At 62.0% G+C, this 56,869-nt stretch carries 54 protein-coding genes, 1 tRNA gene and 1 riboswitch (1 of these 56 cut by a window edge); of the genes, 33 read left to right on the top strand and 22 right to left on the bottom strand.

The features are described 5' to 3' along the window. From HU735_RS22580 to HU735_RS22560, 5 genes are all read right to left on the bottom strand, one after another. Positions 1 to 5,101: the 5' portion of an Ig-like domain-containing protein gene (locus tag HU735_RS22580; protein WP_186715440.1), read on the bottom strand. Its footprint begins 515 nt before the window's first position; 5,101 of the gene's 5,616 nt are visible here — the first part of the coding sequence; its start codon is at positions 5,099 to 5,101; its stop codon lies off the left edge, out of view. Positions 5,102 to 5,325: 224 nt separating this feature from the next. Beyond that, a complete protein-coding gene (locus HU735_RS22575) occupies positions 5,326 to 8,949 on the bottom strand; it encodes a transporter substrate-binding domain-containing protein (protein WP_186715439.1) in 3,624 nt (1,207 codons plus the stop codon). Between the two features lie 25 nt (positions 8,950 to 8,974). Next, complete coding sequence (locus tag HU735_RS22570) at positions 8,975 to 10,543, bottom strand: TolC family protein (RefSeq protein ID WP_238349882.1); 1,569 nt, start codon at positions 10,541 to 10,543, stop codon at positions 8,975 to 8,977. Between the two features lie 2 nt (positions 10,544 to 10,545). Continuing rightward, entirely contained in the window at positions 10,546 to 11,787 is a 1,242-nt protein-coding gene (locus tag HU735_RS22565) for an HlyD family type I secretion periplasmic adaptor subunit (RefSeq protein WP_186715438.1), read from the bottom strand. After that, a complete protein-coding gene (locus tag HU735_RS22560; protein WP_238349881.1) occupies positions 11,784 to 14,279 on the bottom strand; it encodes a type I secretion system permease/ATPase in 2,496 nt (831 codons plus the stop codon). Before HU735_RS22560 ends, HU735_RS22565 begins: the two co-directional genes overlap by 4 nt. A gap of 153 nt (positions 14,280 to 14,432) precedes the next feature. Between HU735_RS22560 and HU735_RS22555 the strand changes: the two genes are divergently transcribed. After that, positions 14,433 to 15,107: a response regulator transcription factor gene (locus HU735_RS22555; protein WP_238349883.1), complete on the top strand. Its 675-nt coding sequence runs from the start codon at positions 14,433 to 14,435 to the stop codon at positions 15,105 to 15,107. Between the two features lie 16 nt (positions 15,108 to 15,123). Here HU735_RS22555 and HU735_RS22550 read toward each other — a convergent pair whose 3' ends face one another. After that, complete coding sequence (locus HU735_RS22550; RefSeq protein ID WP_238349880.1) at positions 15,124 to 15,747, bottom strand: response regulator transcription factor; 624 nt, start codon at positions 15,745 to 15,747, stop codon at positions 15,124 to 15,126. A gap of 412 nt (positions 15,748 to 16,159) precedes the next feature. On the opposite strand from HU735_RS22550, the gene HU735_RS22545 reads away from it, so the two are divergent. Then, a complete protein-coding gene (locus tag HU735_RS22545) occupies positions 16,160 to 16,732 on the top strand; it encodes a hypothetical protein (protein ID WP_186715434.1) in 573 nt (190 codons plus the stop codon). Positions 16,733 to 17,051: 319 nt separating this feature from the next. Here HU735_RS22545 and HU735_RS27330 read toward each other — a convergent pair whose 3' ends face one another. Continuing rightward, on the bottom strand, positions 17,052 to 17,195 hold the full coding sequence (locus tag HU735_RS27330) for a leucine zipper domain-containing protein (protein ID WP_273018727.1): 144 nt from the start codon (positions 17,193 to 17,195) through the stop codon (positions 17,052 to 17,054). Positions 17,196 to 17,224: 29 nt separating this feature from the next. Further along, on the bottom strand, positions 17,225 to 17,821 hold the full coding sequence (locus HU735_RS22535) for a TetR/AcrR family transcriptional regulator (protein WP_186715432.1): 597 nt from the start codon (positions 17,819 to 17,821) through the stop codon (positions 17,225 to 17,227). Positions 17,822 to 17,914: 93 nt separating this feature from the next. Between HU735_RS22535 and HU735_RS22530 the strand changes: the two genes are divergently transcribed. Further along, on the top strand, positions 17,915 to 18,523 hold the full coding sequence (locus tag HU735_RS22530) for an NAD(P)H-dependent oxidoreductase (protein ID WP_186715431.1): 609 nt from the start codon (positions 17,915 to 17,917) through the stop codon (positions 18,521 to 18,523). A gap of 31 nt (positions 18,524 to 18,554) precedes the next feature. On the opposite strand, the gene thpR is transcribed toward HU735_RS22530, so the two are convergent. Further along, complete coding sequence (gene thpR / locus HU735_RS22525; protein WP_186715430.1) at positions 18,555 to 19,100, bottom strand: RNA 2',3'-cyclic phosphodiesterase; 546 nt, start codon at positions 19,098 to 19,100, stop codon at positions 18,555 to 18,557. 215 nt (positions 19,101 to 19,315) lie between these two features. Between thpR and lpxO the strand changes: the two genes are divergently transcribed. From lpxO to HU735_RS22455, 14 genes are all read left to right on the top strand, one after another. Next, positions 19,316 to 20,215, top strand: a complete 900-nt coding sequence (lpxO, locus tag HU735_RS22520; protein WP_050706168.1) for a lipid A hydroxylase LpxO — start codon at positions 19,316 to 19,318, stop codon at positions 20,213 to 20,215. 191 nt (positions 20,216 to 20,406) lie between these two features. Next, positions 20,407 to 20,751, top strand: a complete 345-nt coding sequence (locus HU735_RS22515) for a carboxymuconolactone decarboxylase family protein (RefSeq protein WP_046856072.1) — start codon at positions 20,407 to 20,409, stop codon at positions 20,749 to 20,751. Between the two features lie 78 nt (positions 20,752 to 20,829). Continuing rightward, positions 20,830 to 21,399: an N-acetyltransferase gene (locus tag HU735_RS22510; RefSeq protein ID WP_186715429.1), complete on the top strand. Its 570-nt coding sequence runs from the start codon at positions 20,830 to 20,832 to the stop codon at positions 21,397 to 21,399. A 177-nt stretch (positions 21,400 to 21,576) separates the two neighbouring features. Beyond that, positions 21,577 to 21,782, top strand: a riboswitch (cobalamin riboswitch). A 108-nt stretch (positions 21,783 to 21,890) separates the two neighbouring features. Continuing rightward, a complete protein-coding gene (locus HU735_RS22505; protein ID WP_186715428.1) occupies positions 21,891 to 24,017 on the top strand; it encodes a TonB-dependent receptor in 2,127 nt (708 codons plus the stop codon). A 90-nt stretch (positions 24,018 to 24,107) separates the two neighbouring features. Next, positions 24,108 to 25,013: an AraC family transcriptional regulator gene (locus HU735_RS22500; protein ID WP_186715426.1), complete on the top strand. Its 906-nt coding sequence runs from the start codon at positions 24,108 to 24,110 to the stop codon at positions 25,011 to 25,013. Between the two features lie 280 nt (positions 25,014 to 25,293). Next, on the top strand, positions 25,294 to 26,604 hold the full coding sequence (locus tag HU735_RS22495; RefSeq protein ID WP_186715424.1) for a sugar ABC transporter substrate-binding protein: 1,311 nt from the start codon (positions 25,294 to 25,296) through the stop codon (positions 26,602 to 26,604). 70 nt (positions 26,605 to 26,674) lie between these two features. Further along, entirely contained in the window at positions 26,675 to 27,598 is a 924-nt protein-coding gene (locus tag HU735_RS22490; RefSeq protein WP_011533228.1) for a sugar ABC transporter permease, read from the top strand. Positions 27,599 to 27,608: 10 nt separating this feature from the next. Continuing rightward, positions 27,609 to 28,442: a carbohydrate ABC transporter permease gene (locus tag HU735_RS22485; RefSeq protein WP_011533227.1), complete on the top strand. Its 834-nt coding sequence runs from the start codon at positions 27,609 to 27,611 to the stop codon at positions 28,440 to 28,442. A 162-nt stretch (positions 28,443 to 28,604) separates the two neighbouring features. Further along, positions 28,605 to 29,717, top strand: coding sequence for a sn-glycerol-3-phosphate ABC transporter ATP-binding protein UgpC (gene ugpC / locus HU735_RS22480; protein ID WP_186715422.1), 1,113 nt, complete (start codon positions 28,605 to 28,607; stop codon positions 29,715 to 29,717). Positions 29,718 to 29,727: 10 nt separating this feature from the next. Continuing rightward, positions 29,728 to 31,203, top strand: coding sequence for a mannitol dehydrogenase family protein (locus tag HU735_RS22475; RefSeq protein ID WP_186715419.1), 1,476 nt, complete (start codon positions 29,728 to 29,730; stop codon positions 31,201 to 31,203). Positions 31,204 to 31,219: 16 nt separating this feature from the next. Next, entirely contained in the window at positions 31,220 to 32,710 is a 1,491-nt protein-coding gene (xylB, locus tag HU735_RS22470; protein ID WP_186715417.1) for a xylulokinase, read from the top strand. Positions 32,711 to 32,751: 41 nt separating this feature from the next. Then, a complete protein-coding gene (locus HU735_RS22465) occupies positions 32,752 to 33,696 on the top strand; it encodes a carbohydrate kinase (protein ID WP_186715415.1) in 945 nt (314 codons plus the stop codon). A 228-nt stretch (positions 33,697 to 33,924) separates the two neighbouring features. After that, positions 33,925 to 34,488: a hypothetical protein gene (locus HU735_RS22460; RefSeq protein ID WP_186715413.1), complete on the top strand. Its 564-nt coding sequence runs from the start codon at positions 33,925 to 33,927 to the stop codon at positions 34,486 to 34,488. Continuing rightward, the gene (locus tag HU735_RS22455) at positions 34,485 to 34,874 is read left to right on the top strand and encodes a hypothetical protein (RefSeq protein WP_186715410.1); all 390 of its coding nucleotides are present in this window, start codon (positions 34,485 to 34,487) and stop codon (positions 34,872 to 34,874) included. The genes HU735_RS22460 and HU735_RS22455 overlap by 4 nt, the downstream gene beginning before the upstream one ends. Before the next feature lie 108 nt (positions 34,875 to 34,982). Here HU735_RS22455 and HU735_RS22450 read toward each other — a convergent pair whose 3' ends face one another. Together HU735_RS22450 and HU735_RS22445 are read right to left on the bottom strand one after the other, a co-directional pair. Continuing rightward, entirely contained in the window at positions 34,983 to 35,291 is a 309-nt protein-coding gene (locus HU735_RS22450) for a DUF3077 domain-containing protein (RefSeq protein ID WP_186715408.1), read from the bottom strand. A 76-nt stretch (positions 35,292 to 35,367) separates the two neighbouring features. Next, positions 35,368 to 35,604: a hypothetical protein gene (locus HU735_RS22445; RefSeq protein ID WP_028688843.1), complete on the bottom strand. Its 237-nt coding sequence runs from the start codon at positions 35,602 to 35,604 to the stop codon at positions 35,368 to 35,370. A 388-nt stretch (positions 35,605 to 35,992) separates the two neighbouring features. Here HU735_RS22445 and HU735_RS22440 point away from each other — a divergent pair, with 388 nt between their 5' ends. From HU735_RS22440 to HU735_RS22405, 9 genes are all read left to right on the top strand, one after another. Then, complete coding sequence (locus HU735_RS22440) at positions 35,993 to 37,168, top strand: HNH endonuclease (protein ID WP_238349879.1); 1,176 nt, start codon at positions 35,993 to 35,995, stop codon at positions 37,166 to 37,168. Between the two features lie 460 nt (positions 37,169 to 37,628). Continuing rightward, positions 37,629 to 38,210, top strand: coding sequence for a hypothetical protein (locus HU735_RS22435; RefSeq protein WP_186715406.1), 582 nt, complete (start codon positions 37,629 to 37,631; stop codon positions 38,208 to 38,210). A gap of 242 nt (positions 38,211 to 38,452) precedes the next feature. Continuing rightward, positions 38,453 to 39,706 carry a nucleoside triphosphate pyrophosphohydrolase family protein gene (locus HU735_RS22430; protein ID WP_186715404.1) on the top strand — a complete coding sequence of 418 codons (1,254 nt, stop codon included), beginning with the start codon at positions 38,453 to 38,455 and terminating at the stop codon, positions 39,704 to 39,706. Positions 39,707 to 39,798: 92 nt separating this feature from the next. Continuing rightward, positions 39,799 to 40,245: a hypothetical protein gene (locus tag HU735_RS22425; protein ID WP_186715402.1), complete on the top strand. Its 447-nt coding sequence runs from the start codon at positions 39,799 to 39,801 to the stop codon at positions 40,243 to 40,245. Next, positions 40,242 to 40,853: a hypothetical protein gene (locus HU735_RS22420; protein WP_186715400.1), complete on the top strand. Its 612-nt coding sequence runs from the start codon at positions 40,242 to 40,244 to the stop codon at positions 40,851 to 40,853. The genes HU735_RS22425 and HU735_RS22420 overlap by 4 nt, the downstream gene beginning before the upstream one ends. Positions 40,854 to 41,590: 737 nt before the next feature. Next, positions 41,591 to 41,995 carry a hypothetical protein gene (locus HU735_RS27180; RefSeq protein ID WP_238349878.1) on the top strand — a complete coding sequence of 135 codons (405 nt, stop codon included), beginning with the start codon at positions 41,591 to 41,593 and terminating at the stop codon, positions 41,993 to 41,995. Positions 41,996 to 42,049: 54 nt separating this feature from the next. Next, positions 42,050 to 42,223, top strand: coding sequence for a hypothetical protein (locus HU735_RS27325; protein WP_346655378.1), 174 nt, complete (start codon positions 42,050 to 42,052; stop codon positions 42,221 to 42,223). Between the two features lie 14 nt (positions 42,224 to 42,237). Then, positions 42,238 to 42,321 carry a hypothetical protein gene (locus HU735_RS27320; protein ID WP_273018725.1) on the top strand — a complete coding sequence of 28 codons (84 nt, stop codon included), beginning with the start codon at positions 42,238 to 42,240 and terminating at the stop codon, positions 42,319 to 42,321. Between the two features lie 86 nt (positions 42,322 to 42,407). After that, positions 42,408 to 43,088: a uracil-DNA glycosylase gene (locus HU735_RS22405; protein WP_186715398.1), complete on the top strand. Its 681-nt coding sequence runs from the start codon at positions 42,408 to 42,410 to the stop codon at positions 43,086 to 43,088. A gap of 401 nt (positions 43,089 to 43,489) precedes the next feature. Here HU735_RS22405 and HU735_RS22400 read toward each other — a convergent pair. The 9 genes from HU735_RS22400 to thrS all read right to left on the bottom strand — a co-directional run bounded on the left by HU735_RS22400 (position 43,490) and on the right by thrS (position 50,966). Further along, positions 43,490 to 43,566, bottom strand: a tRNA-Pro gene (locus HU735_RS22400). A gap of 99 nt (positions 43,567 to 43,665) precedes the next feature. Continuing rightward, on the bottom strand, positions 43,666 to 44,022 hold the full coding sequence (locus HU735_RS22395) for a MerR family transcriptional regulator (protein ID WP_011533210.1): 357 nt from the start codon (positions 44,020 to 44,022) through the stop codon (positions 43,666 to 43,668). Then, entirely contained in the window at positions 44,003 to 44,305 is a 303-nt protein-coding gene (gene ihfA, locus HU735_RS22390; protein WP_009394049.1) for an integration host factor subunit alpha, read from the bottom strand. The genes HU735_RS22395 and ihfA overlap by 20 nt, the downstream gene beginning before the upstream one ends. 4 nt (positions 44,306 to 44,309) lie before the next feature. Next, entirely contained in the window at positions 44,310 to 46,691 is a 2,382-nt protein-coding gene (gene pheT, locus HU735_RS22385; protein WP_186715396.1) for a phenylalanine--tRNA ligase subunit beta, read from the bottom strand. 31 nt (positions 46,692 to 46,722) lie between these two features. Continuing rightward, complete coding sequence (pheS, locus tag HU735_RS22380; protein ID WP_186661675.1) at positions 46,723 to 47,739, bottom strand: phenylalanine--tRNA ligase subunit alpha; 1,017 nt, start codon at positions 47,737 to 47,739, stop codon at positions 46,723 to 46,725. 111 nt (positions 47,740 to 47,850) lie between these two features. After that, complete coding sequence (rplT, locus tag HU735_RS22375) at positions 47,851 to 48,207, bottom strand: 50S ribosomal protein L20 (protein WP_003250671.1); 357 nt, start codon at positions 48,205 to 48,207, stop codon at positions 47,851 to 47,853. Positions 48,208 to 48,234: 27 nt separating this feature from the next. After that, on the bottom strand, positions 48,235 to 48,429 hold the full coding sequence (gene rpmI, locus HU735_RS22370) for a 50S ribosomal protein L35 (protein ID WP_003250667.1): 195 nt from the start codon (positions 48,427 to 48,429) through the stop codon (positions 48,235 to 48,237). Between the two features lie 63 nt (positions 48,430 to 48,492). After that, positions 48,493 to 49,044: a translation initiation factor IF-3 gene (gene infC, locus HU735_RS22365; protein WP_172402370.1), complete on the bottom strand. Its 552-nt coding sequence runs from the start codon at positions 49,042 to 49,044 to the stop codon at positions 48,493 to 48,495. Next, positions 49,044 to 50,966 carry a threonine--tRNA ligase gene (thrS, locus tag HU735_RS22360; protein WP_110738972.1) on the bottom strand — a complete coding sequence of 641 codons (1,923 nt, stop codon included), beginning with the start codon at positions 50,964 to 50,966 and terminating at the stop codon, positions 49,044 to 49,046. The genes infC and thrS overlap by 1 nt, the downstream gene beginning before the upstream one ends. Positions 50,967 to 51,299: 333 nt before the next feature. Between thrS and HU735_RS22355 the strand changes: the two genes are divergently transcribed. Both HU735_RS22355 and HU735_RS22350 read left to right on the top strand, forming a co-directional pair. Then, positions 51,300 to 51,602 (top strand): hypothetical protein, encoded by a 303-nt coding sequence (locus tag HU735_RS22355; protein ID WP_050706418.1) that lies wholly within the window; start codon positions 51,300 to 51,302, stop codon positions 51,600 to 51,602. 163 nt (positions 51,603 to 51,765) lie between these two features. Beyond that, positions 51,766 to 51,978: a cold-shock protein gene (locus HU735_RS22350; protein WP_007956027.1), complete on the top strand. Its 213-nt coding sequence runs from the start codon at positions 51,766 to 51,768 to the stop codon at positions 51,976 to 51,978. A 210-nt stretch (positions 51,979 to 52,188) separates the two neighbouring features. On the opposite strand, the gene HU735_RS22345 is transcribed toward HU735_RS22350, so the two are convergent. Next, a complete protein-coding gene (locus tag HU735_RS22345; protein ID WP_110738970.1) occupies positions 52,189 to 52,509 on the bottom strand; it encodes an I78 family peptidase inhibitor in 321 nt (106 codons plus the stop codon). 288 nt (positions 52,510 to 52,797) lie between these two features. On the opposite strand from HU735_RS22345, the gene HU735_RS22340 reads away from it, so the two are divergent. Continuing rightward, positions 52,798 to 53,010: a hypothetical protein gene (locus tag HU735_RS22340; protein WP_028691462.1), complete on the top strand. Its 213-nt coding sequence runs from the start codon at positions 52,798 to 52,800 to the stop codon at positions 53,008 to 53,010. On the opposite strand, the gene HU735_RS22335 is transcribed toward HU735_RS22340, so the two are convergent. Beyond that, positions 52,982 to 53,992 (bottom strand): nucleoside hydrolase, encoded by a 1,011-nt coding sequence (locus tag HU735_RS22335; RefSeq protein WP_186715394.1) that lies wholly within the window; start codon positions 53,990 to 53,992, stop codon positions 52,982 to 52,984. The genes HU735_RS22340 and HU735_RS22335 overlap by 29 nt on opposite strands. Before the next feature lie 160 nt (positions 53,993 to 54,152). Here HU735_RS22335 and HU735_RS22330 point away from each other — a divergent pair, with 160 nt between their 5' ends. The 4 genes from HU735_RS22330 to HU735_RS22315 form a co-directional block, all read left to right on the top strand. Beyond that, positions 54,153 to 55,274, top strand: a complete 1,122-nt coding sequence (locus tag HU735_RS22330; protein ID WP_186715392.1) for a ring-hydroxylating oxygenase subunit alpha — start codon at positions 54,153 to 54,155, stop codon at positions 55,272 to 55,274. A gap of 57 nt (positions 55,275 to 55,331) precedes the next feature. Further along, complete coding sequence (locus HU735_RS22325) at positions 55,332 to 56,303, top strand: PDR/VanB family oxidoreductase (RefSeq protein ID WP_186715389.1); 972 nt, start codon at positions 55,332 to 55,334, stop codon at positions 56,301 to 56,303. 196 nt (positions 56,304 to 56,499) lie between these two features. Beyond that, positions 56,500 to 56,682 carry a hypothetical protein gene (locus HU735_RS22320; RefSeq protein WP_186715387.1) on the top strand — a complete coding sequence of 61 codons (183 nt, stop codon included), beginning with the start codon at positions 56,500 to 56,502 and terminating at the stop codon, positions 56,680 to 56,682. Then, the coding region (locus HU735_RS22315) for a hypothetical protein (RefSeq protein WP_186715385.1) at positions 56,679 to 56,869 on the top strand (191 nt) is incomplete at its 3' end. The genes HU735_RS22320 and HU735_RS22315, both read left to right, overlap by 4 nt.

The following is a 56,869-nucleotide window of genomic DNA, read 5'->3' as shown; positions in this document are numbered from 1 at the left end:
CATAGCCTTCGGACCCGATGACCATATTGTCCACCCAGACATAATCATCCGTGATGACGGTGAACGTTACCGCCTGGAAGTAAACGCCCTCGGGCATCTCGACAGAAATATTTCCCCTGAGCCCGTCTGATGCTTTGGAATAGGCCGCCATGATGTGATTGCCGGCGCTGTCCCAGAAATCAAGATGCAAGTAACCACCATTGGTCCTATCCCCAACGGTCGCGGAAAACGTGCTGGCAGGAGCGACCAGATCCATTTTTACAGTGCCTGCAATTTGCAGCGCGTTCGTAGGGGCACGATCAGCTACTTGCCCATCCGCCCCGGCGGGATAGTTGCTTCCGACGTCTTGAGAGTATTTGTGATTGTGGGCCAGACCTGTAAAGGTGAAGTTTTCATATTTTGCGCTTTGATTCGTGCTGAGCGACGCATAGCGAATGTTGTCAAAGTTCTCGGTGATCGTAGAGCTGCCATAGCTGATGCTCCGGTAGTCCGAGACATTTCCCGCCGCATCCACCAAGGCCGCCTCTATAACTTGAGGGTTGCCACTTACCCCAACCGGCCCTGCAAAAGTTGCAGACCCTGCGTCGATTTCGGCCTGTGTCAGTGGGTGCTGCACAACCTTTCCATCCACAACCACGTGGATGCTGTCACCAAGTGACAGCGCGCTTGCATCGAAGCCAACGGTGAGCTGCCCGTCGCTCCAGCCAATGGACTCCGGGGGATTTGGCGCCGTAGTGTCGAGTGAGATGTCCTGCGAAGATTCAGGGCCTACGTTCCCACTGGCATCAATAACCCTGGCCTGAACTCTCCAGTCGCTCACATGGGCGGTTTCATCCACAAAACTCCAGCTGCCATCAGCGTTGAGCAGTGCATCCTGCCAGGTGGCACCACCGTCGACGGAGACCTGAACTTTCTCCCCAGCGGCCAAGGCAGCATTCAGCGTGCCCTGGATCAGGCGCCCCGCACTGCCGTCATTAGTCAGGAAGTCGCCGCTGTCCAGCCCGCTGTCCTTGCCCACGCTCGTGATAGAGGCAAGCACAGTCGGCGCAGTGGTATCGACAATCACAGTATACGGGTCAGACTCCTCACTGGCATTGCCCGCTGGGTCGGTGACGATCAACGTGAAATCGTGCTGACCATCGTTGAGCGGTGGGTTGGGCGTGAAGGTCCAGTTACCGTCATCGCCAACCACGACTTCGCCGATGACCTGACCATTGTCGATGATGCTGACTTTGTCGCCCGGCTGCTGGCCACCGCCACTCAAAGTCGGGGTGGTGTCATCGGTGGAGCCACCGTTGCTGATCGGGCCCTGGATATCGCCCACATCATCGTAGACTTCATCAATGCCGCCATTGCCACCCTCGCCTGGCTTGCCCGGTGCAGTGGTGTCGATTTGCAGCCTGAACTCGGCAGTCGGTGCGCTTTCGCCACCGGCTTCGGTCACCACGGTCGCGGTGAACGCGTAGTCACCTTCGGCCAAGGTCAGGGCCGGGGTGAATGTCCAGTCGCCGGAACCATTGGTGTTCGCGCTGCCCAGCAATACGCCATTGTCGTAGATGTTCACCACGCTGTTCGGCGTACCTTTGCCGTTCAGGGTCGGGGTGGTGTCGTCGCTCACCGCACCATTGGACAACGCACCGATGATCGAGCCTTGGTCATCCACCACCGTGGTGATGCTGATTTCCACTGCGCGGGTATCGACCGTGAAGTCGATCGGCTGGTCGGGCTCGCTCTGGTTGCCAGCCGGGTCCTGGACCACGGTGTTGAAGCTGTGCTGGCCATCGTTGAGTGGCTCGCTCGGGGTGAAGCTCCAGTCTCCATTGGCGTCGACCGGCGCACGGCCAATCTCCTGGCCGTTGTCGTAGACGATCACCGTGCTACCTGGCTCGGCCTTGCCGTTCAGGGTCGGGGTGTTGTCATCAGTCACATCACCGCTGACGATTGGGCCGGTAATAGCGCCCACGTCGTCGCTCAAGGTCTCGTCGGTGGCAGCACCTGGCGCACCGGTGTCGATGGTCAGCGGGTAGTCACCGGTCTGCGGGCTGACATTGCCGGCGGCATCGGTGGCGGTAGCGCTGATGTTGTTCAAACCATCGGCCAGGTCGGTTTGCGGGGTGAACGACCAGCGGCCATCCTCACCCACCACGGTTTCACCCAACAGTTCGCCGTTCGAGTACACCTGAATGGTCGAGCCAGGTTGCGCGGTGCCGTTGATGGTGGGGCGTGCGTCATCGGTGACGCTGCCTGGCATCAGGTTGCCTGTATTGACACCCACGTCGTCGAGCACTTCGGTAATCGCCGGTGCCGGTGGAATACCGCCTGCGAGCAGGTCGAAATCGAACGGTTCGGAGCTTGGGCTCTGGTTACCCGCAGTGTCTACTGCCACCACGGATACCGAGTGGCCGCCGTTGGCCAGTGGCAAGGTGGGCGTGAAATGCCAGTTGCCGTCGGCGTCTACTGGTGCCCGGCCAATTTCCACGCCATTGTCGTAGATGATCACGATACTGCCAGCCTCAGCGGTACCGTTGACCTGTGGCATGGCATCGTCGGTGACCTCGCCCGCCGCAATTGGGCCTTGGCGATCACCCTGGTCGTCGACCACACTGGTAATTACAGGCTGGCCTGGGGCTGTGGTGTCGACAATCACGGTGTACGGGTCGGATGCCTCACTAGCGTTTCCAGCAGGGTCGGTGACCACCAAGGTGAAGTCGTGCTTACCATCGTTGAGCGGCGGGTTGGGCGTGAAGGTCCATTTACCGTCGTCGCCAACCACAACTTCGCCGATGACCTGGCCATTGTCGATGATGCTGACCTTGTCGCCCGGCTGCTGGCCACCGCCGCTCAGGGTTGGAGTGGTGTCATCGGTTGCACCGCCATTGCTGATCGGGCCCTGGATATCGCCCACGTCGTCGTGGACATCATCGATACCGCCATTGCCACCCTCGCCCGGCTTACCCGGTGCGGTGGTGTCGATCTCCAGGTTGAACACGGCGGTCGGAGCGCTTTCACCACCGGCTTCGGTCACCACGGTGGCGGTGAAGTCGTGCTGGCCCTCGGCCAGGCCATTCTCAGGAGTGAACACCCAGTCACCGGAGGCATCGGACTGAACGCTGCCCAGCAGCACGCCTTTGTCGTAGATGTTGACGGTGGAGTTCGGGGTGGCCTTGCCGGCAATGGTCGGCGTGGCATCGGAGGTAACACCACCGCGCGGCACCGGATTGTAGTCGCCACCACGATGTTGCGGCCCCTCCAGCGATGGCGTCTCGGTGACTTGAGTGATGCTGATCAGTACATCCTGGGTATCGACGATGAAGTTGATCGCAGAGCCTGCATCCCCCTGATTGCCAGCGGCATCCTCAATCACCGAGTGGAAGCTGTGGGCTCCGTCGACCAGTGGGGTCGCCGGCGTGAAGCTCCAGTCACCATTGGCATCGACGGGTACGCGGCCGATTTCCACGCCGTTGTCGTAGATGACCGCAGTGGCGCCCGGTTCGCCCTTGCCAGCGAAGGTCGGGGTGCTGTCGTCGGTGGTGTCGCCGCTGGCGATGGGGCCGGTGATGGCGCCGACGTTGTCGTTCAGGGTTTCGCCGCTGGCGGCATCTGGTGCGCTGGTGTCGATGGTCAGCGGGTAGTCGCCGGTCTGCGGGCTGACGTTGCCTGCAGTATCGGTGGCGGTGGCGCTGATGTTATTCAAGCCGTCGGACAGGTCGCTTTCTGGCGTGAAGGCCCAGTGGCCGTCGGCACCGACCTGGGTTTCACCCAGCAATACACCATCGGCGTATACGCGGATGGTCGAGCCTGCTTGGCCAGTACCGGTGATGGTCGGGCGAGCGTCATCGGTGATGCCACCCGGCATCACGTTGCCGGTGCGGGTGCCGACGTCATCGGTAACACCGGTGATGGCCGGAGCCGGTGCCACACCACCCGCATCGACAGTGAAGTCGAATGGCGCAGATGGCAAGCCGACGTTACCCGCGGCGTCGACTGCGGTCACGGTCAGTTGGTGAGCACCGTTGCCCAGGGGCAGCTCAGGGGAGAAGCTCCAGTTGCCGTCGGCATCGACCACGGCACGGCCAATTTCCACACCGTTGTCGTAGACAACTACGGTGCTGCCAGGCTCGGCAGTGCCGCTGATTTGCGGCAAAGCATCGTCAGTGGTGTCGCCGCTGGTGATCGTGCCGGTTTCGGCGCCCTGGTCGTCGACAACGCTGGTGATCTGCGCCTGGCCAGGTGCGGTGAGGTCGATGATCAGCTCAAAGCCGTCAGAGGGCTCACTCTGGTTGCCGCTTGGGTCCTTCTCTACCAGGATGATCTCGTGCGGGCCTTCGGCCAAGGGGGGCTCCGGGGTGTAGCTCCACTTGCCGTCCTCACCAACGACCACTTCACCGATGACGGTGTCGCCATCACGCACGATGACGGTGTTGCCAGGGGTACCGATACCCGTGAAAGTGGGGGTGTTATCGTCAGTGATACCGCCGTTCTCAATGGGGCCGACCTGATCCCCAACGTCATCGATCACCGACTCCAGAGTCGGGGTTGCAGGGCGATCGCCAGGGACGTTGCCACCACCATCACCGCCATCTGCGCCACCGTGGTCGTTGCCGTCATCCCTGTTGTCGGCGGCGATGACCGCACCTACCAGGCCCAGGCCTGCAAGGCCAAGCAGAGCGGGCCAGAACCAGCCGATACCGGCGCCCGCAACCAGGCCATCACCGAAGCCGACCAAAGGCTCGGCACCCAACACCTGGGGCGCATCAACATCCTCGATCAGGAAGGCCGCCGCAAGGTCCTGCTGCGCATCGGAGGAAATGTAGTCGTGGTACTGGCCGTCCTCGCCCACACCCACCAGCTGGCTCTGGGTGTCGAAGAAGCCTTCGATGATCAGTTGCGGTTGATCAGGGTCGGTGCCTTGCAAGGCGATGTGCAGGTCCTTGCCTACACGCTTGACGGTAATGTTTTCAGGGGCCAGACCCTTCTCGCCTTCGGCAAGGATGTACTTGCCGTTTTCGACCGCCGTGATACGGACGGGTTTTCCCGATTTACCGCTGGGTAACTCAGCGGTCTGAGTAATGGTCTTGCCGTCGACGACGGCTACATTCACTGCGCTTGAATTCAACTTGCAGCCCTCTCTTGAAAATAGTTGCCGGCGTTGCGAACAACTGCGGCTTTCCTTACCGTCCCGAACGTGTCCTCAGCGACACACCGTGCGGTCAGGGCCTATTTTCAATTTGAGGTGACAGGCCTTTACATGAGCATTGTCTCAAAAAGCGCAATAACTGAAATCCAGTACTGTTGTGGCCCGCCAATGTCTCAGCCACGCGCGACTTAATCCGGTAAGTCCTTTAACAATCGAGCTTCAAGCGCCTGTAGACATGCCACTATTTTTTCAACTTGGCGGGCATAGCCTCGGGCGTCGCCCTGCGCTTCAATCAGTTGCTCCAAGGCAGCGCAGGCATCGTTCAAGGCCTGGTCGCCCGTCAGCCTGGCGCCGCCCCTGACCTTGTGCACCAGGCGGGCCAGGGCCCGCGGTTCGCCTGCCAAGGCCAGCCGCTGCAAGGCCTCGCCGTCGGCGCGATGGGTCCGCACGATTTCCTCCACCAGCGGCGCATAAGCCTGTGGACTCAGCGCGCGTATCTGCTCCAGCTCACTGAGCCCGCTGGCGGCCCGCAGCGGGCTGCTTTGCTGGACCTGGGTCAGGGCCAGGTGCAGCGCCTGCATGCCCAAGGGCTTGAACAGGCAACGGCTCATGCCTGCGTCCTGGCAGGCCTGGACAATTTCGGGCTGGGCGTTGGCCGTGAGGCCGAACACCGTGTGTGGGCGTACCGCGCGCAGTTGCTCGTCTTCACGCATCGCCCGGACCAGCTGGTAACCGTCCATCAGTGGCATGCCGCAGTCGGTGATGGTGAGGTCGAACGGCGGATGCGCCGTTTTCCACAAGGCCAAGGCAGCCTCGCCGTCATCACAGGGCCAGGCCTGGTGCCCCAGGTATTCCAGCTGCCGGCACAGCAGCAGGCGGTTCGGCGCATGGTCTTCCACGACCAGGATCTTCAGCGCTGGCCCAGCAAATGTGTCGAAGGCCGCAGGCGTCGCGGTGGGTTGCACTTCGACCACCTGGGCTTCGAACACCAGGGTGAAACGTGAACCGAGCCCTGGCTGGCTGTCGACCGTCAGTTGCGCCCCCAGAAGCTTCGCCAGGCTTGCGCATATGCTCAGGCCAAGGCCGGTACCCACGGGCCGATTGGCCTGCGGCTCGGCCTGCACGAAGGGTTCGAATATCGCCTGGCTCTGTCCCTCGCTCAGGCCCCGGCCGGTATCGCTCACCTGGATGGCGAAACGTGCCCGACCTTCGGGCGACTCCCCCGGCAGTTCACGCAACAGCAGGTGCACACTGCCTTGGTCGGTGAACTTGATGGCATTGCTCAACAGGTTGGCGACCACCTGATTGAGCATCAACGCATCGATCATCACGCCAGGGTGCTGCAATTCGGTGGCCAGGCGGTAGTCGAGTTGCTTGGTGCGGGCGTTGGGTTCGAACAGCCGGTGGATGGCCTGCATGAGTTCTGCAAGGTGCGTTGGGCGTTGGACCGGTGTCATTTCGCCAGCTTCGATCTTGGAAAGATCGAGAATGTCACCAATCAACGACAACAGCGACTGAGCCGACTGGTGCGCCACCTCCAGGTCGGCGTCGATGGTCGCAGTATCGGCGCCTTTGAGCTGCAGCAATTCTATCAGCCCCACCAAGGCGCTGACCGGTGTGCGGATCTCATGGCTCATGCTGGCCAGAAACACCGACTTGGAGCGGTTGGCATCGGTTGCTGCGACGTTGGCCTGCTGCAACTGCGCAATCAATTGCTCGCGCTCGGTAATGTCCAGCCAGCCGCCTATCACACCGATGTAGCGGCCAGTGCTGTCGCGGAACGGCAGGATCCAGTGGTGCACACGCACCTGGCGACCCTGCACCTGCACATTCAGGTCGGCGAAGGCCGGCTGGCCATGGCTCAGGGTGTCCAGGTAGGCCTGGTGGTAGCGCGTGCTGAAGTCGGTATCGAACACTTGGCTCTCTACCAAGGTGGTGCCGATCAGCGCCTCGCGGGTGGTACCGAAGAAGTCCAGGTAGGCTTGGTTGCACTGCGCCAAACGGCCCTGCTCGTCACGCACATACAGCGCCACCGGGGCGCCGTCGATCAAGGTGCGGCTAAACTGCAACTGGTCCTGCAAGCCGCGCTCGGCCTGCTTGCGTTTGTTTATCTGCACCCGCAGGTAGTAGTTCCACACCAGGAACACCAGCATCAGCCCACCGGCCAGCAGCAAGACACGCAACACATCCTGCTTGTAGGTATTCCAGGGGCTGGCCACCGCAGGGGCTGCATTATTGCGCCAGCGGTCGGTGATGTCCTTGAGCTCTTCTGGTGAAATACTCAGCAACGCGGCATCGATGATGCCTTTGAGAGGCCCATGCTGCGGTGCCACGGCCATGGCGATCTTCGCCGGGACCGGCCCCAGGCTCGACGTCACCCGCAAGTCCGACTGAAAGTGCTGGCTGATGAAATAGTCCGCCGTGAACTGAGTACTCACGGCGCCTTCTACCTCTTTGCCAAGCAGCAGGTCTATGCCTTGCACGGTGTTGCGCACGCTGACCTGGTGGATATCCGGGTAGTGCTGGTAGAGCCATGACGAAATCGAACTGCCCACCGTCAGCGCCAGACGTAGGCCATTTAGCTCCTCCAGATCGCGCAGGCCGGCTTCGTTGCGGCGCGAAAGCACCACGTAAGGGCTGACCAGATAGATGCGGCTGAGCTGCTGCTGGCCAACCAGGTTGGCATCAACGTTCAGGCCTGCGATCAGGTCGATCTTGTTGGACTGCAACTGCTCGACCAGCTCGCTGATGCCATTGGCGCGCACGAGTTCGAACGACAGCCCGGTGATGCTGCCGATCCGCTTCAGCAGGTCGGCACTCAAACCCTGTAATTCGTTCTGTTCGTCGAAGAAGGTCAAGGGGGCATTGGCGCTGTTGATGCCGACCTTCAGGGTGCGGTGGGTCGCAACCCATTCGGTCTGTGCAGGCGTGAGCTGCAGCAACGGCCGGGCCTCGACGAAACTGCTGCTCAGCCCCCACTGCGAGGTGATGCGCACCATGCTCGCCGGCGGAATCGCAGCCAGCGACTGATCGATGGCCTTGAGCAACTGCGGCTCCCGTGCGCTCACCGCAAAGTTGAGGCTCGCCACTTCAGGGCTGCTGGCATCGCCTGCAATGTAGGCGGCGTTGCGGTAGAAGCGGGAAATCAGGAACTCGGCAGATATCGCATCGGTGTACAGCACATCGGCCTGACCGTTCACCACACCGGCAAGGGCATTTAGGTAGTAGGTGTAAGGTTGCAGATTACTCAGCGGGTAGCGGGCCTTGAGCTGCCTGGACTGCTCGTCGCTGTGCGCGATGTAGGCCAGGCGCTCGCCACTGAGGTCGACCATCGAGGCATGGGCCTGGCCGACCCGCCGCACCAGCACTGCACGGTTGAGCAGGTACGGCTTGGTGGGGTTGTACAACGGGTTGGCCGGTGCATCGACACTACTGACGGCGAACATGTCGACGTCCCCCTGGCGCATCGCCTGCAGGGCTTGCGCCTTGCTCGAGTAGCTGAGCATCTCCAGGCGCACACCGAGCATCTGCTCCAACAGGCCCAAGGTATCTGCCGTGACGCCCTCGAAGGTATTGGGCTCCAAGCCCATGTGCATCGGTGGGTGCGAGCGCCCCCAGAAACCCACCCGGATGCTGTCTCTGCTCGCAAGCCAGGCCTGGGTTTGCGCATCGTGGGTCACCTCGGGGGCCCGCTCGGGGGTGCGAACCACCAGCCGTGCCTGCTCGGCAGCCTGGGTGGGGTCGCCAACGGCCAGCAGCAACAGCAGGCCGAAGGCCAACAACCAGCGGACAATCGACAGATGAGGTTTCAATGCGCGCATTTCCTGTATGAGAGCCTCACCGCTGCAGCGGCTGTTTCATATAAGCGGGAACCGCCTCCACGAGCAAGTGCTTGGCCTGCGGCGGGCGGTCCATGTCCATGGGGCCATTGCCTTGCAGCCACTGCATCAGCACACCGGCACTGGCGTATTGGCGGAAGATCGACTGGTAGGCATCGAAACGGTTGGTGATTTCCGCCACCTGGTTGCCATAGTGGTCGTTTTCAGCGGTCAGCACATCGAGCAAGGTTCGTTTGCCCAAGTGGTGCCACTGCAGGTAGAACGCCTTGCGGATGGCATCCGACTCCACCGACAAGTTGCGATACAGTGCCGCGCGTTCCAACTGGGTACGGGCATCGTTATCGGCGGCGCGAATCCGGAACTCCAGGTCGCGCCGTTGTTGCGCGGTTTCCTGGCGGCTGGCATCGGCGCGTTGCAACGCTGCGCGTTCTGCTGCACGCGTGGAGCCACCACGAAACGCCCCCCAGGTCACACTGAGGTTGGTCTGCCAGGGTTGCTCGCGCCCCAGCGCGTCTTCAGCGGTGTTCTTGCTCACGACCCAGTTCAACTGCGGCAGGCCCGAAGCATGCACGGCTTTCGCCTCGAACTCCGCCGACTCGGCCTGGGCAGCGGCCTGGCGGATGGTCGGGTGGTGCTGGGCCACATCGAGCAAATACTCGAGGTCGGTCAGGCCGATGTTCCAGGCGCTCTGCTCGGGAATCGCCACAGGTTGGTCGCCTACCAGCTTGTTCAGGGTGATCTGCGCATCCTGAGCCTTGGCCCGGGCCGCGTCACGCAAGGCCTGGGCCTGCAGCAAGCGGGCCTTGGCCTGGGTCAGCTCGCTGGCCCGGCCGGGGTCGGCCGCGACGATACCACGCAGCATCTGCACCAACTCCTCCATGCGGTTGGCAAAGGCCTGGCTGAGTTGCCCGATCTGCCGTTGCTTGCCGAGTTCGGCGAGGGTCGTCACCACTTCGAAACCGATGTCCTCCGTTTTCGCGCTGACATTTTCCTGGGCAGCGCTGGCAAGCTTCTCGCGGCTGTCGACCGTGTTGCCGATGCGCCCCCAGTCGTACAGCATCGTCGACATCGACACCTGGATGCCGCCGCTGCCCTGCTCGTTGTATTCGCCACCGCCGAACTGCTTGCTTTGCGTCTGCGAACCGATGTCCATCTGCGGCCAGCGCTGGCCCTTGGCCTGGTCGACGTCCGACTCCGCCGCCTGCTGCTCGCCTCGCGAACGCAGGACCTCGGGGCTTCGCACCACGGCGGTCTTCACCGTTTCGAAAAACATTTTGCGCAGGTCACTTTCCGACGGCCCCGGCACCACAGGAGTAGTGCCTCCGACGCTGGCCGAATATGCCAATGCCGAGACACTCCCGAGCGGTGCCGTGCGCAGGCTGGGTGACGGGTTGTCACGCGGCGTGACAGGCGACGCATTGGCTGGCGCCTTTAGGGCTTGTTCAGGCACGGGCATGACACGGGCGAACTGCAACAGCTCTTCGGCTCGTGCGCAGGTCAGGCCCAGGCCGCTGAAGCTCAGAGCCGCCACCAGGCAAGTGACTGGACGCAGGGAATGACGAGGCATGCCTATCGCTCCCTGAACGCTTCGCGCGCTTTGAACACGGGCTTGAGCAGGTAGTCGAGGATGGTTTTCTCCCCGGTGCGGATCTCTACCGTCGCGACCATCCCGGGAATGATCGGCGACTGCTTGCCGCCGACATCCAGCGCGCTTTTCTCGGTCAGTACCAGTACCCGATAGTAGGTGTCGTCGGGGCGGCCAGCCGCCGCTTTCTGGTCATCCTTCAAGGTGTCCGGGCTGATGTGCTGCACACGGCCTTTCAGCCCACCGTAGATGCTGTAGTCGTAGGCGGTGATCTTCACCATGGCGGGTAATCCCGGTCGCAGGAAGGCGACGTCGGCCGGGCGGATCTTGCCCTCGACCAGCAACTGGTCTTCGAGTGGCACGATTTCGAGGATAGGCTCACCGGGCTGGATGACCCCACCAATGGTATTCACCCGTACGTTCTTCACCGTGCCGCGTACCGGCGCGGTCAGGGTGGTGCGCTCGACTACGTCGGCGCGACCGATGAGGTTCTCGCTGGTTTGCGACAACTCCAGCTCGAACTTGGCGAGGTCGGCGTTGGCTTCGGCTTGGTAGCGGTTGATCCGCTCCACCACCTGGGACTTGATCTCGTTGGCCTGGCGGCGCATGCGCAGCATTTCCACCTCTGAAATCAAGCCCTGGGCTGCCAGCGGCTCGGACAGTTTGATTTCGCGCATAGCCAGCGCATAGCTGCGCTCCAGGGCGCTCACGCTCTCGTTCAACGCGCTCTTGCGGGCGTTGTAAGCCTGGGTTTCCTGCAGCACCACGGCCGGTTCGGCCTTGACCATGTCATCGAATACCAATGGTTGCTGGTAGGCCTCGGCGCGCAGACGGGTGATGCTGGCCTTCAGGCCTATCACCTTGGACAAGGCTTCGCGGTAGCTGGCTTCGGCGCGGGTGGCGTCAATTCTCAGCAGCACTTGGCCTTTATCGACGATGTCGCCCTCACGCACGTTCATTTGCGCAAGAATGCCGCCTTCCAAGCTCTGGATAACCTGCTCGCGGCTCTTGGAGATGACCTTCGCCTCGCCCAGGGTGATTTCCTCGACCCGAGCAAAATAAGCCCAGGTCAGGCCACCGAGCAGCACCAGGGCGATGAGTTTGAGTACCAGATTGGAACCCGGTGTTGTCTGGGTCAGCAGCGATTCGCGAATATCCTCCATGTAGGCAGCATCGCCAGGAGACAGCGACGCACGGGGGCGGCGCCGGAACAAACGTTTGATCATCGGGGGTTACCTGTCTGTACTGCGGGACCCTGCGGCCCAGCCGCGGCAACCCTCGTTTTTGGTTTGCGCGTGCTCAACGACATCGGGGCATGCTGGGTACCGGCCCCTGGGGCGGCGCTCGCCGTGTTCGTGGCGCCAGACTTGCCAGAGTGGGCCCCCATCGCGGCCATGACCTGGGCCTTGGGGCCGTCGGCGACGACTCTGCCCTCCTCCACCACCACAATGCGTTGCACCAACGCCAGCAGTGAAGGACGATGGGTCACCAGCACCAGGGTCTGGCCCTGGGCAGCACGGCGCAAGTGCTGCAGGAACACCGCCTCGGTCTGGGTGTCCATGGCGCTGGTGGGCTCGTCGAGCAGCAGCAGCGCAGGCTTTGCCAGCAGCGTACGGGCCAGCGATACCAGTTGCCGCTGCCCACCCGAGAGCCCCTCGCCCAGCTCACCGATGGGCAGGTTGATACCCAGCGGGTGGCGGGCTGCAACCTGGTCCAGCCCCGTCACGGCTAACACGCCGAGAAACTCGTCGGTGCTTGCCTCGGGGCGACCGATCATGATGTTTTCTCGTAGCGTGCCGTAGAACAGCCGGGCCTCTTGGCCGACGTAGCCAACGGACTTGCGCCAGTCGGCCGGGTCGATCTGTTTCACGTCCAGGCCCGAGCTGAACATCTGCCCCTGCACCGGGCAATAGAGGCGTGCCATGACCCGCAGCAGCGAAGACTTGCCGCTGCCGATCCGCCCCAGGATGGCAACCGTCTCACCGGCCTGAACCGTCAGATTGATACCCTGCAACACGGGTGGGTTGGGTTGCATGGGCGGTGCAGGATAGGCAAAACCAACGTCCTTCAAGGTCAGCTGCCCGGTGATGGTGGGCTTGGCCAGATAGTCGCGCTCGCTATCACGGTCGACTGGCATGGCCATCAGACCATTGAGCGACTGCATCGCTGCCTTCGCCTGCTGAAAGCGCACCGCCAGTCCTACAACCATGCCCAACGGGGCCGTGGCGCGACCGGCAAGCATTACCGTAGCGATAAGCGCCCCCATGCTCAGGTCGCCGGCATCGATCAGGTAGACACCCACCACTACCAGCACTACGGTCTGAATCTGCTGTAGGAAGGCCACACTGCCGGTCGCCAGGCTGGTCAGCTCGCGCGATTTCATGGCGGTTTTTGCCGCCAGGGCGCTGAAGTTCTCCCAGCGACGGCGCATGTACGCCTCGCCTCCCACAGCCTTGAGCGTCTCCAGCCCTTCGATGGACTCGATCAGCACGCCCTGCTTGAGCGACGACTCACGCAAATTTTCCTTCATGGTGCGGGCCAACGGCCACTGAACCGCCACGCTGATGACCAGAATCAGCGGGATCAACAACAGCGGAATCCAGCCCAATGGCCCGCCGATCACGAAGATCACAGCCACGAACAGCAGGATGAACGGCAAGTCGGAAATCGCCGACAAGGTGGCGGAGGTGGCAAAATCGCGCACCGACTCGAACTCGCGCAGCTGGTTGGCGAAGGTGCCAGTGGAGGCTGGCTTGTGCTCCATCTGGATCGACAGGGCCTGACGAAACAACATGGCGCCAAGCACCAGGTCGGCCTTCTTCCCTGCTACATCGAGCAAATGGGCTCGCACGTAACGGGCAACGGCTTCGAAAACCATGGCCACCACCACGCCAATGGCCAGCGACCACAGGGTCACGAACGCCTGGTTGGGCACCACGCGGTCATACACGTTCATGGTGAAGAAAATGCTGGCCAGGCCCAGAAGGTTGATCAGCACCGCGCCGATTGCCGCACTGCGGTAATAGCGCCGGTAGCGCCACAGCGTGCTGAGCAGCCAGTGCCCGGCCGGGCGCGCGGTTTCCTCGCCAGCCCGGGTATCGATCTTGGCCTTGAGCTTGGCAAGAATGGTATGGCCCGCGTACAGCACGTCGACTTCAGCCTGGGACAGCTCCACCGGCTCGCTGCTGATTTCCGGCAGCACCACGCTATAGAGGTAGGCACGCTTGCTCTCGGCCTGCGGGTCTAGGTGACGACCGAGCAGGATGAACCCACCATGGCCCTTGCGCAGCAGGAGCATTGGCATCAGCTCGACAGGCAAGTCTTGGGCTCGGCGCTTCACCAGCCCTGCCTGTATGCCTGCATTGGCCAGGCTGGCCAAGGCCAGCGAAGGAGACAACAAACCTGCGGTGGGTAAACCGGCGGTCAGTGCCTGCAGGGATCGTCCTACAGCATGGTGGTCGCAAAGCCAGGCTACGCTCTGCAGCAGGGTGTCGTGGACTTGGGGGGCGACACTGCCAGGTGGGGCTGTAGCCACCTCGCAGTCAACGCAATTGCTATCGGTAACCATCAAACGAAGTCCTGGCAGCGCTCGCTGGCTGGCGAGCGTGCGATTGACCTTCAAGAGTGAATGCCAGACCTCGGTTTGCTTACGGATCATGGCGCCAGGTAATGCTGGGGCGAATTCTGGCAAGCGCGCCCCGGCATCAGAATGAGACATGTCTCAAAACCTGGCGCAAACCGCGCAATTGACGAACACCGCGCGCGGCGAACGATTAATGTAGCCAGGTGAAAGGCACCGATAGGCATGCGAGCGTCCGTAGGCCCTTTCCGAGCCAACTGACACAGGAGTCGCACGATGAGATGGTCTGTGATGTCGCCGTTGCGGATCGCGTTGCTGGACGACCACACGCTGATTCGCGAAGCCATGAAGATTCGCCTGGCCCTTGAGCCGGACTTCAAGGTCGTCGATGTGTATGCCAGCGGCCGCGAACTGCTGGAAGGGCTGGAAGCACAGCTGCCCGATTTGCTGGTGCTGGACTATCAGCTGACAGAAGGCGAGATTGATGGCTTGCGGCTACTGCAATCGTTGCGCGCCCGCCATCCAGACCTGAGGATCTTGATCTTCTCGTCGATGGACCGTCCGGCCACGATAAACCTGTGCATCCGTGCCGGTGCCAGGGGCTTCGTGGGCAAGACCCAGCCCACCGATGAACTGCTGACAGCCATCCGCACCGTCGCCATGGATCGCACCTACCTACCCTTGTCGATAGCCGCCCACCTGGAAAAGCTACCCGCACCACAAGCGTCGGCCATCGACGACTCGACCGAGGGCGCGCAGACACTGGCGAACTACCCCGAGCTGTCACCCAAGGAGCGAGAAGTGCTGCGCTGTATTCTCGACGGCATGTCGGGCAGTGACGTGGCCAGCAAGTTTGCGCGCAGCCGCAAGACCATCAGTGGGCAAAAACACTCGGCCTACCGAAAGCTGGGTATCAGCAGCGATGCAGAATTGTTCAAATTGCAGACCCAGCTCAAGGGGCTGTGAGCCAGGCCGTACCTGTTCAGAGAAGGCCCGTGTGCCTGGCCAGCGTGCGTAATTCGTCGAGGGAGTTCACTTCGAGCTTCGAGTAGAGACGGGCTTTGTAGGTACTGACCGTTTTGAGAGTGAGACCAAGGTGTTCGGCAATTTCTTTGCTGCCCAGTCCACGTATCACGCATTGCATCAGCTTGAACTCACGCGCAGAAAGGCTTTCAAGCCGCTCGTATTGCTGGTTCAGGAGCTCCCGCCCTTTTGCGTCCTGCCCCGCTGCGGGCAGGTAGTCATCGGCGCGCACAGCCTTGATCGCATAGACCAACTCAGCCATTTCACTGTGCTTGCTGACGAAACCATGTGCCCCGTGCTGACGGCAGCACTCCTCCAACCGCAGGGATGCCAGCCCGGTGAACACCACGATTTTCATTGGCAGCCCCTGGCCGATAACCTCATCAATGACCGCGACCCCATCGACGGTGTCGAGGCCGAGATCCAGCACCATGAGGGCCGGTCGCAAGCGCTCGGCCAGGAACAGTGCTTCGGCGCCGTCCCCTGTTTCGGCAACCACATCGAACCCTTCGTTCGCCAGTAACAGGCGGATAGCCAGGCGCACCGCCGGATGGTCGTCGACGATCATTACTCGATTGTTCAAAGCCCGCTCCTTGTCTACTCAGATTATCCAGGCGTTTCGATACCTCCCACGGCCCTGCCGCATCCCGCGGACAGCCCATGAAAGATCGTGTCTCCTTTGATGTCTCCGACACCCCTCCTTGTGTTCGCCATACGTGAAGGCTGTCACGGCAGGGACATATCCCCACCCGTAATCGTTGGTCCCCGCCTGTCGTTTCAGCGACATCAGTCTATGGAGTGCTGTTACGAACTGAATAGGACTCGCCTCAAAACCCCTCAGGAAGCACTTGTGCAACCCGCTGAGAAAACAAGACAGGTCTCATGGAGGGCCCCATTTGCACGGGGCACCATCTGCCGAGCGCACCGAGCGCCCTTGAACATCTTGATGCCTTTAGCGGGCAGCAGGCTTGGTAACACTCAACAGGCACAACCCCATGAAGCGTCACCTTACCTTGCAAGCGAGGCTGAAGCTGCCGATGGCCCGGCGCTGCATCACGATGGTCAGCAACCATCATGCAACGCTCCCGCTGCTGGACAAGTCGTTGCGCTACTTCATTCTCACGTCCACGCCCCACGGCAAGCAGATCGCCATTGCGATGACTTTGCGTGGCTATGAGCATGCGATCTCACCGCCCAGGTACCAACTTGAGAACCTGGACATCATGTCGATCATCGACACCTGCGATGTCTTTGTGCTCGAAACCACGACCCTGGTCCTATCAACTCTGGAACATGGTTGCCGCTCGACCGTGAACTACGAGCAAGCCTGCCAGCAGGATGCGGACATCTCGTTTCTGTGGTACGCGGCCAGCCAAGCGAAAACCTGCATCTTGCTTTCGACCGGTGTCGTCACTGCGTGGGTGAAGGATTGCGAGATCGTGGATGCGGCATTGGCCGTGCACCCGCCCGCCAAGGACGAAGGGGACTCGAGCAAGGGCCACATGATCACAGCAATTGTCGATGTGCTGACCGGAGAGTACGGCACACGCCTTGCGCAGCTGCGCTAGTGTCCTGTCTCGGAAATACGTTCTCTTTTGGCGAGTGGCTTGGCTGTTCGGCCAAGGCGCCGTGACGAGTCATAGCAGGGCTATGGCGAGGAGTGGCAACGCCGACCGGGCGCCCAAGACGCCGCCAAAAGTGAACAGCTTATTTCCGAGACAGGACACTAGTGTGGTGTTTCACAAATAACGACCATAACTCGCGGCGCTTTTTGCGCTCATGCGGCGTTGTCGCTCCTCGCCGTAGCTGGGCTACGACTCGTCGCGACGCCTTGCCTGAGCGCAAAAATCGCTCGCGACTTATTGGTCGTATTTGCAAAACACCACACTAGGTCTCACCCAAACCTCGGCCAGATGCTTGGTCCAAGCCCCGAAAGCCCTCTTTCTCATATCGCACAACCCATTTGTATCCGGCCATTCGGCTGATCTCGTAGGCCTGGCACGGGGCGCTGAAACCGGGATGCCTCTGCAGCCTGAATTGAAGCGGTCATATCCCCCAAATTACTGCCGCAGCACCATCGCCACGATGGTCGCCTGCAGCTCGCGCTTGGCGGCTTCGGCACCCAGCTCACCGGCCGCCGCCGCCAGGGACAACGCATCCGCCGCCCCTAGCAGCACCCACAACCCGGCCACGCCGATATCGCCGCCCGGCGCGAACGGCAGCAGCGCTTCGCGGCACTTGTCCATGAACGGCCCGTCATAGCCGCGCTTGAGCGCCTCCAGCTCCGGCGAGCCGGCCAGCGCGGCGCTGACCCCGGGGATCTCCCGGCCCTGGGTCGCCACGCAGTCCACATAGGCCTCGGCAATCACCCAGGCCCGCTCCAGCAGGCCCGCCGGACTGCCGGCCAGGGCCTTGTCGAGCATGGCGGTCTGGCGGGCGTCGTATTCCTGGTAAAGCGCCAGCAACAAGCCGTTGCGGGTCTCGAAATGGTCGTACACCACCGGCTTGGTCACCCCGGCCTGCTCGGCCAGGCGCCCCAGGCTCAGGGCATCGGTGCCCTCCTCGCGTACCAGCCGCCAGGCCACGTCCAGCAATTGACGCCGACGCTCCTCGCGGGACAGGCGTTTGCGCGGCGCGGTCTTTTTCTCGCTTGACATCGCTTACCTACCAAAAGTAACTTACTAAGCGTAACTTACTGCGAGTATATAACGCTCCCGGTGTCCCTGCATCCTGATTCTGGAGATTCCACCATGCATGCCCTGATCGTCATCGGTCACCACGACCGCGACTCCCTCACCCACGCCCTCGCCCAGCAGATCGCCGAGGGCCTGCGCGCCGCCGGCCATACCAGCGAGTTCGCCGACCTGGCCAGCGAAGGCTTCGACCCACGCTTCGGCCTGGCCGACCATGCCGTGCACCGGCGCCTGGGCAAGCCACCGGCCGATGTACTGGCCGAACAGGCGCGCATCGAACGGGCCGACACCGTGGTCATGGTCTACCCCATCTACTGGTGGTCGCTGCCGGCCCTGCTCAAGGGCTGGGTCGAGCGGGTATTCAGCAACGGCTGGGCCTTCGACCAGGCCGCCGACGGCAGCACCACCAAGCTGCTGCACGGGATGACCGCGCACCTGGTCGGCGTGGCCGGCGCCGATGCCGGCACCTTCGAGCGCCATGGCTATGGCAAGGCCATGCGCGTGCAGATCGAGCACGGCATCTTCGACTACTGCGGTGCCCGGGTCCTGAGCTCGACGCTGCTGGAGGACAGTGAGGGACAGGATCCCACGCGGCATCTGCGCAGCGCGCGCGCACTGGGGGAACGCCTGTTCGTCAGCGAAAGGCAAGCAGTGCCGGTTGTCTAGCCTTCGCTACAGGAGCGGCCTGGCCTCGCTCCTATTGATCCAGCGCCCACTGCACCAGCGGCCAATAGCGCTCCTTTCGCGATTCGTAGAGCACAAAATGACGGGGAGCGAGAAAGAACTCCGGTGCCTGGCGCGCTTCGGGCACCTGCGCCCGATAATCGCGGGACAGCGTCAGGTGCGGGCGATACTCCCTTGGTTTCCCCTCCAGCCCCAGCGGCAGGACAGCCTGCTGCAACGCGTACACTAACTGCCGCAGCCCGGCGGGTGGTTGCTCGGGCTCAAGCACCAGCACCGCCGCGCGCGACCATGCCTGCAAACGGTTCAGCACCAGGCGCAACGGTGCATCGGGCAGTCTGAGCCGATCGACCGCCGCGCAGATCGCCGGCACCTGCTCGGCGTCCACGTCACCGAGAAACAGCAAGGTGACGTGGAAATTCTCCGCCGGCACCGGTTTGCCGCTGCGCAGGTTCAGCCCTCGACGCCACTGCGCCAGGGCACGGCATTGTTGGTCGCTGACCGGCAAGGCAAAGAACAGCCGTTTGAACGGCGCGCCATTGGGGCGCGGATCCTGGACCATGCGAGTCTCCCTGGTAACGGTTCGCGCCATCGAGTGTAGCGCCCTGCCCATGCGAAACAGCGACATAAGCTGTTGAATCGTTTGCGCAACCTGTCAGCCATTGCACCTAAGTCGGTCAGAGAAGACGTAACAATAAGTACAAACCCGCGCCACGATTGTTTATGCTGGCGGGCTTACGCCATGGCGCATGGCCATTTTTCGACAAGTAAACGTCCATGAAAATTGCACTCGTACTGATCTTCGTCCTCTCGATCGCCTATGTTCACCTGCGCGGTCGGGTTCGTCACAAGCTGACCCGCCAGCTGGGCGATCACTCCAGCTTCCTGGCCCCGGTCAACGCCTTCCTGTACCTGTTCTCCAAGCATCCGGCCAAGCCGTACCTGCCGGTCAGCGCCTTCCCCGAACTGCAGGTGCTGCAGGACCACTGGCAGGAGATCCGCGAGGAAGGCCAGCAGCTGCTGCAGGCCGGCGAGATCAAGAAGTCCGACAACTACGACGACGTCGGTTTCAACTCGTTCTTCAAGACCGGCTGGAAGCGCTTCTACCTGAAGTGGTACGGCGAGAGCCACCCGTCGGCGATGTCCCTGTGCCCGCGCACCACCGAGCTGCTCGCCGGCATCGGCACGGTCAAGGCGGCAATGTTCGCCACCCTGCCGCCAGGCGCCAAGCTGGTGCGCCACCGCGACCCGTACGCCGGCTCCTACCGCTACCACCTGGGCCTGGACACGCCCAACGACGATGGCTGCTACATCGACGTGGACGGCGAGAAGTACTCCTGGCGCGACGGCGAGGGCGTGGTGTTCGACGAGACCTACATCCACTACGCGGCCAACACCACCGAGCACAACCGCATCATCCTGTTCTGCGACGTCGAGCGCCCGCTCAAGTACCGCTGGGCCGAGGCGTTCAACCGCTGGTTCAGCCGCAACGTCATGGCCGCCGCCGCCGCGCCCAACGATGCCAGCGACAAGACCGGTGGCATCAACCGCCTGTTCACCCGCATCTACAAGATCCGCGAACGCGGCAAGGCGATGAAGAAACGCAACCGCACCCGCTACTACCTGGAGAAGTGGGCAGTGGTCGCGGCGCTGGTGCTGGTGTTTATCTACATCTGACCCACTCACACATATCCCTGTAGGAGCGGCCTCGTGCCGCGAAAGGGCCGCAAGGCGGCCCCAGGTTATCTGTGTTGTTGCTGAAATTGCCGGGGCCGCTTTGCGGCCCTTTCGCGGCGCAAGGCCGCTCCTACAAATCAAACATCGACTAGCCTGATAGCTCCTGTTGCCAACCTGACAAGGTGAAGACAATGAGCATGATGGACTGGGACGCCTACCGTAAGCAGTTGATGGCCGGCATCGGCGATCTCAAGCAACTCTCTCCCGATACCGTGGCCGGCTACATGACCGCCAGCGGCGCCGGGGCCAAGACCAACCACCTGGATGCCAAGACCCGTGAGCTGATCTCGTTGGCCGTGGCCGTCACCACCCGCTGCGACGGCTGCATCGCCGTGCATTCGCAGCAGGCGGTCAAGCACGGCGCCACCCGCGAAGAGATTGCCGAAGCCCTCGGCGTGGCGGTGGCGATGAACGCCGGCGCCGCGCTGGTCTACTCGGCCAGGGCGCTGGACGCCGTGGGCAAGGCCGGCGCCTGACACTTCATGGCGCCGCCGCCCTTGCGCGACGGCGCCGCGACACCCAGACTTGGCGGTTCAGCCCGTGCAGGAACCGCCATGATCCAGATCCGTCCCATGACCCCGGAAGACTTCGAGCGCTTCTGGCCGACCTTCCAGGCCATTGTCCAGGCCCGCCAGACCTACGCCTTCGACCCCGCCCTGGACCTCGACCAGGCACGCCGGCTGTGGCTGGAAACCCCGCTGCGCACACTGGTGGCCGAGGAGGACGGCGTGCTGCTCGGTTCCTACTTCCTCAAGGCCAATGCCGCCGGCCCTGGCGGACATGTCGGCAACTGCGGCTACATGGTCTGCGCGCAGGCCCGTGGCCGGGGCGTGGCCAGGCTGATGTGCGAGCACTCGCAGAAGCTGGCGCGCCAGGAGGGCTTCCTGGCCCTGCAGTTCAATTCGGTGGTAGCCAGCAATGAGGTGGCCGTGGCGCTGTGGCACAAGCTCGGCTTCGAGACCGTCGGGCGCCTGCCCAAGGCGTATCGCCATGCCGAGCTGGGCCTGGTGGACTGCCTGGTGATGTACAAGTGGCTGGCCGACGAACCGGTGGTGGAAAAACCGGCGCTGCTGATCGGGCGCAAGAACATCGAGGCGCGGGTGTCGCGTCGGCGCGGGCGCTGAAGCCATCGCGGGGCAAGCCCGCTCCCACGCTACCTGTCATGCGAGCAACTCCAGACAATCGGAGCGTGGGAGCGGGCTTGCCCCGCGAACAACGACAACGAGATTGCAGCTAACCCATTGCCCCACCAGCTATTTTCCTGCCACCCAGGCGATTGACTCGCCACCCGTTCGATGGTCAGATGCGCGCCAGTTTCAGGTGTCCTGCGCCGCCGCGCGCAGGGTGAAACGGGAAGCCGGTGCGTCGTTGTCACGACAAGTCCGGCGCTGCCCCCGCAACGGTAAGCGAGCGAATCCTTCGACAGACCACTGTGCGCACGCATGGGAAGGTGAAGGCTTCACGCCCCTCGCAAGCCCGGAGACCGGCCTGAGGCTCTACTTGGCAACCCGCGGTGGGCGGGCGCAGGCCGGTATCCGCGTGCGCGCCTGCGTGCGCGCTTCACCGTTGCGTGTTTTCCACCGGGATCCATTTCTTCCTGCAGCAGTGGAACGACATGTCCCGATTCAACAAGCTTCACACCCTGGCGGCCTGCCTGGCCGTGTCCCTGCCGGCGCTGGCCGACGATCAGCAGGCGACGCCCGTCACCCTGCCCTCCACGGCCATCACCAATACCCGTGAGCCACAGGTCATCGACCTGGCCACGCCGACGCCGGCCGGTTCGCGCCTGAACCTCAGCGCCCTGGACACCCCGGCCAGCACCAGCAGCCTGACCGAGGCGCAGATCCAGCAACGCAACAACCTCACCGTGCAGGACGCCGTGACCCGCTCGCCGGGCCTGACCTTCATCGGCACCCCGGGCGACGGCGGCACCGGCCTGTCGGCGCGGGGCTTCACCGGGCAGAGTTCGGTGATGACCCTGTTCGACGGCTCGCGCCTGTATGCCGGCGCCGGCACCCTGACCTTCCCGGTCGACCCGTGGATGGTCGAGCGCATCGACGTGGTTCGCGGCCCCGCCTCGGTGCTGTACGGCGAAGGCGCCACCGGCGCGGTGGTCAACGTGGTGCCGAAGAAGCCGTTCGCCGGCGACATCCGCAACCACCTGCGCCTGGGCTACGGCTCCTGGGACCGCCAGCAGCTGGGCCTGGACAGCGGCGGCAGCCTGAGCGAGCGCCTGAGCTACCGCGTCACCCTCAACCAGCAGGCCGGCAACGGCTGGGTCGACCGCACCGACTCGCGCAGCCTGGCCCTCAGCGCCGCCCTGCGCTTCGATGCCAGCGACGACCTGAGCTTCACCCTCGCCCACGAACGCGGCGACGCGCAACCGGCCAACTACTACGGCACCCCGCTGATCGACGGGCACCTGCGCAGCAGCGTGCGCCACAAGAACTACAACGTCGGCAACGACGAGCAGCGCTACCACGACGAGTGGACACGCCTGACCAGCGACTGGACCCTCAGCGATAGCGTCAGCGCCAGCAACCAGCTGTACTACATCAAGAGCCGCCGCCAGTGGCGTAACGCCGAGTCCTACACCTGGGATGCCGCCAACGGGGTGATCCAGCGCGGCAGCTTCTTCGAGATTCGCCATAACCAGGAGCAGCTCGGCGATCGCCAGAGCTTCACCTTCGACCATGGCCTGCTCGGCCTGGCCAGCAAGACCGTGGTCGGCGCCGAATACAACCGCATCCGCTTCAACGTCGACAGCAACTCGCCTTACCACGATGGCAGCAGCGACCCGCTCGACCCGTGGCATCCGGCGCCGGGCGGCTTCCACAGCCTCAGCCCGACCCGCGCGCAGACGCTGTCCAAGGTCGATACCTTCGCCCTGTTCGCCGAGAACCGCACCCAGCTGACCGAGCGCCTGGCGCTGGTCACCGGTATCCGCCGCGACCAGAACCACATCGACCGCGACGACCTGGTCAACAACGCCCGCAGCGACCGCAGCCTGCAAGGCGGCAACTGGCGCGCCGGGCTGGTGTTCGCCCTCAGCGACGACCTGTCGCTGTACGGGCAGTATTCCACCAGCGAGGATGGCGTCGGCGACCTGCTCACCCAGCGGCCGAACAAGCGCCTCGAGCTGACCGAAGCGAAACAGACCGAGATCGGCCTCAAGCAACGGTTCTGGGATGCACGTGGCGAGTGGACGCTGGCGGCCTATCACATCGTCAAGAAAAAGCTGCCGGTGTACAACCCGCTCACCCACGACAGCCAGCAGGCCGGCCAGCAGACTTCCGACGGCCTGGAAGCCAGCCTGGAACTGGCGCTGGGCAACCAGTGGCAACTCTCGGCCAACGCCGCGCTGGTGCGGGCCAAGTACGACGACTTCCTGGAGGAAGGCGACAACGGCACGGTCAACGACCGCGCCGGCAACCGCCCGCAGGACGTGCCACGGCGCACCGCCAACCTGTGGCTGAGCAAGGGCTTCGGCCAGACCGTGGATGCCGGCATCGGCCTGCGCTACGTCGACGAACGCTATTCCAGCGCCGCCAACGACCAGCGTGTGCCGGGCTACACGGTGGTCGATGCCAACCTGGGTTGGCAGGTACTGCCCGACGTGCGCCTGGGCCTGCAGTTGAACAACCTGTTCGATCGCCAGTACGTCCAATCCAGCTTCAGCGGCGAGCAATGGCTGCTGGGTGCGCCACGCTCGTATTTCGCCACGCTCGACTACAGCTTCTGAGGCCATTGCCGGCAGCGAGCATTTGCCAGCTGCCCGGCAACACCGCTTCAGGCTAGGATGACACCTCGCCCTCCAGGCCCAGCCACCGCCATGCCCAGACCGAGCAAAGTCACCGACCCGTCCTACGAGCTGATGGACGACCACGAAGGCGCCTCGCTGATCTACCGCCAGCACGGCTTCCCCAGCCCGCTGGTGCGCTGGCATTTCCACAAGGAATACGAGCTGCACCTGATCGTCGCCAGCGCCGGCAAGGTGTTCATCGGCGACTACATCGGCAACTTCGCCCCCGACACGCTGTTCCTCACCGGCCCCAACCTGCCGCACAACTGGATCAGCCAGGTCGGCCCCGACGAGGTGGTGGGCAAGCGCGACATGCTGGTCAACTTCACCGACGAGGTGCTCGAGGACGGCGGGCAGGTGTTCTCCGAGCTCACCCAGCTTGCCCCGTTGCTGGCCCGGGCGCGCTATGGCATCGAGTTCCGCGACCCGGAGCTGATCCGTGAGAGCCGCCACTTGCTGCAGCGCATCGCCGACAGCCGCGGCATGACCCGCCTGGGATACTTTTTTATCCTCATGGAGCAGCTGGCCGCCTGTGACGACTACCAGCTGCTGTCCACCGTCACCTCCTCGCAGCTGGCCGACGAGCACAACGTCGAGCGCATCAACCGGGCGGTGGACTACATCTTTCAGCACTACGCCCAGGACCTGAGCCAGAACGCGGTGGCCGAGCACCTGGGGATGACGCCGACCTACTTCTCGCGGTTTTTCAAGCAGGCCGCCGGGCGCGGCTTCGTCGAGTTCGTCAACCGGCTGCGGGTGAGCAAGTCGTGCGAGCTGCTGGCCAAGGGCGAGCTGCCGGTGACCGAGGTGTGCTTCGAGTCGGGGTTCAGCAACCTGTCGAACTTCAACCGGCGCTTCCTGCAGCTCAAGGGCATGACCCCTTCCGACTACCGCAGCCTGGTGACCCAGCGCCTGACCGAGCAGAACCGGGGCTGAATCGGGGCGATGTACCGAGGTCGTACGCAATCCCTGTGGGAGCGGCCTTGTGTCGCGAAAGGGCCGCACAGCGGCCCCGGCGATTCATGCGTTAACGCTGAAACCCTGGGGCCGCTGCGCGCCCCTTTCGCGACACAAGGCCGCTCCTACAGGGGGCGCGCATACAGCAAAAAAGTATCAGTCCAGGTGCAGGCCAGGCTTTGTCGCCATCGCCGAGCACGGGTGTAATCGGCAGCGAGCGACACAAAAACAATAACGTCATCCCCGAGGGAGTTCACCGATGAACGACTCGATCAAGGCCTGCCTGGCCGCCGCCTGCCTCAGCCTGCCGCTGCACGTCCAGGCCGCCGAGACCCTGACCATCGCCACGGTCAACAACAACGACATGATCCGCATGCAACGCCTGGCCAAGGTGTTCGAGCAGCAGCACCCGGACATCCAGCTCAAGTGGGTGGTGCTCGAAGAGAACGTGCTGCGCCAGCGCCTGACCACCGACATCGCCACCCAAGGCGGCCAGTTCGATGTGCTGACCATCGGCATGTACGAAGCCGCGCTGTGGGGCGCCAAGGGCTGGCTGGCACCGATGACCGACCTGCCGGCCGACTACAACCTCGAGGATGTATTCCCCTCGGTGCGCAACGGCCTGTCGGCCAACGGCACGCTGTACGCCCTGCCCTTCTACGCCGAAGCCTCGATCACCTACTACCGCAAGGACCTGTTCGAGAAAGCCGGGCTGAGCATGCCCGAGCAACCGACCTGGACCCAGCTCGGTGAGTTCGCCGCCAAACTCAACCACCCCGACCAGGGCCAGTACGGCATCTGCCTGCGCGGCAAGGCCGGCTGGGGCGAGAACATGGCGCTGATCGGCACCGTGGCCAACGCCTTCGGCGCGCGCTGGTTCGATGAGCAATGGAAACCCGAGTTCAGCGGCAGCGAGTGGAAGAACGCGCTGAATTTCTATGTGAACACCCTCAAGCAATACGGCCCGCCCGGCGCCTCCAGCAACGGCTTCAACGAAAACCTCGCGCTGTTCAACAGCGGCAAATGCGCGATGTGGGTCGACGCCAGCGTCGCCGGCTCGTTCGTCACCGACAAGTCCCAGAGCAAGGTCGCCGACCAGGTCGGCTTCACCTTCGCGCCCAAGGAAGTCACCGACAAGGGCGCCACCTGGCTGTACTCATGGGCACTGGCGATCCCCACCAGTTCCAAGGCCAAGGACGCCGCCAGGACCTTCAGCACCTGGGCCACCTCCGAGGCCTACGGCAAGCTGGTGGCCGAGCAGGAAGGCGTGGCCAACGTGCCACCGGGCACCCGCGCCTCGACCTACAGCGACGCGTATCTGGCCGCCGCGCCGTTCGCCAAGGTGACGCTGGAATCGCTCAAGCGCGTCGACCCCAACCACCCCACCCTCAAGCCCGTGCCCTACGTCGGCATCCAGCTGGTGACCATCCCCGAGTTCCAGGCCATCGGTACCCAGGTCGGCAAGCTGTTTTCCGCTGCGCTGACCGGGCAGATGAAAGTGGACCAGGTGCTGGCCTCGGCCCAGCAGTCCACCGAACGCGAGATGAAGCGCGCCGGCTACCCCAAGTAGCTCGCACCGCCGTAGACCGCGCCGTCCTGCGGCGCGGTGACCGCCCCTTTCCGATGCACACGGAGTCGCCATGAATACCTCGGCCCTCGACACCCCGAGCCTCGCCACCGCGCGCCCCGGCAAACGCCGCGTCGGCCCCGGCTGGTTCCTGGTCAGCCCTTCGGTGGCGCTGCTGCTGTTGTGGATGATCGTGCCCCTGGGCATGACCCTGTATTTCTCGCTGATCCGCTACAACCTGCTGTACCCCGGCGAAAACCAGTTCGTGGGCCTGGAGAACTTCGCCTTCTTCGTCACCGACGCCGGCTTCATGCCCGGCGCCCTCAACACCCTGACCCTGGTCGGCAGCGTACTGGCGATCAGCGTGGTGCTCGGCGTGCTGATCGCCGCGCTGCTGGAGGCCGGCGAGTTCTGGGGCCGCGGCGTGGTGCGGGTGCTGCTGATCTCGCCGTTCTTCATCATGCCCACGGTCAGCGCGCTGCTGTGGAAGAACCTGATCTTCCACCCGGTGTCGGGCATTCTCGCCGCCGTGTGGCGCCTGTTCGGCGCGCAACCGGTGGACTGGCTGGCGCACTACCCGCTGCTGTCGATCATCCTGATCGTGTCATGGCAATGGCTGCCGTTCGCCATCCTGATCCTGATGACCGCGATGCAGTCGCTGGACCAGGAGCAGAAGGAAGCCGCCCGCCTGGATGGCGCAGGCCCGTTGGCGATCTTCTGGCACCTGACCCTGCCGCACCTGGCCCGGCCGATCGCCGTGGTGGTGATGATCGAGACGATCTTTCTGCTCTCGGTGTTCGCCGAGATCTTCACCACCACCAGCGGCGGCCCGGGTTACGAATCCACCAACCTCGCCTACCTGATCTACAACCAGGCGCTGCTGCAGTTCGACGTCGGCATGGCCTCGGCCGGTGGCCTGATCGCCGTGCTGATCGCCAATATCGCCGCCATCGTGCTGGTTCGCATGATCGGCAAGAACCTCACCGCGCGCAGCTGAGGAGCCCGCCATGCTGACACTCAAGCAAACCCGCACCCTGAAGAACGCGCTGCTCGGCCTGCTGTGCTGGGCCATCGCCCTGGTGATCTTCTTCCCGATTTTCTGGATGCTGCTGACCAGCTTCAAGACCGAGCTGGACGCCTTCGCCACGCCGCCGCAGTTCATCTTTGCGCCGACGCTGGAGAACTACCTGCACATCAATGAGCGCAGCGACTACTTCGCCTACGCCTGGAATTCGGTGCTGATTTCGTTCTCGGCGACCCTGCTGTGCATGCTGATCGCCGTGCCGGCGGCCTACTCGATGGCCTTCTTCGAAACCCGCCATACCAAGCGCACGCTGCTGTGGATGCTGTCGACCAAGATGCTGCCGCCGGTGGGCGTGTTGATGCCGATCTACCTGCTGGCCAAGCAGTTCGGCCTGCTGGATTCGCGTCTAGCGCTGATCATCGTCTACACCCTGATCAACCTGCCGATCGTGGTGTGGATGGTGTACACCTACTTCAAGGACATCCCCGTGGACATCCTCGAAGCCGCGCGGCTGGACGGCGCCGGCACCTGGCAGGAGATCGTCCGCGTGCTGCTGCCGATCGCCCGTGGCGGGCTGGCCTCGACCCTGCTGCTGTCGTTGATTTTGTGCTGGAACGAGGCGTTCTGGTCGCTGAACCTGACCTCGTCCGCCGCCGCGCCGCTGACTGCGTTGGTGGCTTCCTATTCGAGCCCTGAAGGGCTGTTCTGGGCCAAGCTCTCGGCCGTCTCGACCCTGGCCTGCGCGCCGATCCTGATCTTTGGCTGGATCAGCCAGAAGCAGCTGGTGCGCGGGCTTTCGTTTGGGGCCGTCAAATGATTCCGAGGCCCCTGATTTTGCGTTTGGCGTGGGAGCGGGCTTGCCCCGCGATCACCGGCTACGCCGGTGCCATCCACCGCGCCGCCTGCATCGCGGGGCAAGCCCGCTCCCACGCCAGCCCTTTCCACGCCCCCTTTCCACGCCTTGACGAGGACACCCCCCATGGCTGACCTGAAAATCCGCAACCTGCACAAAGGCTTCGATGGCCACGCCATCATCAAGGGCATCGACCTGGATGTGCGCGACCGCGAGTTCGTGGTGTTCGTCGGCCCCTCCGGCTGCGGCAAGTCCACCCTGCTGCGCCTGATCGCCGGCCTCGAGGAGGTCAGCAGCGGCAGCATCACCCTCGACGGCGCCGACATCACCGACACCGCCCCGGCCAAGCGCGACCTGGCCATGGTGTTCCAGACCTACGCCCTGTACCCGCACATGACCGTGCGCAAGAACCTGTCGTTCGCCCTGGACCTGGCCGGCGTCGGCAAGCAGGAGGTCAGCGCCAAGGTCGACAACGCCGCGCGCATCCTCGAGCTGCAACCGCTGCTCGAACGCAAGCCCCGCCAGCTCTCCGGCGGCCAGCGCCAGCGGGTGGCGATCGGCCGGGCGATCGTGCGCAATCCGAAGATCTTCCTGTTCGACGAGCCACTGTCCAACCTCGACGCCGCCCTGCGCGTGCAGATGCGCCTGGAACTGGCGCGCCTGCACCAGGAGCTGGCGGCGACCATGATCTACGTGACCCACGACCAGGTCGAGGCGATGACCCTGGCCGACAAGGTAGTGGTGCTCAACGGCGGGCGCATCGAGCAGGTCGGCTCGCCGCTGGAGCTGTACCACCATCCGGCCAACCTGTTTGTCGCGGGGTTTCTGGGGACGCCGAAGATGGGCTTCCTGCGTGGGCACCTGAGCCGCAACCAGGGCAACCAGTGCGAGGTGGCGCTTGAGTGCGGCGCCCGTATCGCCCTGCCGTTGTGCGCGGGGGAGCTGCATACCGGTAGCCAGGTGACACTGGGGATTCGTCCTGAGCACCTGAACATCGACCGCGCCGGGCAAGGTACCCAGGGCTCGCTGCAGGTGACTGCCGATGTCAGCGAGCGACTGGGCAGCGACAGTTACTGCCATATGCGCGCCGCCTCCGGGGAAATGCTCACCGTGCGAGTGCGCGGCGACTTCGCACCAGGCTTTTGCGAGGCGCTGGAACTGACCTTCGATCCCGCCCATTGCCACCTGTTCGACAGCAACGGCCAGGCCCTCGACAAACGTCTGCAACAAGCGGCCTAAGGACTCCAGGATGAAATTGAACCAGCACAACCTCGGCCAACTGCCGCCCACCGTCGCCCGCCCCAGCTACGACCGCGCCCAACTGCGCCAGGGCATCGTCCACATCGGCGTCGGCGGCTTCCACCGCGCCCACCAGGCCGCCTACACCGACGCCCTGATGAACTGCGGCGAAGGCCTCGACTGGGCCATCTGCGGCGTCGGCTTGCGCAGCGAAGACCGCGCCATGCGCGACGCCCTGGCCGGCCAGGACCATCTCTACACCCTGTTCGAACTGGGCGACCAGCCCGACACCAAGGTACGCGTGATCGCCGCCATCAACGGCATGCTGCTGGCCGAGGACGGCGCCGAACCGCTGCTGGCCAAGCTGACCGAACCCAATATCCGCATCGTCTCGCTGACCATCACCGAAGGCGGCTACTGCATCGACGACAGCACCGGCGAGTTCCGCGCCGACCTGCCGCAAATCCAGCACGACCTGGCCAACCCACAAACCCCACAAAGCGTGTTCGGCTACCTCTGCGAAGCCCTGCGCCGCCGCCGCGAATCTGGCACCGGCCCGTTCACCGTGATGTCCTGCGACAACCTCCCGCACAACGGCGACGTCGCCCGCAAAGCCCTGCTGGCCTTCGCCCAGCGCCTCGACCCCGACCTGGCCGACTGGATCGCCAGCCACGTCAGCTTCCCCAACGCCATGGTCGACCGCATCACCCCAATGACCAGCCCCGCTCACCGCCAGCAACTGCGCGAACGCCACGGCGTCGACGATGCCTGGCCGGTGGTGTGCGAGCCGTTTTTGCAATGGGTGGTGGAAGATAATTTCGTCGCCGCTCGCCCGGCCTGGGAAAAGGTCGGCGTGCAGTTCACCGACGACGTCACCCCCTATGAAGAAATGAAGATCAAGCTGCTCAACGGCAGCCACCTGGCCCTCACCTACCTGGGCTTCCTGCAGGGCTACCGCTTCGTCCACGAAACCCTCGCCGACCCGCTGCTGCACCGCTACATGCACGCCTTCATGGACCAGGACGTAACCCCACAACTGGCCCCGGTGCCCGGCATCGATCTTGAGCGCTACAAGCAAAGCCTCGGCGAACGCTTCGCCAACCGCGCCATCGCCGACCAGCTGGAGCGCGTGTGCTCCGACGGCTCGTCGAAGTTCCCCAAGTTCATCGTGCCCACCGCCAACCGCCTGATCGCCGACGGCAAGCCGCTGGAGCGCGTGGCCCTGGTAGTGGCCGCCTGGGCCCTGTACCTGCGCGGCGAAGACGAACACGGCACCCGCTACAGCATCCCCGACCCCCGCGCCGCCGATTGCCAGGCCCGAGTGGTGCAGCGCGACGGCCTGGCCGCCCGGGTGCTGGGCGACGAGGCGATCTTCGGCAGTGCCATCCCCGCGTCCAAGGCGTTCGTCAGCGCCTTCGAGCGCCTGTACGACAGCTTGCGCGAAGTCGGCGTGAGTGAAACCCTGCGCCAGGTCCTCGGCGACTGACACGGAGTGTTTCGAAATGGACGGATTGTTCCTCGGCATCGACTGCGGCACCCAGGGCACCAAGGCCCTGGTGCTGGACGCCGGCAGCGGCCAGGTGCTCGGCCTGGGCAGCGCCGCCCATGCCCCGCCCCAAGGTCGTGATGGCAGGCGTGAACAGGACCCCGCCGACTGGCTGGACGCCCTGCGCGCGGCGGTGGCCGCGGCATTGCGAGAAGCCGGCGTGGATGGCCGGGCGATCCGCGCACTGGCGGTATCCGGCCAGCAACACGGCCTGGTGATGCTCGACGCCCAGGGCCAGGTGCTGCGCCCGGCCAAGCTCTGGTGCGACACCGAGAGCGCGCCCGAGAACCAGGCACTGCTCGATGCCCTCGGTGGCGCCCACGGCTCGCTCGAACGCCTCGGGCTGGTGATCGCGCCGGGCTATACCGTGTCCAAATTGCTGTGGACCAAGCACCATCATCCCGAGCTGTTCGCCCGCCTCGCCCATATCCTGCTGCCCCACGACTACCTGAATTACTGGCTGACCGGCCGTGCCTGCAGCGAACCCGGCGACGCCTCTGGCACCGGCTACTACGACGTGCGCCGACGGAGCTGGGCGCCCGATGTCCTTCAGCACATCGAGCCGGGCGAGCGTCTTTTGGCTGCACTACCTGAGCTGCTCGAATCCGGCGATTGCATCGGCACCCTGCGCGAACAGGCCGCCACTGCACTCGGCCTGAGCCCACAGACCTGGGTGGCCACGGGCGGCGGCGACAACATGCTCGGCGCCATCGGCACCGGCAATATCGCCCCCGGCATGATCACCCTGAGCCTGGGCACCTCCGGCACCCTGGCCGCCCACGCCGACCAGCCCCACGTCAGCGCCCAGGGCGAAGTGGCGACCTTCTGCGCCTCCAGCGGCGGCTGGCTGCCGTTGATCTGCACCATGAACCTCACCAGCGCCTGCGCCCAGGTGCGCGACCTGCTGGAACTCGACCTCGACCGTTTCACTGCCCTCGCCGCCCAAGCCCCGATCGGCGCCGACGGCCTGCTGATGCTGCCGTTCTTCGACGGCGAACGCGTGCCCGCGCTGCCCGAAGCCACGGCCAGCCTGCACGGCATGACCAGCGCCAACCTGACCCGCGCCAACCTCTGCCGCGCCGTGCTCGAAGGCACCTGCTTCAGCCTGCGCTACGGCCTCGACCTGCTGCGCACCAGCGGCCTGCGAGGCAGCGAAATCCGCCTGGTCGGCGGCGCGGCGAAAAGCCCGCTGTGGCGCCAGACACTCGCCGACCTGCTGGGCCTGCCGGTGGTATGCCCCCAACAGACCGAAGCCGCCGCCCTGGGCGCCGCGATCCAGGCCGCCTGGAGCCTCGGTCGCCAGCTGGGCCAGAGCGACAGCCTCGAAACTCTGTGCAAACGCTGCGTCGCCCTCGACGAAAGCACCCGAACCCTACCCCGCCCGGCGCAACAGGCCGAGTACGAGGTTGCCTATCAACGATATCGGGAGCAACTGCCTGCGCGCTGAGTGCGGGTATCCTTCCCTTGTCTTTCGTTCTGGAGAACTGCATGTACCTGGTGTGTGGCGAGGCCCTGTTCGATGTCTTCAGCGTGGAAAACAGCAACCGCAGCAGCGAGCTGGGGTTTACCGCGATTGCCGGCGGGTCGCCGTTCAACGTGGCTGTTGGCCTGCGCCGGCTGGGCGCGGAATCGGCGTTGTTCGGCGGGTTGTCCAGCGACTACCTCGGTGCCCGGCTGCGGCGGGTGCTGGAAGAGGAACGGGTGGACTGCCGCTATGTGGTGACCAGTGATGCACCGACCACCCTGGCCATGGTCGGGCTGGATGCCAATGGCTCGGCGCAGTATCAGTTTCGCGGTGAAGGGTGTGCGGATCGGCAGGTGACGCTGGCGTATCTGCCGGAGTTGGATGAGCGTGTGCGTGGGTTGCATGTAGGCTCATACACACTGGTAGTGCAGCCCGTAGCCGATACGCTGATGGCACTGGTGGAGCGCGAGCGGGACCGTCGGCTGATTAGCCTGGATCCGAATGTGCGGCTTAATCCGCAGCCGGATGTGGCGCTGTGGCGGCGGCAGGTGGAAGCGTTTGCCGGGCATGCGCATGTGATCAAGGCCAGTGAGGAAGACATCGCCCTGCTCTATCCAGGTCGGGAGACTCGTGACGTGGCCCAAGGCTGGCTAAAAGATCGCTGCCGACTCGTTTTCATCACCCATGGAGCAGACGGAGCCAGCGTGCATTGCGCACAGGGTTCATGGCAGCGCCCAGCGGATACGTCGTTGCCGGTAAGCGATACCGTCGGCGCCGGTGACACCTTCCAAGCCGCCGTGCTCGCCTACCTCGCACGCCTCGGTGCAGACAGCCCGGCCGGTGTGGCGAAGCTCCCCCATGAAACCATCGATGCAATCCTCGCCTACGCAATCCATGCCGCAGCAATCACCTGCTCCCGAACAGGCCCGAACCTGCCCTTCGACCATGAGCTGCCACCAATAGCCTAACCCACCCCATACGCCGCCCTACCCTCTCTGTGGGAGCGGCCTTGCGTCGCGAAAGGACCGCAAAGCGGTCCCAGCGATTTCCGCTCAAACCACAATCCCGACCTCACCCACCATTACTGCCTCAACGTGCTACAGGCCCTTGGCCATTAGCACAACCGCCCTAATCGACCCTACTCACCAAGCGCTCGTATAGTCCCTTCTTGATTACAAAAACCAGGAAAGGACTCCATGGGCCACAAACTTCCCCCCCTCTGCCAATGGCTGGCCATCCTGGCCCTCACCTGCAGCACCCCGGCCCTGGCCGCACCCGCCTCGGGCGACTACTGGATCATCTACGGTAAAGGCGAACGCCTGCACAACGAGGTCTACGTCGCCGATGCCGCCGGCATCCTGCAAAAGCCCGGTGGCGTGCAATCGGCCCAGGTCATGCAGCTGTTCGAAGACCCGGCCTTCCCGACCCTCGCCGCCTACGAGGTGCAGGTCAAATGCAAACAGCGCCAGATCCGCCTGGACAGCGCCCGGGCGATACGTCGCTTCGACGGCGCCGTGCGCGATGTGAAAACCAACGCCAAAGACTGGGTCGCACCAAAGGACTACTGGCTGCAGCGCACCTTCGCCTTCGTCTGCGCCCCCGACAACCGCGCGCGCAACCAGATGCTGTCGATCGGCAAGATGCCGGCGGCGCAGATGGTCGCTACCATCCAGGCCATGTTCATCCAGTTGATTGGCGTGCAGGCCAACAGCCAGGCGGTGCAGGAGCTGGACGACATGCTGGCGAACACCCCACGATGAGCACGCGCCCTCTGCTGGTCCTAGGCCTGTTGCTGCCTGCGCTGGCCGGCTGCATCCCGACCCTGCCGGAGCTGATGGCGGGCAACCAATGGCAAGGGCGCGACGCCAAGCAGGCCATCGACTTCTTCGGCCCGCCCATGCGCATGGAGCCGTTGCCCGACGGCGCTGGGGTGCAGTTGGGCTGGTACCGCGATACCACCTACGTGCAAAAGGAGGTGGTCGGCAGCACCGCCGAGATGCAAGGCAACGTGATGGTCCATACCAACTACTGGGACGACGTGGCCCATCCTGGCGGCTGCACGATACTGATGTCGGTGAACAAGGCGCGGCAGATTAACGATTTCTCGACCAAGGGGCGCTGTAACGGCGTGAACCTGGCGCCATAGCGGCTAGCCGAAACGTGGCAGCGGACTTGTTGGAGCGGGATCGTGGGAGCGGGCTTGCCCCGCGATAGCGCCCGCCCAGGCAACCAGCCCCCAGCCAGATACCCTCCCCTACTCAGCCCCCCGCCCTACCATCAACCCATGATTCACATCCTGGGCCAACGCCTTGGCCATACCGCTGAGGTAATGCACCGCCGTCAGCAGCGTAGGCAGGTGATCAGTCTCCACCATCGCCAGATCACTCATCTTGTGCACTGCACACATCAGCACGGTCGCCTGCTCCACCGCATGGTCCAGCGGATGCCCCGCCACCACGCGGAAAAGCGGGTCTTGCACACTCACCTGCGCGCCTTCGCCGAAATGCCCGACGCCGGTGGTGGCGAGTTCCTTGATGCGCGGGATTTGCAATTCCTTATCCATACCATTCCTCCTGCGGCCCCGCGAACGGCGCGGGGCCTGATCGGTGAACGTCAAGTGCGAGCCGAGGCTCGCCAGGTCAGTGCCGGGATTGCACGCGGCTCAGCGCCACTTCCACCAGGGTGCGGGCGCTGTCGATTTCGTGCATGGCGGCGAGGGTCAGGACCTGACCTGGCGGTTTGGCGTGCAGCAGGACGGTCTGCTGGCTGACGGTCAGGGCGCAGACGAGGTATTCGGAGATCTGGACCAGGAGGTCTTCGAGGGTGTGGGTGGTGTATTTGTCGTGTAGGGGTGGATCGGGGACTATTTTCAGCATGGTAGAGCTCCTATTTTCAAATGGAGCTACCGTTCTCTGCTGTCAAACAGAAAGGTGGCAGCTGTACGCGGGTTGACAGACCGGGAAAATAGGAAACCGGCGCACCGAAGTGCCCCACGTACAGCCACCATAGACGGCCATGCACGCGCGTTACTATCTTCCCGGTCTGTCAAAACCGGTCGCTGAATTGGCAGCGACTTGGCGAGACTAGATGGGTGATGCAGCGGCTGCAACGGGCTGTAAGGGGGTAGGAGTATGTTTCGGAAACGGACTACAAGGAAGAGGGAAAATCCGATTCCGTAGCCCCTGGGCACGCCTGCTGCCACAACGAATATGGACCTGAAACGCATACGAACTCTCGCGCGGACGCTACGATCGCAGTGGCGCTTTGCCAGTTTTTCTTGAACCGTTTGATCACTTTGGCGACGATGGGGAAATTTCCTACAAACATCGGCGACAAAGGGCAGCGCACGTGGCGATCAAAGCTGTATCGAAGGAACGTATTGACGAGGCTTTGCTGGAATTTGACCGCGACTTAAGAGGAAGACGAGAGTGGCATGGTTGGGAGACGAACCCTGCCCACCGCTACGCGATTGCTGTAGGGGGTACATCGTACCCAGCAAAGAAAATAGTCTCCTTGGCTACCGGCATCGCAGTTAGCCAATTCCCAGGCGGACACCTCACAAACCGCTATTTAGAAAAGCGTGGGTTTACCACTATCGAGCTGCAAAGCACTGGTCTAGAACCAGTCCTGCAGTTCGAACCTGGAGCCATTTATGATCGCGTGACTGAAATCAACGGACCATTCGGAGGTAGCTGGCAGAGCGGCATAGCAGCCTCAGCTACCCACCCGGCGATTTTCTTGTTTACAGGTGATAGTGGCGAGCAATACGGCTATGCCGACAGCTGGGACAACGGTGCGTTTCTCTACACCGGTGAAGGGAAGCGTGGCCCTATGAAATTGAACCGTGGCAACAGAGCTGTGGCTGAGCATGCTGAGACAGGTCGTGCGCTTCATCTGTTCACATCGCTCGGTAAAGGAAAAGGTAACCGCTATGTAGGTGAGTTCAGTTGCGCCGATGTCTTTGAACGAACCCAGCCGGATATTGATGGCGAGGATCGTACTGCTCTTGTATTCAGATTGGTACCTGTGGGCAGTCCAGAGCTGAATATCGAAACTGAGTTGGAGACAGACGTTGAACTTGCAGATTCGTTAGCGGCTGCTCGGATAGCTGCTCTGGCTGCCTGTAAGCCGGTAACGGATGCAATGAACCAATCGGCGCATCGCAAAATTTACCAGCGCAGCCGGAAGGTCGCTCACTACGTCCTCATGCGTGCCAAAGGCTTATGTGAAAGCTGTGAAAAGCCAGCGCCCTTCATTAAGAAGGATGGAACCCCGTACCTCGAACCGCATCATGTAAATCGGCTCTCCGACGGAGGCCTCGACCACCCTCGGTACGTAGGTGCTGTCTGCCCGTCTTGCCATCGCGAAATTCACTCAGGCGTAAATGGTATGTTGCTCAACGAGAAATTGAAGCAGCAGCTAAAAGCAATTGAAGGCTGACTTGAATTTGTAAAACTGACACATTCGCTTTTACCTACAGTCATATTCTGAGCGTTACCACCGAAATCTCGGAGCACCCGTCCCGTAGACGAAAGCGTGGGACGAAAGCAGCGCACTTTGATCCGCCATTCACTGACACGCTGTTCCCCGCGTATGGGATCTGCGTTTACCTCCGTAGCGGCCAAATGGCATGAACGGCCGCTGCCACCCTTTGCGACTTGCCAGCATGAGACGAAGCATCCTTGAGAACTCTAGATCGTGATGGGAAACTTCACAATGAACACCAGTCCATCTCCCATACGCGCCCCGCTCTGTAATTTCCGCATACGCGATGCAGATCGAGTGTGCTATTACGCCTTGACCTACAGAATTTCAGAGTGCCGCCGATACACTAAAGCATGGCTTAAACTAAGCTATCACATACCGTTAGATAACTCCGTTGTTTAGAAGGACTCTGTTCATGCGTATTATTGAGCGTTTCAAAAAGCTGTCGCCGGCTATGAAGATCGTGGCTTCTGTTACATCCTTCTTTAGCAGCGCGGCGGGCATCGCCGCTCTTTATTTCGTCTTCCACCCGATCACCAACCTCAACCCGGATGTCGTAGGTCGATGGGACAGCGATTACTCGTATCCGATTACCGACGGCACCCTACACTTTAAAGGACGCACTAATCTCTTTCATGAGGGGAAATACAACGTTTCCGGCGTCATCACGCTAGAGGGTAGGATCAAGGAGCAAGGTTATAAATTTAGCTACAACGTTATAGGCGCCGGTAGCTGGACTGCTGACAGCGAGCGGCTGTCGATTACCTTGCAAAAAATGCACTCAACGACCAATTCTATCGAGGTGGCGGGAATAGATATCAACCCACGGCTGGTAGAAAAGCTGTCGGGTAAACAGACCCCCGAACTGAGCGATGCCTACCCTAGTGGTATGTCCGACGAGTATGGCCTGGAGTCGGTCTCCCCGGACATCATCGTGCTCAAGGCAACGGATCCGTTTGGCAAGCCGTTTGAAATCCAGATGCACCGCCAGTCGTAATCACCCACGCTTCAGCACTCAAGCGGTGATCCCCGCTGCGGCAGCGGATGGCTGTAAAGCGATCCGCTGCCGCAGCACAACGGTCAACGTTTTTGTTACTGCGTATGTCAGCTACACAAATCTCCGTCTGAATTCCCTGCTCCAGACTTGAATACCTCACATTGGATCCATCATGATGATGTCAAATCGACTTCACTGGGCTGACAGTCGAGCCTGAGTTATCAGTTCAGTCGGGGGCCTGCATGAACATACAGACACTTTCATCGAAAGACCGTTTCGCCCCGTCGAGCACACCTGAACAATTCGTCATCCTGCCATCAGAGATCCATGACGGCCGAATGAGCATCAGCACATACCAGCGCATTGCGCACACGACTGACAAATTGCCGGATGCCGGATTGGAGCTTACGATCCTCGGGCTTTTCGGCGAGGTCGGCAGCCTGCTGAGTGCCTTCAAGAAACTGCAGCGAGATCGGGCAGCCTTTAAGCGCTACAGCGCAACCATTCTCGAGGAACTTGGCGACACACTCTGGTATTTCTCAACGCTGGCCACGCGAGCCCAGCTCGACCTGCCCACTATTGCTCAGCAGGCGTTTCGCGGCCTGGAAGACTGGGACAGAGTGATGCCAGAGGACCCCAACCTGGGATTTGCCGATCTGCAGAGTCGAAATGGTGAACCGGTTTCGGAAGAATCGTTTAGCACACAGGTTCTTGCGCTCGCCGGCTGTGTGGGCGAGCTGCTCAATGACTTCAAAATCGGCACGTTCAAGCGCAACCGCGATCAGCTTTCTGCGCACATGGTGGAGATATTTCGAGCACTGGTCGCCGCGGCGAACTCAGCCGATGTAGACATGGGTGCAGCGGCTCTTGGAAACGTGAAGAAGACCTTCAGTCGCTGGCCGGCAGACACGGTCTACCCGTCGCGCTTTGATACCGACATGCCCAAGAATGAACGATTCCCTCCACGCCTGGAATTCTATATTGCCGAAGAGACCGCAGGCGAGAAGCAGTACGTCATTCAGAAGTGCAACAAGATCATCATTGGCGATCGCTTGACCGACAACAAGATGGAACGCGATGACTATCGATTCCACGATGTCTTCCACCTAGCGTTTGCAGTTCATCTGGGGTGGTCCCCCGTGCTCCGAGCACTTCTTCACCTGAAGCGAAAATGCGTTCCTGAAATTGATGAAAACCAAGACGGCGCCCGGGCCATCCTCATCGAGGAAGGGGTCGCCACATTCATCTTTGGCCGCGGACTTGAGTGCGAGTTGTTCGAGAACGTCGATCACATCGACTATGACTTGTTAAAGTCCATTCAGGATTTCGTCAGAGGCTACGAGGTTGCTTGGTGTGCATTGTGGCAATGGGAAAAGGCGATCATGGACGGTTTCAGCATATTCCGGGAGCTCGTTAGTAAGCGAAAAGGCTACGTAATGGCGGACTTCGAGAATCACACGATCAGCTTTCGCGAAGGAAATGACAGCGATGAGTAGCCGTCGCTCGATTATTGCGTCCTGGAACGCTGGCCCAGCGTTTCCCTTCAAGCCGTCTAACTACCTACACACTCGGTTAAGGAGATTCAGTGATGAGCGATAAGGCGTGCATCGTCTTCACGACAGGACTCGAACAGAAAGCCCAGGCAGTGGCGCAACAATTGAATGACAGAGGTTTCGAGATCTGCATGACCGGAGCCGAGCAGCCTGAAGTTGAAGCAGCTCAGGCGGAACAACCCGTTTCCGATGAGATCCAGAGCTGCATTGACAACGCCGTGATCAGCATTTTCTTGATCCCAGAGGAAGGTTACGAATGCGTGGTAGGTGCAGCCGAACATGCTGCGATGTGTGCTACACGCATCGTAGCCATCGCTGAAGACATCGAGTCGCTGCCTCAGGTATTCGATGAACACGCCCACTCCGTGCTCACGATTCAGAGTCCCCGGCTAGATGAGGTCATCGGGGGAGAATCGATATGGGAGCGCGCAGACGGCAGCCCACGCGAAGAACGCGACATTAATCGGGTCAAGTGCCAATGAGTGATCTACCGAAAGTATATTCCTACAAGCTCGTTAGGGATTACGGCTTTGCGCCAAACCCCTTTCATGGCATCTGTACTCTTGGTACCTGCAAACCACAGATAAGGGAAGGAGCCCGGGTAGGAGACATCATCATTGGCTGTGGCAGCAAAGCCCTAAAACTTGAAGGCAGGGTGATCTTCGCAATGCGAGTTTCCCAGAAAGTGTCCTTTCAGGAATACTGGGAGCACGATGCGTTTAGAATCAAGCGCCCCAATCTGCGTGCAAGCAAAAGCATGGCCTATGGAGACAATATCTACCGTCGGGACGGTGCTGGCTGGATTCAAGAGGACTCACATCACAGCCTCGCGGGAGGAGCATTGAACCGGGAGAACCTGAACCGGGATACCGGCTCGGACAACGTTCTGATCGGCGAAGATTTTGTTTACTGGGGAGCAAGTGCCGTAGAGATTCCTGAGCATCTACGCGACTTCGAAGGAGATGATCTATACCCACATTCGAGAAACTACCGGAACGGATTCTCGGAAGGTTTCAGGGCCGAAATTGATGCTTGGTTTAACGAGATCGTTGATCGCGGCCGCAGAGGCCGACCAGCTTCCTGGCGCTAATCTACCCGGCAGAATTAAAAAGATTATGCCAACGTTGTGCCCCAGTGAAGACTCGCACCATGGCGGTCTACGTTGATGCAGAGCAAATCAAGTGGTGCACCTGTGAATAGAGCCACTTGGTTGCCGACTAGCTGGACTGATTGTACATCTTCGCCGACAAGCTTGGTCTAAGACGCAAGTGGCTCCAGCCCAAGCCGCGTTATCCAAACTATGATGTTACCACGTCCGGGAGGATGCGGGCGCTGACAATGGATGCGCACGATGCAGACCGGGAAAAATTGTCAGTTACGCAAGGCAGATGCAATACGAGGTGATCCGAGCATCATCGAGATGCCATCTCTAGCCTCTGACTATTGAAACGGACCTTCCATGCCGGCAGCAATATCGCAACTACCCTCGCTATCGCCCCCTCTGTACCGACCGGAAGCCGGCGACACCAATCACTTCCAGACGGATGAAAGTAGTTACCAGAAGCTAAAGCTCGGCTATTTCGGCGAAGCGGGTGGACTACCCTCCGCAGTCGAAAAGGCCGATCGCGACCGTTTAGCGGGCTCTGTCAGCGACCTAGTTGTCGAGGAGTTTGGGATGTACTGCAGTATCTGATCAACATTGCGGCGTCTGCTGATGTTAACTCGGATGAAACAGGTGCCAGCTGCATCGCCTATCTGCGCTCGGAATTTGGAGAAAGAACGAAGTCACCCATCCTGCTCATGATTTTGCGGCATATCGACAGCCTCATGAAAATGCGCAAGGGCCCGGAGCACCCCTGCCAGCTCGCCAGATTGGCAAACCGAGCAGGTGTGCTGGCAGGGGTGTCGCTTGCCTCCATACACGCCTCGTCTCCCTCATCGCACAGCCTGAATCTGGGGTTCCATCTGACGGAGTTGGCCATCCCTGGCGCCAGCTTGGATCTAAAAATCGAGAACGTGGCTCGGAATAACATCGACAAGATTCTCAGCCGGTGGCCCGGTGACAAAACCGTCTATCTGCCGCCGTTTGATTTCGTGCGCCCAGATCATGAACAATTCCCCGCCAAATTAGCCATGGAGTTCAATGAACGGGATACCCCGAGAAGGCTATATTGTGCAGAACCTGAAGCGCGGGTTCATTGGGGCCGACTCAACGAGCCGGATGACTACTGATTCCACGACGTTTTCTATCTGGCCTACGTTGCGTTTCCAGGCGGGTCGCTCGTAGTGCGCGCGCTGCTCAAACGCAAGCACAAGTCCGATCCCAAGAAGGACGAGAACGAAAAGGGAGCCCGCGCGATGATCATCGAGGAAGGTATCGCGACCTGGATCCCAACCATACCCAGAGTCCCGAGTTCTATATCGACGCCAAGCCCGACGCACTGGATTACGGCGCGCTAAGACAAATCGAAAGCATGGTCGAAGGCTGTGAGGTCGAGGCGTGTAGGCAGTGGCAGTGGGAAAAAGCGATCCTTACCGGTTTTCAGGTCTTTCCCTAGCAGCAAATAGACCTGTGCGGTACCGTACAGGTCAACGTGCTTGAACACGGCATATAGTTTGACCCTTTAGAAAAGAAAGAGCAGCCATGAACCCTACCGCCTTTGTGAATGCCCTGTCTGAGCTGAAGCTGGACAACGTATTCAATCCCTACGCTGACAAGTGTCCCGTCCACGATCGCAGCGATGCTGTCGCCGCACGCCGCCGTAATTTGCGCGGCTATCTCAAGGCCGCGACCGATATCGGTGTCGACACCATCTGGATGGGACGAGACTTGGGGTATCGCGGTGGCCGACGGACTGGGTTGGCTCTAACCGACGAATTCCACCTTCCGGAAATGATGCTGCGTTACCCGGGGTCGGACTTCAAGCAGGCAACAGTAGGACCGGCAGTGGTCGAGCGCACCGCATCCGAAATCTGGTCAGTGCTCAGGGCACTCAAGCTTCCACCGCTGCTCTGGAACGTCTTCCCGTTTCATCCGCACGAGCCCGGCAACCCGTTTACCAACCGCAAGTTTACTGCACGGGAACTGCAGAAGGTCGATCTGCTCAACGAAACATTAATCAAGTGGCTCGGCATACGTCGAATAGTAGCCATTGGCGGTGATGCCTACAGCTATGCGAGCCGCTTTGATATCGAAGTCGTTGCAATCCGCCACCCAAGTTACGGTGGCATCAAGGACTTCCGTAAAGGGATGAGTGTCCTGTACAACATCCCGGTTGAGACATTCAATTCGAAACGCCAGAGCACTCAGGGTTCACTGTTCTAGACACAGAAACGTCGCATGCAATTGCTTGGCGGCTTTCGCGCCGCCCAGCGATTCCACATCTAAGTAAGCATGGATGGCAATGTGAATTGCCCCTAGATTCGTAGTCACCTTCAAGGTAGTAGCTTCTAGCTGAATTTAGCCCCTGGTGAGTTTCCTGCTTGGGGTCAAAAGCGGCCATCCAAAATTCACCACTTGCAGATCAGTTACGTGAAGCATATGCCCCCTTGAGGTAAACGGCCCTGAGGAGCCCTCCGTCACGGATTTCGATGTACTAAGCAGCCCGCGAAATCTAATCAACATCTCGGTGGCGCAAAAAGTGGGGTAAATTTCTATCAGCGACAAAAATCGAAGGCATAAAAAAATCCAGTCACCGCTAAGTGACTGGATTCTTTGGAGTATTTTGGTCGGGACGGAGTGATTCGAACACTCGACCCCTTGCACCCCATGCAAGTGCGCTACCGGGCTGCGCTACGCCCCGACATCATTCTCGATACCGCTGAGAACGTTGAAGAATTTAACCTAACCTTTTGAATAATGGAAGCTTTTTTTCAAAAAAATCCACTCGTCGCCAACCAGGTCACTTCTTCAGCACCACCAACACATCCTCCAACTCCGCAATCATCTGCCGAATCAGCTGCTTGTACTGGCTGGACTCATCCTTGACCTCATCACTGGAGAGCCGTAACCGCGCCCCGCCAATGGTAAAGCCCTGGTCATACAGCAAAGCGCGGATCTGGCGGATCATCAGCACATCCTGGCGCTGATAATACCGCCGGTTGCCACGGCGCTTCACCGGGTTGAGCTGCGGAAATTCCTGCTCCCAGTAGCGCAGCACGTGCGGTTTTACCGCACAGAGCTCGCTGACTTCACCGATGGTGAAGTAGCGTTTGCCCGGGATGGGGGGCAGCTCGTCGTTATGGCTTGGTTCCAGCATAGGCCTCTACCCGGGCTTTCAGCTTCTGCCCTGGACGAAAGGTGACGACGCGGCGCGCGGTGATCGGGATCTCTTCCCCTGTTTTAGGGTTGCGGCCCGGCCGCTGGCGTTTGTCGCGAAGGTCGAAGTTGCCGAAACCGGACAACTTGACCTGCTCGTTGTCTTCAAGCGCGTGCCGAATTTCTTCGAAAAACAGCTCGACCAGCTCCTTGGCCTCACGCTTGTTAAGCCCCAGCTCCTCGTACAGCCTTTCGGCCATCTCAGCTTTCGTCAGAGCACCCATGCCGTTATTTCCTTAACGTGGTGTTCAACCTTTGTTCAAGCGAGGTGAGGATGGTTTGCAGGGTTTCATTCACCTCATCGTCGTTAAGAGTGCGCGATGGATGTTGCCAGGTCAAGCCGACGGCCAGGCTTTTTCTATCAGGATCAATGCCTTTACCCTGGTAGACGTCAAACAGCCTGAGGTCTGTGAGCCATTCGCCTGCATTGTCACGAATTACTTCAAGCACCGAGCTAGAAGCTACATCACGACCTGCGATCAAGGCCAGGTCACGACGGGTTTCCGGGAACTTGGACAGCTCGCTGAACTTCGGCAGACGGCCTTCGACTACGTCACCGAGCACCAGCTCGAAGACGAACACCGGGCGGTCGAGGCCGAGGGTCTTGGCCAGCTCCGGGTGGATGGCGCCGAGGTAGCCGACTTCCTTGCCGTCGCGCTCGATGCGGGCGGTCTGGCCTGGGTGCAGGGCTGGGTGCTTGCCGGCGACGAAGCTGAAGTCGCTCAGGGCACCGGAGTAGCCCAGCAGGGCTTCCACATCGGCTTTGACGTCGAAGAAGTCGATGCCGTCGCGGCCGTTGGCCCAGCCTTCTGGCTGGCGGCTGCCGGTGACGACGCCGGCGATCATCGGCTGCTGCTTGAGGTCACCGAGCTGGCCGACGAAGCGCAGGCCGCTTTCGAACAGGCGCACGCGGTCTTGCTGGCGGTTGAGGTTGTGCTGCATCGCCTTGACCAGGCCCGGCCACAGCGAGGCGCGCATGGCGGCCATGTCGCTGGAGATGGGGTTGGCCAGCAGCAGCGGCTCGACGCCTGGGGTGAACAGCTCGAACAGTTTCGGGTCGATGAAGCTGTAGGTGATGGCCTCCTGGTAGCCGCGGGCGACCAGCAGGCGGCGCAGGTTCGGCAGCTCGCCGCGGGTTTCCGGACGGGCTTGCGGGGCCAGGCGGGCCTGCGGGTAGCGGACCGGCAGGTTGTTGTAGCCGTACAGGCGGGCCAGCTCTTCGATCAGGTCGACTTCCAGGCTGACGTCGAAGCGGTGGCTTGGGACGGTGACAGTCCACTCCCCTGCCCCGCTTGCGCTGGTTTTCAGCTCCAAGGCGTTGAGCAGTTGCTCGACCTGGGCAGCGTCCATCTCCATGCCGAGCATCTGGGTGATGCGTTCGGCGCGCAGGGTGATCGGCGCGATGTTCGGCAGGTGCTGCTCGCTCACGGTCTCGACGATCGGACCGGCTTCGCCGCCGACGATCTCGAGGATCAGGGCGGTGGCGCGCTCCATGGCTTCACGGGCCAGTTGCGAGTCCACACCGCGCTCGTAGCGGTGCGAGGCGTCGGTGTGCAGGCCGTAGGAACGGGCCTTGCCAGCGACGGAGATCGGCTCGAAGAAGGCGCTCTCGAGGAACAGGTCGCGGGTCTTCTCGGTGTTGACGCCGCTGTGCTCGCCACCCATCACGCCGGCAATGGCCAGGGCGCGGGTGTGGTCGGCGATCACCAGGGTGTCGGCGCGCAGGGAGACTTCCTGGCCGTCCAGCAGGACCAGCTTCTCGCCCTCCTCGGCCATGCGTACGCGGATGCCGCCGTTGATTTCGGCAAGGTCGAAGGCGTGCATCGGCTGGCCGAGTTCGAGCATCACGTAGTTGGTGATGTCGACGGCGGCGTCGATGCTGCGCACGTCGCTGCGGCGCAGGCGCTCGACCATCCACAGCGGGGTCGGCTTGCTCAGGTCGACGTTGCGGATCACGCGGCCCAAGTAGCGTGGGCAGGCGGCCGGGGCACTGACTTCGACCGGGCGCACTTCGTCGTGGGCGGCCGGTACGGCTGGCACCACGGGGCGGGTGACCGGCACGTCGTACAGGGCGCTGACGTCACGGGCAAGGCCGGCCAGGGACAGGCAGTCGCCGCGGTTCGGGGTCAGGCCGATCTCGATGCTGGCGTCGTCCAGGTTCAGGTACTTGCGAATGTCTTCGCCAACCGGGGCGTCAGCCGCCAGTTCCAGCAGGCCGTCGTTCTCTTCGCTGATCTGCAGCTCGGAAGCCGAGCAGAGCATGCCGAACGACTCGACGCCGCGCAGCTTGGCCTTCTTGATCTTGAAGTCGCCCGGCAGTTCGGCACCGATCATGGCGAACGGGATCTTGATGCCTGGGCGGGCATTCGGGGCGCCGCAGACGACCTGGAAGGTCTCTGCGCCGTTGCTCACCTGGCACACGCGCAGCTTGTCGGCGTCCGGGTGTTGTTCGGTGGTGAGGATCTCGCCCACCACGATGCCGCTGAACTGGCCGGCAGCGGGGGTCACGCTGTCGACTTCGAGGCCGGCCATGGACAGGCGGGCGACCAGTTCGTCACGGGAGACTTGCGGGTTTACCCAACCGCGCAGCCACTGTTCACTGAATTTCATGCTGTTCTCCTGAAAGTTGCGTCGATTGGGCCTAGCGGAATTGAGCCAAGAACCGCAGGTCGTTGTCGAAGAACAGACGCAAATCGTTGACGCCATAGCGCAGCATGGCCAGGCGCTCGGCGCCCATGCCGAAGGCGAAGCCCTGGAACTCTTCCGGATCGATGCCGGACATGCGCAGCACGTTCGGGTGGACCATGCCGCAGCCCATCACTTCCAGCCAGCCGGTCTGCTTGCAGACACGGCAGCCGTTGCCGGAACACATCACGCACTGGATGTCGACTTCGGCGGACGGCTCGGTGAAGGGGAAGAACGACGGGCGGAAGCGCACGGCCAGTTCTTTCTCGAAGAACACCCGCAGGAACTCTTCGATGGTGCCCTTGAGGTCGGCGAAGTTGATGCCGCGGTCGATCAGCAGGCCTTCGACCTGGTGGAACATCGGCGAGTGGGTGATATCCGAGTCGCAACGGTACACACGGCCTGGGCAGACGATGCGGATCGGCGGCTGGGTGCTTTCCATGGTGCGCACCTGTACCGGCGAGGTGTGGGTGCGCAGCAACATGTTGGCGTTGAAATAGAAGGTGTCGTGCATCGCCCGGGCCGGGTGGTGGCCGGGGATGTTGAGCGCTTCGAAGTTGTGGTAGTCGTCTTCGACCTCGGGGCCTTCGGCGATGCCGTAGCCGATGTGGGTGAAGAACTGCTCGATGCGCTCGAGGGTACGGGTGATCGGGTGCAGCCCGCCGGTGGTCTGGCCACGGCCTGGCAGGGTCACGTCGATGCATTCGGCGGCCAGGCGAGCGTTGAGCTCAGCCTCTTCAAAACCGGCCTTGCGTGCGTTGAGCACGTCGGTGACGCGTTCCTTGGCGTCGTTGATCAGCGCGCCAACCTTGGGGCGCTCTTCGGCTGGCAGGTTGCCCAGGGTCTTCATCACCTGGGTCAGCTCGCCTTTCTTGCCGAGGAATTGAACCCGGATCTGTTCCAGGGTAGTGATGTCTTCAGCGCGTTCCACGGCCTCTAGGGCTTGGGCGACCAGCGCGTCCAGGTTTTCCATGTACAGACTCCAGATACGAAAATAGGGGAAGAGCTTTTGAAGGCTCTTCCCCTATCCGATGACGTTTTACACCCGACGGCGCAGGCGCCGCCGGATGATTGTCGTGGGTACTTAAGCCAGTACGGCTTTAGCCTTCTCGACAATCGCAGCAAACGCCGCTTTTTCGTTCACTGCCAGATCGGCCAGAACCTTACGGTCGATTTCGATCGACGCCTTTTTCAGGCCAGCAATCAGACGGCTGTACGACAGACCGTTGGTGCGGGCACCGGCGTTGATACGAGCGATCCACAGTGCGCGGAACTGACGCTTCTTCTGGCGACGGTCGCGGTAGGCGTATTGGCCTGCCTTGATGACCGCTTGCTTGGCTACACGGAATACGCGCGAACGTGCACCGTAGTAACCTTTAGCCAGTTTCAGAATTTTTTTGTGACGCTTACGAGCGATAACGCCGCGCTTAACACGAGCCATGAGTAACTTCCTCTATCTTAACCAGAATTAACGAACGCGCAGCATGCGCTCGACTTTTGCCACGTCAGACGGGTGCAGCAGGCTGGCACCGCGCAGTTGACGCTTACGCTTGGTCGACATTTTGGTCAGGATGTGGCTCTTGAAAGCGTGCTTGTGCTTGAAGCCGGAAGCCGTCTTCAGGAAGCGCTTTGCAGCACCGCTCTTGGTTTTCATCTTTGGCATGTTGGAACTCCGCATTCGAATAAAAATTACACAATAATCATCAGGCCTGCCGTGCCCGGGAGATTACTTCTTCTTTTTGGGGGCGATGACCATCATAAGCTGGCGTCCTTCCATCTTCGGATGCTGCTCAACGGTGCCGTATTCGGCGAGGTCGGTTTCGACCCGCTTCAACAGCTCCATGCCCAGCTCCTGGTGGGCCATCTCACGGCCGCGGAATCTCAGAGAGATCTTGGCCTTGTCCCCATCGCTAAGGAAACGTACCAGGTTGCGTAGTTTTACCTGGTAATCCCCTTCTTCCGTCCCTGGACGAAACTTGATTTCTTTGATCTGGATCTGCTTCTGGTTCTTCTTGGCTTCGTTGGCCTGCTTCTTCTTCTCGAAGAGGTGCTTGCCGTAGTCCATCACCTTGCAGACGGGCGGTACCGCGTCTGCAGAGATTTCCACCAGATCCAGCTTCGCTTCATCAGCGATACGCAGCGCTTCATCAATCGAGACGATGCCAATCTGCTCGCCGTCAGCACCAATTAACCGAACCTCGCGTGCCGAGATATTCTCGTTGATCGGGGCTTTCGGTGCAGTTCGTTTATCGTTTCTCATTTCACGCTTAATAGTCATTACTCCGATTCTTGGCGACCACGCCGGGAAACCGCTTGCGACAGCAGCTCAGCGAACTGCGCGACGGGCATCGAGCCCAGGTCAGCGCCTTCGCGGGTGCGCACAGCGACGGTTTGCGTTTCGACTTCGCGATCCCCTATAACCAAAAGATAAGGGACCCGCAGCAACGTATGCTCGCGGATTTTAAAGCCGATCTTCTCATTTCTCAAGTCCGACTTGGCACGGAATCCGCTACCGTTCAGGGCTTTTTCCACCTCGAGGGCGAAATCGGCCTGCTTGTCGGTGATGTTCATGATCACGGCTTGGGTCGGCGCGAGCCAGGCCGGGAACACGCCGGCGTAGTGCTCGATGAGCATGCCGATGAAGCGCTCGAACGAACCGAGGATGGCACGGTGCAGCATCACCGGGCGCACACGGCTGTTGTCTTCGGCGATGTAGCTGGCGTCCAGGCGCTCCGGCAGGTTCGGGTCGTACTGCAGGGTGCCGCACTGCCAGTTACGGCCGAGGCAGTCGCGCAGGGTGAACTCGATCTTCGGGCCGTAGAACGCGCCCTCGCCCGGCTGGTATTCCCACTCCAGGCCCGATTCGTTCAGGGCGTCGGCCAGCGCGCCTTCGGCGCGGTCCCACAGCTCTTCGGAGCCCACGCGCTTGGCCGGGCGGGTCGAGAGCTTCATGGCGACGTCGGTGAAACCGAAGTCCTTGTACACATCCAGGGTCAGCTTGATGAAGTCGGCGGCTTCTTTCTTCACCTGGTCTTCGGTGCAGAAGATGTGCGCGTCGTCTTGGACAAAGCCACGCACGCGCATGATGCCGTGCAGGGCGCCGGACGGCTCGTTACGGTGGCAGGCACCGAACTCGGCCAGGCGCAGCGGCAGGTCGCGGTAGGATTTGAGGCCCTGGTTGAACACCTGCACGTGGCACGGGCAGTTCATCGGTTTTACCGCGTAGTCGCGGTTTTCCGACGAAGTGGTGAACATGTTCTCGGCGTAGTTGGACCAGTGGCCGGAACGCTCCCAGAGGATGCGATCGACGACCTGCGGGGTCTTGATTTCCTGGTAGCCGTTTTCACGCTGGACCTGGCGCATGTACTGCTCGAGCACCTGGTACACGGTCCAGCCGTTGGCGTGCCAGAACACCATGCCAGGGGCTTCTTCCTGCAGGTGGAACAGGTCGAGCTGCTTGCCGATCTTGCGATGGTCGCGTTTTTCGGCTTCTTCGATGCGCTGGATGTAGGCGGCCAGCTGCTTCTTGTCGGCCCAGGCGGTGCCGTACACGCGTTGCAGCTGCTCGTTCTTGGCATCGCCGCGCCAGTAGGCGCCGCTCAGCTTGGTCAGCTTGAATGCCTTGAGGAAACGAGTATTCGGCACGTGCGGGCCACGGCACATGTCGACGTATTCTTCGTGGTAGTACAGGCCCATGGCCTGTTCATCCGGCATGTCCTCGACCAGGCGCAGCTTGTAGTCTTCGCCACGCTGGGTGAACACGTCGATGACTTCGGCGCGCGGGGTCATCTTCTTGACGACATCGTAGTCGGTGTCGATCAGCTGCTGCATGCGCTTTTCGATGGCGGCGAGGTCGTCGGGGGTGAAGGGACGCTCGTAGGCGATGTCGTAATAGAAGCCTTCGTCGATCACCGGGCCGATCACCATGCGGGCGGTCGGGTACAGCTGCTTCACCGCGTGGCCGATCAGGTGGGCGCACGAGTGACGGATGATCTCCAGTCCCTCTTCATCTTTAGGGGTGATGATCTGCAGGGTGGCGTCGTGGTCGATCTTGTCGCAGGCATCGACGAGCTTGCCGTCGACCTTGCCGGCCAGGGTGGCCTTGGCCAGGCCCGCGCCAATGGATGCGGCGACTTCGGCTACGGATACCGGCTGGTCGAACGTGCGTTGACTGCCATCGGGAAGAGTAATAATGGGCATGGCGCCTCCTCTCCTAGTGGTGACCCCTACCAAAGGTCACGTGGGTTGGGATGAGCCAGTACAAGATCCGCCCTGCCTTTCCCGCGGGAAAGCCTGCCTCACAGTGGCAGAGACCTTTCGGCCTGCCAGGGTCGAACCAGAGTGACTGGAAGGTAAAAGTTGCAGGCCGCCAGTGGCGAGCCGCAAGCCGAGCATGCTAGCACGCGGGTTGCACCGGGTCGCAGAAATATTTGGAAATTACGTTGCCGGGGTGAACTTGTACGGAAAATTTCCTATCAGACCTTCTGAAGCAACCTACTCTTGATGAGACCTTTACCCAAGGAGTGTTCGGTTATGCGACTTCAGTCCCTTCTGGCTGCCTGCGCCGCAAGCGCCCTGCTGCTGCCGCTGGCTGCCAACGCAGGCAACTTCCCCGCCGGTAAGGAAGCGCACTACATGACCCAGTGCCAACAGGTGGCGAGCGGCCAGGGCGTGGACGCGGCGACGGCGAAGAAGCACTGCGAGTGTGGCGCCCAAGCCATCAAGAAGAACTTCAACGACAAGGAGATCGAGGACCTCGACAGCCAGGACGGCGTTGACGCCAAGCTGATGCAGAAGGCCCAGCAGGTGGTTCAGGCCACCTGCAAGCCGAAATAACCAGGGTTCGCGGGCCATTTCACGCATCTTTTGCGCTGGATCAACATCCTGCGAAGGTAAAAGGCGCTAGATACGCAGAAATGGACTATAGTGTCGTCGGTGCTACTGAAGCCACGGCGACATTGCACCCCGATAAAAAATCATGTTTCTGGAGATTCACCCCATGTCCAATCGCCAAACCGGCACCGTCAAGTGGTTCAACGATGAGAAAGGCTTCGGCTTCATCACTCCTCAAGGCGGCGGCGACGACCTGTTCGTACACTTCAAGGCTATCGAAACCGACGGTTTCAAAAGCCTGAAAGAAGGCCAAACTGTTTCCTTCGTAGCCGAAAAAGGCCAGAAGGGCATGCAGGCTGCGCAGGTTCGTCCGGAGTAATTTTCGGATAGCTGCAAAAAAACCCGCCACTTGTGGCGGGTTTTTTATTGGCTGCCAGAATCACGCAGCACCTTTGTAGGAGCGGCCTTGTGTCGCGATAGGGCCGCAAAGCGGCCCCGGCGATCTGTGTTGTGGCGAAGAACTTGGGGCCGCTGCGCGCCCCTATCGCGACACAAGGCCGCTCCTACAGGGGGCCAATTCTGGGCTGGATCAGCCGCAGTTGACCCGGGTAACCACACCCTTGTCGTCGACATTCAGGTTCAGCCGCTCGGAACGGTATTCCAGGGTGATCATGTCGTGAGGCTTGAGGATGCGCGCCATCTGCGAGCCACTGGCCTTGCGCGCCTGCTCCATCAGCTCTGGCGAGGCCAGCTTGCCGATGGTGAAGTCGGCGCCACTGGCTTCGCAGCGGCCGTCATTGCCGGCCGGGGTGGCCTGGGCACTGCTGCCGCCCGAGGAGCCACCGGTGCTGCAACCTGCCAGAACGGAAGCCACCAGCAAGGTCGCCAGGGAAGCGCGGGTACGGAACATGAATCCTCCTAAATAAATCCGGGAACTGCCTGATGCGACAATTCCTCCAGGCATTTGTTGCACAACCGCACGATTCTGCCTGACTCGCCCACTCGACGCGAAAGGCAATCGTGACCGGATTTTGCACCGAACCGTCGGTTCGGCCAACCGCGCCCCTTATGCTTAAGTCGCAGGTCCCGTCACGCAAAGGCATGATTTACTGCAAGAAGCGGAGTGCGAAACGCCTCCCCTTCGAACGCCAGGACGCGGTATTCGACCTTTCACCCAGGCCCCAGCGAGAACCGCCCCATGAGCAGCCACAGCATCGACGCCGATATCAAGGTCAAGTGGGACGAGGGCCAGAGCGCCTACAGCCCGAGCACGCCCGAAGAACTGATGCTGATCGCCGTCGACCTGCTGGTGCGCGACCGCGGAGGTGACGCGGCGCGCAGCTTCATCGAGCAAGTGCTCGAGCGCCACGCGCCGCACGAGGCTATTTCAATCGCGCCAGGCGGGCGCTGAGCAGGTCGAAGAAGCCCTGGGCATCGCCCTCCTCGATCCACATCACGTTGGCCGGCTGCTTGAGCACGCCGTACCAGTCGGCGATGGTCTGGCCGAAGGTCGGGCCTTCACGGCTGTCGACTACCATGTGTACCTGGCGCCCCTTGAACAACTCGGGCTTGAGCAGGTAGGCGATGACGCTGGCGTCGTGCACCGGGCCGCCGGGCATGCCGTAGTTGTCCATGTCGAACTTGATATAGGCGTTGAGGATGTCCACCACCAGCTTGCTGGCATTGTTGTTCACCGCCGCCAACTGCTTGAGGCGGGCGTCGCTGGTGAGCACCTTGTGGGTCACGTCCAGCGGCAGGTAGGTCAGCTTGACGCCGCTGGCCAGCACCACTTCGGCGGCGTGCGGGTCGGCGAACAGGTTGAACTCGGCAGCCGGGGTGATGTTGCCGCCGTTGAAGTGGGCGCCGCCCATCACCACCACTTCCTTGATGCCGTTGACGATCTCGGGCTTCTGAATCAGCGCCAGGGCCAGGTTGGTCTGCGGGCCGAGCATGGCCACGGTGATGCTGTGGGGCTCGGCGGCGCTCAGGGTGTCGATCAGGTACTGCACGGCGTTGCCGTTGGCCAGGGGCTTCTTCGGCTCGTGGACCTTGACGCCGGTCAGGCCTTCCTCGCCGTGGACATTGGCGGCGTAGATCGGCGTACGCACCATCGGGCGCCCTGCCCCGGCATATACCGGGATTTCTTCGCGGCCTGCCCATTCACGGGCCAGGCGGGCGTTGCGCGAGGTCTTTTCCAGACGCACGTTGCCGGCCACGGTGGTGATGGCGCGGATTTTAAGTTCCTCGGGCGAGGCCATGGCCAGCAGCAGGGCTACCACGTCGTCGGCGCCGGGGTCGGTGTCGATGATCAGGTCGCGGGGCGCGGCCATGACGGCGGTGGCGGCTAGCGCGGACATGAGGACGGCTCCTTGGAGCAGGGATTTGAGGGACATTCAGCACTCCTTGTTGCTAGGGGATGGGTTCAAGGGGGGCCGCTTTGCGGCCTATCGCGGGGCAAGCCCGCTCCCACGCCAGCAAAACCTGACACAAATTTTTTTGCCCAGTTTGTTAACCATCAGATACGTGTTAACCAACAAGAACCGAGATAGAGCCATGAACGATTTCAAACGCCTGCCCGCCGACTTCTGCGCCAACCCCGAAGAGGCCTTCACCCTCCCGGCCACGTTCTACACCCAGGCCGCCGTCTTCGAGCACGAGAAGGAAGCGATCTTCGCCCGCAGCTGGATCTGCGTCGGCCACCGCAGCGAAGTCGCCGAGAAGAACGCCTACATCACCCGCCAGGTGATCGGTGAGAGCATCATCGTCGTGCGTGGCCGCGACGACGTGCTGCGCGCCTTCTACAACGTCTGCCCGCACCGCGGCCACCAGCTGCTCGAAGGCAGCGGCAAGGCCAAGAACGTCATCACCTGCCCATACCACGCCTGGACCTTCAAGCTCGACGGTGAGCTGGCCCACGCGCGCAACTGCGAGAACGTCGCCAACTTCGACAAGGACAACTCCACCCTGGTGCAGTTGCGCGTCGAAGAGTACGCCGGCTTCATCTTCATCAACATGGACAACGACGCCGGTTCCGTCGAAGACCAGCTGCCCGGCATGCAAAAACGCATGCGCGAAGCCTGCGCGGTGATCGACGACCTGCACCTGGCCGCGCGCTTCGTCAGCGACACCCCGGCCAACTGGAAGTCGATCGTCGACAACTACCTCGAGTGCTACCACTGCGCCCCGGCCCACCCCGGCTTCTCCGACTCGGTGGACGTTGGCCAGTACAGCCACAGCCTGCACGGCAACTGGACCTTGCAGTACGGCCTGGCCAAGCCGTCGGAGCAGTCGTTCAAGTTCGACGAAACGGTCAAGGATCCGTCCTTTGCCGGTTTCTGGGCCTGGCCGTGCACCATGTTCAACGTACCGCCAGGGGCCAACTTCATGACCGTGATCTACGAGTTCCCGGTCGATGCCGAAACCACCCTGCAGCACTACGACATCTACTTCCTCAACAAGGACCTCAGCGAGGAGCAGCACAAGCTGATCGACTGGTACCGCGAGGTGTTCCGCCCCGAGGACCTGCGCCTGGTCGAGAGCGTGCAGAAGGGCCTGAAGTCCCGCGGCTACCGCGGCCAGGGTCGGATCATGGTCGATTCGCAGCGCAGCGGCGTGAGCGAGCACGGCATCGCCCACTTCCACAACCTGATCGCCGTCGCCCACCTGGACGACTGAACACGCTCCCCGCCCCGCGCCAGGGCCTGGCGCGGGGCTTCGTTGTCGAGGTACGCCATGGCCAAGCAATACGAAATGTTCAAGGTGCGCGTGACCGACGTGGAACAGGCCACGCCGCAGATCAAGCGCTTCACCCTGGCCCGCGCCGACGGCGCCGCCCTGCCCGCCTTCAGCGGCGGCAGCCACGTCATCGTGCAGATGCAGTCGGCCTGCGGCAGCCAGTTCAGCAATGCCTACTCGCTGATGAGCGACCCGCGCCAGTTGCACAGCTACCAGATCGGCGTGCGCCTGGAGGAGCAGTCCAAGGGCGGTTCGGCGTTCATGCACCAGCAGGTCGAGGTGGGCAGCGAGCTGACCATTTCCACCCCCAACAACCTGTTCGCCCTCGACCCAAGCGCCGGGCGCCATGTGCTGATCGCCGGCGGCATCGGCATCACCCCGTTCCTGGCGCAGCTGCACGAGCTCGAAGGCGCCACCACCCCCTACGAGCTGCACTACGCCTTCCGCGCCCCCGAGCACGGCGCCTTCCAGGGCGACCTGGCGCAAGGCCCGCATGCCGGCAACACCCGCTTCTATATCGACAGCCTGGAGCGCAAGCTCGACCTCGCCGCGCTGTGCGCGGGGCTCACCGATGACGCCCATCTCTATGTGTGCGGGCCCAAGCCGCTGATCGACGCGGTGATCGCCAGCGCCGCCGCCGCCGGCATCGCCGAGTCCCGCGTGCATTGGGAACAGTTCGCCGCCGCGCCGGCCGCAGGCTCGGCGTTCACCGTGGTACTGGCGCGCTCCGGCACCGAACTGGCCGTCGAGGAAGGCATGACCATTCTCCAGGCCATCGAGAAATCCAAGGCCGCCAAGGTCGAGTGCCTGTGCCGCGAAGGCGTGTGCGGCACCTGCGAGACGGCGATCCTCGAAGGCGAGGCCGAGCATTTCGACCAGTACCTGAGCGACGAGGAGAAAGCCTCGCAACAGACCATGATGCTGTGCGTCTCGCGGGCGCGCTCGGCGCGGTTGGTGCTGGATCTCTGAGCCTCGGCGGCGGATCGCCTGCCCGCGCGGATTCGCCGGTCAGATGTAACTGAATACTGACAATAAGCGCTGAAAAGGAAAATCAGAGAAACGTCCTACGCGGATTTGGGAAGCCCTGTCGACCACCCACAATCCGTTCCTCGCTAGTGTTTCAGGTCTGCGTAACGTCGCCCGTGGCTGGCTGCAACAGCCAGCCATGGGCCTGCACGACGGTACGGCCATTGCCAGCGAGGACTTTATGCGAAATTCCCCCGGAACACTTCAGCAGGTAATCAACAGCCCCGACGCGGCCCTCGGCCATCAGCTCGACAAACCGGCCATCCAGCACGACTGGTCCAAAGCCGTCGCCGCGCTGCCCCCATCTCGGAGCTATCCATGACCCTCAGCCTCAGTCAATCCATCCTGGACGCACAACGCCAAGCCATCCCCGTCCCCAAACCCCGCTGCTCCGCCTGCCAGCGTATCGGCCTGCCCATCCTCCTGCTGCGTACCGCCTACGCCCCCAGCCCCAAGACCCTGAGCACGCGCAACCTGCCCAACTACAACGGTGTCGCCGGCATCCCCAT

Origin of the sequence: Pseudomonas sp. BW16M2 (genome assembly GCF_014268865.1) — a bacterium.
Lineage (GTDB): Bacteria > Pseudomonadota > Gammaproteobacteria > Pseudomonadales > Pseudomonadaceae > Aquipseudomonas > Aquipseudomonas peradeniyensis.
This window is presented reverse-complemented; position numbering and strand designations above follow the sequence as displayed.

Excerpts from the sequence above, each read along its gene's own strand:
- HU735_RS22570 (WP_238349882.1), bottom strand. The coding sequence starts at position 10,543 with ATGCCTCGTCATTCCCTGCGTCCAGTCACTTGCCTGGTGGCGGCTCTG.
- HU735_RS22565 (WP_186715438.1), bottom strand. The coding sequence starts at position 11,787 with ATGATCAAACGTTTGTTCCGGCGCCGCCCCCGTGCGTCGCTGTCTCCT.
- HU735_RS22560 (WP_238349881.1), bottom strand. The coding sequence starts at position 14,279 with ATGTCTCATTCTGATGCCGGGGCGCGCTTGCCAGAATTCGCCCCAGCA.
- HU735_RS22555 (WP_238349883.1), top strand. The coding sequence starts at position 14,433 with ATGTCGCCGTTGCGGATCGCGTTGCTGGACGACCACACGCTGATTCGC.
- HU735_RS22545 (WP_186715434.1), top strand. The coding sequence starts at position 16,160 with ATGAAGCGTCACCTTACCTTGCAAGCGAGGCTGAAGCTGCCGATGGCC.
- HU735_RS22535 (WP_186715432.1), bottom strand. The coding sequence starts at position 17,821 with ATGTCAAGCGAGAAAAAGACCGCGCCGCGCAAACGCCTGTCCCGCGAG.
- HU735_RS22530 (WP_186715431.1), top strand. The coding sequence starts at position 17,915 with ATGCATGCCCTGATCGTCATCGGTCACCACGACCGCGACTCCCTCACC.
- thpR (WP_186715430.1), bottom strand. The coding sequence starts at position 19,100 with ATGGTCCAGGATCCGCGCCCCAATGGCGCGCCGTTCAAACGGCTGTTC.
- lpxO (WP_050706168.1), top strand. The coding sequence starts at position 19,316 with ATGAAAATTGCACTCGTACTGATCTTCGTCCTCTCGATCGCCTATGTT.
- HU735_RS22515 (WP_046856072.1), top strand. The coding sequence starts at position 20,407 with ATGAGCATGATGGACTGGGACGCCTACCGTAAGCAGTTGATGGCCGGC.
- HU735_RS22510 (WP_186715429.1), top strand. The coding sequence starts at position 20,830 with ATGATCCAGATCCGTCCCATGACCCCGGAAGACTTCGAGCGCTTCTGG.
- HU735_RS22505 (WP_186715428.1), top strand. The coding sequence starts at position 21,891 with ATGTCCCGATTCAACAAGCTTCACACCCTGGCGGCCTGCCTGGCCGTG.
- HU735_RS22500 (WP_186715426.1), top strand. The coding sequence starts at position 24,108 with ATGCCCAGACCGAGCAAAGTCACCGACCCGTCCTACGAGCTGATGGAC.
- HU735_RS22495 (WP_186715424.1), top strand. The coding sequence starts at position 25,294 with ATGAACGACTCGATCAAGGCCTGCCTGGCCGCCGCCTGCCTCAGCCTG.
- HU735_RS22490 (WP_011533228.1), top strand. The coding sequence starts at position 26,675 with ATGAATACCTCGGCCCTCGACACCCCGAGCCTCGCCACCGCGCGCCCC.
- HU735_RS22485 (WP_011533227.1), top strand. The coding sequence starts at position 27,609 with ATGCTGACACTCAAGCAAACCCGCACCCTGAAGAACGCGCTGCTCGGC.
- ugpC (WP_186715422.1), top strand. The coding sequence starts at position 28,605 with ATGGCTGACCTGAAAATCCGCAACCTGCACAAAGGCTTCGATGGCCAC.
- HU735_RS22475 (WP_186715419.1), top strand. The coding sequence starts at position 29,728 with ATGAAATTGAACCAGCACAACCTCGGCCAACTGCCGCCCACCGTCGCC.
- xylB (WP_186715417.1), top strand. The coding sequence starts at position 31,220 with ATGGACGGATTGTTCCTCGGCATCGACTGCGGCACCCAGGGCACCAAG.
- HU735_RS22465 (WP_186715415.1), top strand. The coding sequence starts at position 32,752 with ATGTACCTGGTGTGTGGCGAGGCCCTGTTCGATGTCTTCAGCGTGGAA.
- HU735_RS22460 (WP_186715413.1), top strand. The coding sequence starts at position 33,925 with ATGGGCCACAAACTTCCCCCCCTCTGCCAATGGCTGGCCATCCTGGCC.
- HU735_RS22455 (WP_186715410.1), top strand. The coding sequence starts at position 34,485 with ATGAGCACGCGCCCTCTGCTGGTCCTAGGCCTGTTGCTGCCTGCGCTG.
- HU735_RS22450 (WP_186715408.1), bottom strand. The coding sequence starts at position 35,291 with ATGGATAAGGAATTGCAAATCCCGCGCATCAAGGAACTCGCCACCACC.
- HU735_RS22445 (WP_028688843.1), bottom strand. The coding sequence starts at position 35,604 with ATGCTGAAAATAGTCCCCGATCCACCCCTACACGACAAATACACCACC.
- HU735_RS22435 (WP_186715406.1), top strand. The coding sequence starts at position 37,629 with ATGCGTATTATTGAGCGTTTCAAAAAGCTGTCGCCGGCTATGAAGATC.
- HU735_RS22430 (WP_186715404.1), top strand. The coding sequence starts at position 38,453 with ATGAACATACAGACACTTTCATCGAAAGACCGTTTCGCCCCGTCGAGC.
- HU735_RS22425 (WP_186715402.1), top strand. The coding sequence starts at position 39,799 with ATGAGCGATAAGGCGTGCATCGTCTTCACGACAGGACTCGAACAGAAA.
- HU735_RS22420 (WP_186715400.1), top strand. The coding sequence starts at position 40,242 with ATGAGTGATCTACCGAAAGTATATTCCTACAAGCTCGTTAGGGATTAC.
- HU735_RS27180 (WP_238349878.1), top strand. The coding sequence starts at position 41,591 with ATGAAAATGCGCAAGGGCCCGGAGCACCCCTGCCAGCTCGCCAGATTG.
- HU735_RS27320 (WP_273018725.1), top strand. The coding sequence starts at position 42,238 with ATGGTCGAAGGCTGTGAGGTCGAGGCGTGTAGGCAGTGGCAGTGGGAA.
- HU735_RS22405 (WP_186715398.1), top strand. The coding sequence starts at position 42,408 with ATGAACCCTACCGCCTTTGTGAATGCCCTGTCTGAGCTGAAGCTGGAC.
- HU735_RS22395 (WP_011533210.1), bottom strand. The coding sequence starts at position 44,022 with ATGCTGGAACCAAGCCATAACGACGAGCTGCCCCCCATCCCGGGCAAA.
- ihfA (WP_009394049.1), bottom strand. The coding sequence starts at position 44,305 with ATGGGTGCTCTGACGAAAGCTGAGATGGCCGAAAGGCTGTACGAGGAG.
- pheT (WP_186715396.1), bottom strand. The coding sequence starts at position 46,691 with ATGAAATTCAGTGAACAGTGGCTGCGCGGTTGGGTAAACCCGCAAGTC.
- pheS (WP_186661675.1), bottom strand. The coding sequence starts at position 47,739 with ATGGAAAACCTGGACGCGCTGGTCGCCCAAGCCCTAGAGGCCGTGGAA.
- rplT (WP_003250671.1), bottom strand. The coding sequence starts at position 48,207 with ATGGCTCGTGTTAAGCGCGGCGTTATCGCTCGTAAGCGTCACAAAAAA.
- rpmI (WP_003250667.1), bottom strand. The coding sequence starts at position 48,429 with ATGCCAAAGATGAAAACCAAGAGCGGTGCTGCAAAGCGCTTCCTGAAG.
- infC (WP_172402370.1), bottom strand. The coding sequence starts at position 49,044 with ATGACTATTAAGCGTGAAATGAGAAACGATAAACGAACTGCACCGAAA.
- thrS (WP_110738972.1), bottom strand. The coding sequence starts at position 50,966 with ATGCCCATTATTACTCTTCCCGATGGCAGTCAACGCACGTTCGACCAG.
- HU735_RS22355 (WP_050706418.1), top strand. The coding sequence starts at position 51,300 with ATGCGACTTCAGTCCCTTCTGGCTGCCTGCGCCGCAAGCGCCCTGCTG.
- HU735_RS22350 (WP_007956027.1), top strand. The coding sequence starts at position 51,766 with ATGTCCAATCGCCAAACCGGCACCGTCAAGTGGTTCAACGATGAGAAA.
- HU735_RS22345 (WP_110738970.1), bottom strand. The coding sequence starts at position 52,509 with ATGTTCCGTACCCGCGCTTCCCTGGCGACCTTGCTGGTGGCTTCCGTT.
- HU735_RS22340 (WP_028691462.1), top strand. The coding sequence starts at position 52,798 with ATGAGCAGCCACAGCATCGACGCCGATATCAAGGTCAAGTGGGACGAG.
- HU735_RS22335 (WP_186715394.1), bottom strand. The coding sequence starts at position 53,992 with ATGTCCCTCAAATCCCTGCTCCAAGGAGCCGTCCTCATGTCCGCGCTA.
- HU735_RS22330 (WP_186715392.1), top strand. The coding sequence starts at position 54,153 with ATGAACGATTTCAAACGCCTGCCCGCCGACTTCTGCGCCAACCCCGAA.
- HU735_RS22325 (WP_186715389.1), top strand. The coding sequence starts at position 55,332 with ATGGCCAAGCAATACGAAATGTTCAAGGTGCGCGTGACCGACGTGGAA.
- HU735_RS22320 (WP_186715387.1), top strand. The coding sequence starts at position 56,500 with ATGGGCCTGCACGACGGTACGGCCATTGCCAGCGAGGACTTTATGCGA.